Source organism: Marinococcus halophilus (genome assembly GCF_002265875.1).
Lineage (GTDB): Bacteria > Bacillota > Bacilli > Bacillales > Marinococcaceae > Marinococcus > Marinococcus halophilus.
The window spans coordinates 57,672-114,247 of sequence record NZ_NPFA01000006.1; the positions used below are offsets into that span (position 1 = coordinate 57,672).

Below are 56,576 nucleotides of genomic sequence, written 5' to 3' on the forward strand. Positions count from 1 at the left end.
TTTGTCCTTACCGGTATTGACCATGCCTACACCTGGAATCAAAATAACGCGGGGCGCCGGCTCAAACATCGTGTCGCCTTCATTCTTGTTTCGTTCAAAGTACTGGGTATATTCCTGCTTGTATGTCTCCACCCCTGTTTTTATTTTTTCAATCAGGACGTCTTTACCTTCCGATGGTTTCCAATCAACAAACAGAGGCGTTCTTTTCGTGTGCACAAGGTGGTCAGGGCAAGCAGCGCCCACCTGGGACAGTTCAGGTGCGTCTTTACTGTTCACAAATTCAAGCACCGCTTCGTCATCGGAGTAAGAGAGGATCATTTTTTTATGATCACTCACCGCTCCCCGGATAACCGGCATTACTTCGGCAAGCAGTTCCTTGCGTTCTTCTTCCGGCAGCGCCTTTGTATCTTCCCCTCCAAAAACGGTTTGTTGGCTTTCCTGTGTTTTTACAATATAGTCTTCTGCTTCCTGAATTACCTCAATGGTCTGGTCATAGCTTTCTTTCGATGTTTCTCCCCATGTAACCAGGCCGTGTTTTTCCATCAGCACCATTTCTGCTTTTGGATTCTCCTGTACACCTTCAGCAATCATTTTCGAAAGAGTGAATCCAGGGCGGACGTACGGTACCCAGACAAAACGGTCCCCGAATATTTCCCGGGCAATATCTTTACCGTTGTCTGCGCAGCAGATACTAATAATGGCATCCGGGTGGGTATGATCTACATGTTTAAAAGGCAGAAAAGCGTGCAGAAGTGTTTCAATGGACGAACGTGGATGACCCGGGTCGATCATGCAGTGACGCAGGTATGCCACCATTTCCTCGTCCGGCATCTCTTCACGTTCCATTAACGGACGAATATCCTCCATGCTCAAAGCAGTAAAGTGTTTTTCTTCCATAGTCGCAAGGTCCGAACCGCTTCCTTTCACCCACATTACTTCGATGTCCCTGCCCCGGAAGTCTTTTTCTGTGGTCTTTAATGACGTATTCCCACCGCCCCAGTTGCATACGGAGCGGTCCTGCCCCAGCAGGTTGGAACGATAGCGAAGCTGCTCTACGCCGGTTTTGAACTTGGATGCTTCGTTCTCATTCCAGAGGTTTTTCACCTTTTTAACGTTTGTAATCATTATTCACCCTCCATTTAATCTTCTTTAAGCGTTTTCATACACCTATCCTATCATAAATAACAGCAAAAACAAACATAAAACAAAATAAAACAAATGAAATTCACTATTATTTTCCTTGCCGCCTTCGGCTTTACTCTTTGTGCTCTTTGCGGAGAATACGAGCGTCATTTTTTTCTAAATTACAATGGAAAGCAAGCAATTCATCTGTTAGCAGATCCGTATATCTTCCGTTCAGTTCCGCCTGCGCCGGCACCCTGGAGTGATTCAGCAAAAATAAGTACTGCTCTCCGTTTTTAACTCTTTCGGCTGCTTCCACACCCTCAGAAGCCCACGGGACCAAAGGGGAAATATTTTTTCCCTCTGTGATTGTTGCAATTAAATCATGCAGAGCCTGGGATTCCATATGGGAAGCGATGTACCAGGCCTCGCCTTTACCGAATTGGTTTTTCGTTATCACAGGCATGCCGGCGTAAAAATCATTTTCGTAGACCGCTACCACTTCCGCCCCTTCAGAATGAAGCAGATCAAACAAATACCGGCATTCATACGCCCCTTTCAGCTGGCCGACAGGGAGCGTAACAGCCGCTGTGTTCGTATAAGCTGGCGGCAGTGCGTCGATTTCTTCCACCCATATCCCGAGCACCTTTCGAAGCGGGCCCGGGTAGCCTCCCAGGTGCACCCGATCCGATTCGTCCGCGACGCCGCTGAAATACGTGGTCACAAAGGTGCCTCCCTGAGCCGTGAAGCTTTCCACCCGTTTGGCCCATGCTTCTTTAACCATATACATCATTGGGGCGATGACAATGTCGTAGCCGCTCCAGTCCTGCTCCGGGTGCACTATATCCACCGGAATATGCTGGTCAAAGAAGGCCCGGTAATAGGCATGAACTTCCTGCACATAATCAATCTCCACCGACGGCCCACTGGAAAGTTCAGCCGCCCACCGGGTTTCCCAGTCATAAAGAATTGCAGCACGGGCGCGGCTCGTGCTGTCTGTCAACACGTCCCCGAGCTTTTGAAGCTCCTCTCCGAGCGCAGCAGACTCCCGAAAGACACGTGTATGTTCATGGCCGGCATGCTCAATAACAGCGCCGTGAAACTTTTCAGTCGCTCCAGGCGAACGCCGCAGCTGAAAGAACTGTACTGTATCTGCCCCGTGGGCCACGGCCTGGTAGCTCCACATCCGCATTACTCCCGGACGTTTTAAAGAATTATACGGCTGCCAGTTTTGCTGGCTCGGGGTCTGCTCCATCAGCATAAACGGCTGCCCCTGCTTCAAGCCCCGCATCAGGTCATGGGTCATGGCGGTTTCGCTCGGAGGTGTTTCCATCCCGGGATAGTTATCCCAGGACACCACATCCAAGTAAGGCGCCCACTGAAAATAATCAATCCCTTCGTATGTTCCCATGAAATTAGTGGTGACCGGAAGATTCGGTGTATAGGTTTTAATCGCTTCGTATTCCTTATAGTAGCAGGCCAGCAGCTGATCACTCATGAACCGTCGGTAATCCAGCGAAATCCCCTGATTGTCCGTTTCCCCTCTTTCCCGCTCTTCGCTCAGCGCATTCGGGACCACGATTTCGTCCCACTCATAAAACGTATGGCCCCAGAATGCAGTGTTCCATGCATGGTTGAGGGCATTCAACGTGCCGTATTTTTGCTGCAGTCATTCACGAAAGGCCTGTTCACAAAGGCTGCAGTAGCATCGCCCCCCGTATTCATTAGACACATGCCAGGCAAGCACTGCCGGGTGGCCCTGGTACCGATCCGCCAGAAAGGCAGCCATACGCCCCGCGTATTCCCGGTAGACCGGACTGCTCGGACAAGAATTATGGCGGCCGCCGAATTTTCGTTTCCGTCCGTAAAAGTCCACCCGCAGTACTTCCGGGTACTTTTTGGCCATCCACGCCGGGTGCGCCCCGGTCCCTGTTGCCAAGCACGTATAAATGCCGGCTTCATATAAACGGTCAATCAAACGATCCAGCCACTCTGCTTCATAGCTGTGATCATCGACCTGAATTTTTTCCCAGGAAAAGACGTTTAAGGTCACCACATCAATGCCCGCCAGTTGAAACATCCGAATATCTTCCTCTATCGTCTCATCCGGCCACTGTTCCGGATTGTAATCCCCGCCGTACCAGATTTTCGGTAAACTTTCATGAATCATCTTAATTCCCCCGTTCGGTTATTCTTTTACGGAACCACCAATAATTCCGGAAATAAAGTATCTTTGTAAAAATAAGAAAATAATAAATATAGGCAGAATCGAAATAGCGGCTCCCGTCATTAACACCCCGTAGTCAATCGAACGCTGGCCGGCAATTGTAGCGAGAGCCACCGGCAGTGTGTACATGTCTTCAGAAATCAAAGCAATCAACGGCCATAAGAAATTGTTCCACTGGTGTGTGAATAAAAAGATGGACACTGCTGCAATGGCCGGTATCATGGTCGGAAGAGCGATCCGGAAGAAAATATACAACTCGCCCGCCCCATCTACTCTTGATGCTTCAATCAGAGAATCCGGTATCGACTGCATGTTCTGCCGCATAAGGAAAATCGCAAATGGATAGGCCAGCTGGGGCAGTATAATCGCCGCGTACGTATCGAGCAGGCTAAATGAAGCAAACAGTTCAAACTGCGGAATGACGAGAGCCTGGTAAGGCACCATCATCGACAGAAGAAAAATGCCGAAAATGAGCTCTTTTCCCTTGAATTGATATTTTGCGAAAGCAAATCCGGCAGCCGCACTGATAACTCCGCCAAGTACTGTGTAAACGATCGTAATAAATGCTGAATTAAACAATGCCTGCCATATGTCAATCTGGCTTAATAAGCTTTGAATATTTTCAATCAAGTGTCCACCCGGAATGAAGTTAGGGGGAATACTCAGTGTCTCTCCCGACGGGTTAGTGGCGCCGACAATCATCCAATAAAACGGCCCTACGGTTAAGATGACCCCGAACGTGAGTACAATATAGAAAGCTATTTTTTGCAGTTTCACTTCTGTCATTTTCGTTCACCGCCCAATCTGAACTGCAGGAATGAAAGAATTGCTATGATAACTACGACTACGTAGGCAATCGCAGAAGCGTATTCAAAGTCAAAATACTCAAACCCGTTTTCATACAAGTACATGGTAATAGTAGTTGTCGCATTCACCGGCCCTCCGCCTGTCAGGGTGTACGGCTCGTCAAACAGCTGCAGCGTACCAATTGTAGAAATGATGGCTGCAAATAAAATCACCGGACGAAGCTGCGGTATAGTAATGGAAAAAAACTGTCGTACCTTTCCTGCGCCATCGATACGTGCCGCTTCGTATAAATCGTTGGAAATATTCTGCAGTCCGGCGAGGAGAATGATCATGTTGTAGCCGGTCCACCGCCACAGCATCACGAGTACTAACGATACCTTAGCCCAAAACGGATTGTTCAGCCATCCTACGGGTTCAAGTCCTACCGTCGTCAGCAAGTAGTTGATAAGCCCATAATCCGGATTCAACAGCAGCAGAAAAATTACAGATGCTGCTACCAGGGAAGTAACTGCCGGCGTGAAGAAAGCCACCCGGAAAAACCCTTTCATTTTCAAAAACGCTGAATTCATCAACACCGCTAAAATAACTGCCAAAAAAATCATAATCGGCACCTGCAGCACAAGTAACAACAGCGTGTTTCCTAAAGCCTGGTAGAAAATTGGGTCCTGAAATAAACGTACATAGTTGTTCAGGCCGACAAATACGCGCTCCCCGGCCTCCGTTGTTTGAAAGCTCAGCCAGAATGAAGCAATAATCGGATAAGCCGTAAATATTAAAAACAAAAGCACAGCTGGGAGTAAAAGCACGTATGGAGCTGTTTTTACTGTAAACCATGTTCTTTTCACCGGCCTGCCTCCAGGGTCCGGTGAAGACCCTTTCTCCTCCGTTTCTGTCTCCCAGTTCGTTTCTTCGGATGGATAACTCATATTTACCGCCCCCTTTGTTTATTCTTTCTCTGTCTCTGCCACATCTCTTCCTGTACCTGCCTTCAGCCGTTGTTCAATTCTGTCTACAACGTTTTCGGGGTCTTCATCGTACAAATACATGGAAACAATCTCTTCGTTAAAAGTGTTGTCGGCTCTAGCATAGTCACTCGTATACGTTACTTCCGGTATTTGTGTAGCAATATCAGCAAAGTCGGCATAAACTGACTGGCCATCGAAGTATTCCTGGCCTTCCTGAAAAATAGGGGCATCATATGCTTCAGTCAGCGACGGAAACAGCCCCTGGCTTTCCAATCCATCCAGTTGGGCCTCCAGGTTTGTTGAAACAAACTCACCAAATAAATAAGCTGCTTCTTTCTGGTCGGAAACTTGAGGGATTGCATAGCTTGAACCACCGCTGTTTGCTGCACGGACGCCCTGCTCTTTAAACTTTGGAAGTGGGAACATTCCCCATGACCCTGACAGCTCCGGCATCTGGTCCACCATTGTTCCGTACCACCAGACCGCATTCGGAAGCGTAGCCACTTCACCATTTTTCAGGCCAGCCACCCGGCCATCCCAGTTCGTAACATTCGACATAATATCTTTATCTTCAAATTCCTTCATCAAGTCTGCAGCCCGTCTGGTTTCTTCCGATCCAACAGTCAGCTCCCCGTCACTGTTAAAATAAAAGGCATCCTGTTGATGAATCATAAAGCGGTTTAACGGAACAGACTCGTTCAAGGTCAGGCCGAGCATATCGGCTCCGGTTTCATCTTTAATAGTCTCCCCAGCTTCTACGTAATCGCTCCAGGTTTCAATTGACTCTGCCTCTACACCTGCTTCTTCAAAGATATCTTTTCGGTAAAATACGCCCACCGGGCCAACGTCCCTTGGAAAAGCAATTACATTACCGTCTTCATCTTTGATGGATTCTTCCTTGGTCGGAGTAAAGGAGCCCATATGTTCTTCAAAGCCCGATTCCGAAAGGTTCACAAATGTATTCGGAAAATCATTTTGAAATGACGGAAGCCTCTGGTCCTCTACCTGTACCAGGTCCGGAAGCTGCCCGCCCTCCCCAGCTGCAAGGCCTGTAATCAGCCTTTGATATACCTGATCCGGGCCTTGTTTATTAATGTTCACCTCTATATTCGGGTATTTCTCATTAAAAACAGGCACCATTGTTTCCAAAAAATCTGCTTCAAGTGCCCAGGCCCATACGGTGATTGAACCTGAAACACTCTCCGGGTCTTCCGGCTTTTGTACTTGGTCTGTGGAAGCTGTATTTCCGCCGCATGCGGAAAGAATTAATGAACTGCCAAGCAGAAGCGCAGCTGAAGCTTTAAGGATTCTTTTCATATATGCCCCCGTCCTTTCTGTTTTGGACTGTTTTATTTATTTTTATATTATCCTGCACCCCCTGGTGCAGGCGCTGATACCAATGGGCCAGCCAGACAAAGTAGAAGATTGGTACACTCGCCCCGAAAAACAATGTAAGTCCTGGTACGAGCCATACTAAGTACAGCCAAACCCCGCCTCCAGCAATAAACCCGATTGACAAAGGAAGTCTGCCAATACTAAGCAGGAACGCCTGTCCAAGTTCACGCGAGAGCGGACGCGGAAGAGCTTCGCTGAATATCAATAAGTATATGAGCATGACTGTCATTACAAATGCCGCTGTTCCCGCCAGGCCAATAATTAGAGCCTGGAAACCGTCTCCAAGGCTTTGCAGCATTAACGGCTGCATGCCTGCTGCTGTCATAAAAACTAATATGCCAGTGGCCCTCAGGTTCATTTTCCAGAAAAATTGTTTATAAAATTTAAAGTACATACGCAGCGAAGTACACTCCTGGGCCAGCTCCTTTTTCCATATTTCTGAAACGGCTGCGGTGGCCGGCGCCCATCCAAATATGATCCCTCCCGCCACCGTGCCTGCCAGCCAATAAAGGTTCAACCTGGCCGCCCTCACTACCCACTCCATCAATCGGAGCACTTTCATCTTTTTGCCTCCTTTTAATTGAAGTAAAAATTTAAGTAAAATGTTAACGTTTTCATTTTATCTTAGGCTGTTTTCCTTTCAACGTCTTATCAAAAGCAGAACTCTCTTACTACATTTGGAACAAAGAATCCATCTCATTCTCATTTTGTTTACGGCGTTTCTATTGAGCGTAAAAAAGCAGCTCTGCTTTACGCAGAACTGCTTTACACGCTGTTATTCCACCAGGCCAAACAGCCTTGGCAGAAACAAGCTGATTTCCGGAATAAATGCCACTAATACCAGTGCTGCGACAAGCGGCACATAAAACATCATCAGCTTTGGTATAATCTTTTCAATTGATACTTTGCTGACACTGCTGCCGATAAATAGCACAGTCCCGATTGGAGGCGTCGTGACCCCGATGGCAAGCGCCATGGCCATAATCATCCCAAAATGTACCGGATGGATCCCCATTTCTGTAGCCACCGGGAACATGATAGGCGTGAAAATCAGCAGGGCCGGCGCGACATCCATAAACGTGCCGACGACTAACAGAATCAAAAGCATTATAAGTAATAAAATAATAGTGTTATTGGTCACGGACAGCATCGCATTAGTGATTGACTGCGGAATCTCCGCATAGGCAAGCACCCAGCTCATCGCCGTCGACGCCCCAATCAACAGCAGAATAATGCCCGAATAGGAGACAGTTTCCTTTAAAATCTTTGGAAAATCAGAAAGTGAAAGACTACGGTAAATTAAGCAAAGCAAAAGCGCATAGAATACTGCTACTGCAGCACCTTCTGTGGCTGTAAATATTCCCCCGGCAATACCGCCGATGACGACTACAATTAAAAACAAACTCGGAATAGCCTGCCAGACGATTTTCACCGCTTCGCCGCCTCCGGTTTTATCAGCGACAGGATACTTCGCCCGTTTGGCAAGAATATAAGCCACAATTATCAGCAGTCCGACCATCAGAAGTCCCGGCAGATACCCGGCGATAAATAAAGCACCGATAGATGTGCCTCCTGTTAACAGGGAGTAAATAATTGGCATACCGCTTGGCGGGATAATCAACCCAGTCGGTGCCGAAGCAATATTAACCGCGGCGGAATAAGAAGAAGAGTAGCCTTCTTTTTCCTGTTGGGGATGCATGATTCTTCCCATCGAAGCCGCAGCGGCAATTGCCGAGCCCGAAATGGCCCCAAACATTGTGTTACCGATAATATTTGTATGAGCAAGCGCTCCGGACATTCGTCCGCCGATCAGCTTTGCCAGGTTAATCAGCCGGAGAGCAATTCCCCCATTATTCATAATGCTTCCCGCAAGCATAAAGAAAACGAGTGCCAGAAGCACAGTGCTGTCCACGCCTGTAAGCAGCTGCTGTGATACTGCCAGAAGCGAAGCGTCAACTGATAAAACCAGCAGCGCAGCGGCAAATGTCGTTGCCGCGATACTTACCGCGATCGGCACGCCGATAAATAAGAATAAGAAAAACAACCCAAATAATATTATGCCTGTCCAAACTGCTACATCCATTTATGATCCCCCTTTTCTTCAACACGGGGCGTTTCCACTTCCCGGCGGTGCATCATATTATAAATCTGATAGAAAATAACGATAACACCGCTGACCGGAAGTATGCCGTAAATCAATCCCATTGGAATTCTTAAAATAGGCGAGAGTTCAGCCATCGTTGCGCTTGCGATCGTATAGCCGCCAATCACAAGAACAAATAATGCAAAACCGATGACGATCAGGTCAATCAACCACCGGAGCCCGAGGTGGGCTTTTCCAGTAAGTTTGTCCCTTAAAAAGGCAATGGCCAGATGCTCGTCCTGGCCAAACGCATAGGCGCCGCCTAAAAAGGCAATCCATATCAATGAAAAACGGAGTACTTCTTCTGTAATAATACTCGGATCTCCAAGCACAAACCTCGTAAATACCTGCCATATCGCTGCTACAGTCAAAAATATAACCAGGGCGCTCGTAATAACTAAAAGCACCATATCGATACTCTTTTTTACTGCCTGCATGTTCTCACCCCTCACCTGTCCACTTATTCTTCCATTGCTTCAATTTCGCTGATTACCTTATCAACATCCGGGTTTTCCGACCGTCGTTCTTCGATAAGAGGCTCTACTTTTTCCCGGAATGGTTCCTGATCAGGATAAGAGAATTCTACGCCCATTTCCTCTTCTGCCTGCTGCATACTTTCTTCAATCATTTCGTCCCAGCGTTCGTTGTGCGTTTCTGTTGTCTCTGCCCCAGCTTCCTGAACTGCAGCTTGCTCTTCTTCACTTAACTCCTGCCACGTGTTGTCACTCATAATAAGAAAGTCCGGTATACGCGTATGCTCGTCAAAGGAAAACTGCTTTGCCACTTCACCATGATTGGCGTCTGTTAAGGCAATTGGGCTGCTTTCCGCCCCGTCAATGACTCCCTGTTGCAGAGAGGTGTAAACTTCAGTTGCTGAAAGCGGTGTTGGCGAGGCACCGAGCATTTCCATTGTCTCAATCGAAGTTACGTTGGTCATTGTCCGGATTTTCATTCCCTGGAGATCTTCCGGGCTTTCTATTTTTGTATTTCGTGTATAGAAGCTCCGTGCCCCGGCATCGTAATAAGTAATTCCGCGGAGCTGAGCCTCTGATAAATCGTTATACATATTATCAATTGTATCCGTTTCCATAAATGAACGGAATTGTTCGTTGCTCGAAAATATATACGGCAGGCTGAAGACAGAGAACTGCTGATCAAAGCTTTCCACGACCCCGCCGTTCACTTTGGCGAAATCAATAACCCCGTTCTGCACAAGCTCCATTACTTTTGTTTCCCCACCAAGCACCCCTTCAGCGTAAATATCAACCTGAACGCTTCCATCGGTTTTTTCTTCGACTTTATCAGCGAAGTCTTCAAGACTTTGATATACAGGACTCGCATCATTGTGAATGTGTGCGAGGGTAAGTGTCTGCGTTTCCTCTGCGCTTGCTTCTGTTGTTTCCGGTGAAGAACTTTCGTTTCCACCACAGCCGGCAAGTGTTAACAGTACCGAAGAAGTTACTGCTACCGTTCCGGCCCGGGCCCATTTCCACTTTTTCATATAAGAAACCCCTTTCTATTTTTTCAGCAATGAAACATCTGATCTCTACTGCTTTGTTACTATTTTAAGCGCTTTCAAATCGTAAGTCTTATTAAATTAAGAAATTCACTCTCAATTTCAGAATAAACCAAAAATACTATGCTTAAATTCAGTAAAAAACAACTCCAGGAGAGTTGTTTTTTTCTTGATTATTGGGTGTTCAAACGAAAAGTAGTAGAACTTTGGAAATATGTTTCTGCATTTAAATATGCTGTCGTCTTTCCTAAATGGGAAAAATCGACCGGCAGCTGCTGGGTTTCGATGCAGATACCACGGTGCTTTTCTTTAGGTCCTGCTTCGAAATCCTGCTCAGGAATGTTGTTCGATGTGTACACGACCGCACCGGGGGCGCTCGTGATGATATCAAGGCTTCGTCCGGAAGCCTCGTCCCACACCCTTGCCTGTGGCCCTTCAGATTCTTTGAGAATAAAGAAGTGGTCAATGCCGCCTGCCACCTCAAGCACCTGCTCATGCGAACTGTCGATATGGCTGCCGAGCGGCTTGCTTCCGTTTAGTTCAAAAGGCGTTCCTGCTGTTGGGATCAGCTTTCCTGTCGGAATCAGCTCCCTATCGAGCTCCAGAACTTGCTCCGCCTGGACTTTGGCATACTGTTCAGTGATTGGGCGTTGGTTGTTTCCGCTCAGGTTTATGTACATATGCTGGGTCGGACTGAACCAGGTATCGGTGTCTGACTGCCCTATGTATTCAACCTTGAAATCACCCCCGGCTTCCACTATGTACGTGACAGACGCCTCCACTTCTCCAGGATAGCCGTCAGTACCGTTCTTTCTATGAGTAGAAAACCGCACCCAGGCCTGCTGGTCATTTTCGCCGGCAGCTGCTTCCCAGTACACATTGCTAAAACCGCCGCTTCCCCCGTGCAAATGATGCCTGCCTTCATTTGCAGTCAAGGAATACTCTGTACCGGCTGCTGTCAGGCGTCCCCGGGGAATACGGCCGGCTACCGGGCCGACGACTGCACCGAGAAAAATGCTGTCGCGCTCGTACTGCTCCGGCCCTGCGTAGCTAAGCAGAATATTTTCTTCGATGCCGTTACGGTCCTTTGCCCATATCCGCTGTATTCTTGCCCCGAAGTTTAACAGTTCCACCCGCGGGCTTTCTCCTTTTTGAATTATCCATTTTTGCATCTTTTCGTGCTTTAGTTTTTCTTCCTGAAGCATGCTTCTCCTCCTCACACTACTTGTGATCAATACGGATAGCGGCTTTCGTCAATACTCGTCCTTTTCGTCCCCCGTGCCCAGGAGGCTGTCGTTTCCCCGGGAAGCTTCCGCTCAGCGTAACAGGTTTCAAGCACCTCTGCGAGCCCGGGAATGTATGTTAAGCCAAGGGAAGCGTCCACCTGCTTTTCTTCTTCCCCAAACACATAGCTTTCTGGAAACATCTGATGCACGCTTTCGATGGTTAATAAATGGGAGTAAGACGCCTCGATACCGCAGCGGATATCCTGGGAATGCCCGAGCACCGCATCGATACACACGTTGAGTTTATGCATATGTTCGCTCTCAGGATCATTATAGCTTTTTTCGGTCCCGTTGTGCCACACTGCTTTCATCGGCTTCCCCCATTCGTAGGAAACCACTGCCTCTTCAAATTCCATATAAAAAGAAGGATTTACTTCTTTTTCAACCGCATGTGAAGCAAAAAATGCCAGATCCACTCCTCTGTCGGTTATTGCCCGTAGTGCACACGTATCAAATGTTTCAATCGGATTGGCACGGTACACTTCCATTTCCAGAGTGTCTATTTTTGCGCTTTCGTTTTTCGTGTCCCCGAGCACGTAAAACAAATTATGCATAAAGTGAGCCGTCGCGTTATTTGCTACGCTGTCAAAAATCGGTGCGCCGCCTGCGCCAAGCTTTTTACCTGCCCAGCTGGAGCGGGCATAATAAGCATCGTTCCGGGGCCAGAGCACCAGGGCACTGCCGTGAAGCGGCCGGCCGAATCTTCCTGCCTGGATATCCTCCTTGAACTCGAGCACGGCGTTACTAAACGACCAGTTAAAGCCTATCGCTAAAAATTTTCCGGTTTCATCGCGAACCCGGCGCATTTCTTCCGCTTCCTCCCACGATGCTGACGCTGGTTTTTCGCAGAGCACGTTGCTTCCCGCTTTCATCGCTGTTACCGCCTGCCCGGCGTGCAGATGGATAGGAGTAGCAATAACTGCCAGCTCCGCTTCCCTTTCAGCATAAAAAGCCTCCATCGATTCGTATACCGGAACGCCTGCTGCCTGAATATCCTGGTAAAAAGAGCTTTTTTCCGGGAAAATGTCGATTACGCCCTCAAGCCAGGAAAGACGATTTTGTTCTTTTAATGTCTGCAAATATAGTTCTCCGTAGCCTGCTGTTCCTGCCAAAACTATCCGGCATGACTGTTCCATTACTGCCAACCTCCTGCTACCGTTTAATATTCACTGCCTGGTCTTGTGCTTTCAGGCTTAATTCCGCCGCTTTAAATGCATGCCTTTGCGGCATGGCTGTCGCTGTGCCGTGCACTACGTCCTTTGCCAGCCGGAAAAAGTAGGGGAAGCCTACCTTGCCTTCTACATCGTATTTTCTTTCGCCTCCCTGGTTAACCAGGTAAAGCCGCTCGCCGCGCGAGCTGTCTGTAAGATCCACATATTTTCTGAGCTCTATATACCCTTCCGTGCCCAGGATTATTGTCCGGCCGTCCCCCCAATTACTTAGTCCGTCCGGCGTAAACCAGTCCACGCGAAAATAGTGTACCGCTCCGTTGTCTCCCCGGAAGTGGGCGTCGCCGTAGTCTTCAAATTCCGGATGCTCCGGGTGCGCCATATTCGCCGCGGTACTGCTGAGCACCTCGGCATCCTGCGCTCCGCTGAACCAGAGAAACTGTTCAATCTGGTGGCTCCCGATGTCGCACACAATGCCCCCGGTCGGCTCCTGTTGAAAAAACCATTCCGGACGCGAATCTATATTCAATCGATGCGGCCCGGTGCCAAGCACCTGAATCACTTCGCCAATCGCTCCCTGTTCGATCAACTGTTCTGCGAAGCCGGCGCACTCCACCTGCAGCCGTTCGCTGTAAAAAACAGCCCAATGCAGCCCGGTGGCTGCTGCTTTCTCTTCCGCTTTCTGCAGTTGCTCAAGGGTAGTAAACGGGGCCTTGGCGGAAAAGTAATGTTTCCCATGATCCATCACTTCAAGCCCAAGCGGACCTCGCTCCACCGGGATGGCGGCACTAGCCACGAGCTGAACCTCTTCGTCCCGCAGCACCTGCGAAAGCGAACCTGCGGCCTTTGCCTCCGGAAAGTTCTGCTGAAACACGCGCACCTTTTCCGGATCGCTGTCCCATACCCATTTCACTGTAGCACCGGCGCTTTTCATCCCGTGGCACATACCGTAAATATGTCCGTGTTCGAGACCAACGGCTGCCATTGTGAGTGTTCCTTTTTCTACGGCAGACTCTTCGTGGTGCACCGGTTCAAAATTTGTGTGTTCGGACGGCTTCGGCATTAAAACATCGCTCCTTTTGTTTCTTAACATACGACAATAGCGGCAAGCCTTCCGGCCCCGCTATTATCTGTTTAAACGTGTATATGATAAGCTTCTTTCATTTGCTTTAAGGTCTGGTCTCCAGGCTGATCCCAAATAGCCTGGTTGATAATCTCCACCTCTATCGGGCCATTGTAGCCCTGTTTCTCGACTGCGCCGCGGATACGCGGAATATCAATCACGCCTTCTCCCATCATATTGCGGCCTTTAAACATATCCGGCAGCGGCACACTCCAGTCTGATACGTGAAAGCCCAGAATGGTGTCTCCGGCGTGTTCAATTTCCCTGTACAAAAATGGGTCCCACCAGACGTGAAACACATCCACGACGACGCCAAGATGGCTGCTCCCCACCTGCTGCTGCAGCTGATTGGCTTCTCCAAGGGTGGTAATCACCGAACGGTCTGCTGCATACATGGGATGGAGCGGTTCAATACCAAGCTTTACTCCGTGCTGCTCTGCAAATGGGAGTACTGCTTCAATGCCTTCGCGCACCCATTCCCTGCTACGAATAAGATCCTTATCAGGTGATGGGCCGCATACGAGTACAAGTACGTCTGTGCCTAGTTCTGCAGCTTCTTCTACTGCCCGTTTGTTATCATCGATGCGCCGGAGGCGTTCTTCTTTATCAACGGCCGGAAACATGCCGCCCCGGCAAACACTCGAAACCTTCAGCCCGTTGGCGTCTATGATTTTTTTACTTTCCTTTAAGCCAATTTCTTCAATTTTATGCCGCCATACAGAGATCCATGGAATGTCCTGCGCTGAGCACCCCTCGGCAGCCTCCTTAAGAGACCAGTTTTCGGTAGTGATCTGATTCAAGCTTAGAAGGTTCATATCAGGAGAAGCCATTATTTATAAACCTCCTTTGCCTGCAGGCCGGCAAGTTCAAGCATCGGCTTCATGCGTGCTGCAGCAAGCTCGGGGTCCCGGAATACGTTGGCTTCATCGGCCAGACGGAATAATTCGCTGAAATGGAGCACGGAGCGGGCGCTTTCGGCGCCTGCAATCATGCGGAAATGCGGCTGATGGCCGTTCAAATAGGCGAGGAACACTACACCGGTTTTATACGCAAACGTCGGGTGCTGGAAAATATGACGGGCAAGCGGCACCGTCGGGTCCATAATGTCATGGTACTTCTGCATATTGCCTGCATCCAATTCTTTCAGGCCAGCGGCAGCCGCCGGTGCGATCGCATCAAAGATGCCCAGAAGCGCGTGGCTGTACCCCTGCTCATCCCCTTCAATCAAATCCGGGTAGTTAAAATCGTCACCTGTATACATTCTAACGCTTTCCGGCAATCTGCGCCGCATCTCGATTTCTTTTTGGTCATCCAGAAGCGAAATTTTGATGCCTTCAATTTTATCAGCGTGCGTATGAAGAACACGCAGGCAGACTTCCATCGCCTCATCGACGTCGTTTGAGCCCCAATAGCCGGCAAGGTTCGGGTCAAACATATCTCCCAGCCAGTGCAGTATGACCGGTTCCTTCACCTGGTTCAGAATTTTACCGTACACATATTCATAATCCTCTGCTGAGGATGCAGCTTTGGCAAGGGCCCGGCTTGCCATCATAATGATTTTACTTCCGGCCTGCTCCACGAAAGAGCACTGCTCCTCGTACGCCTGCACAACGTCTTCAATGGTTACCTCCGGTCCAGGTTCCAGATGATCGGTTCCGGCGCCGCTCGCGATATTGCCGTTAATGCTTTTGGCTTCCCGGACTGAACGGGTGATCAGCTCTTTCGCATCCTCCCATACCAGACCCATGCCCCTCTGGGCAGTGTCCATTGCCTCTGCAACCGACAGGCCAAGAGACCACAGGTAATGGCGGTACTCCATCGTTTTGTCCCAGTCGATAGCGGGACGGCGGACGGGATCACTGCTGCCAAATGGGTCCGCTGTCACATGAACGGCAGAATAAGCTACCCTTGAGGTAAATTCGCTTTTCGAAGGAGCCGGGAGCGCTTCTGTCTGCGTCAATTCATACCTGTACATACTTCCGTCTGCGTTCGGTAAATAAATAAAGTTTGTCATCAGCTGCGCCCTCCTTATATATTCAGTTCCGGCACGTCCAGCCAGCGGCGTTCTTGGGATGACTGCAGGCCAAGATCAGCCAGCTGCATGCCTTTTGCTCCTTCGAGCAGATCCCACGGGAAAGCTTCGTCCTGATGCACGTGCTTTAAAAACATTTCCCACTGGATTTTGAATGCATTTTCAAACAGCTGATTGTCCGGCACTTCCTCCCATTGGTTCTGAAAGTCAATCGTGTTTTCAAGGTCCGGATTCCACACAGGCTTTGGCGTATTCACCCGGTGCTGGGTCTTGCAGTTTCTAAGGCCGGCTACAGCACTTCCCTCTGTTCCATCGACCTGGATCGTCAGCAGATCATCGCGGTCCACCCGCACCGCCCAAGAAGAGTTAATTTGGGCTGTAACGCCTCCTTCAAGCTCCATCGTCGCATATGCAGCATCATCTGCCGTTGCTTTATACGTGTTCCCTGCCTCGTCCACACGCTCTGGAATATGCGTTTTCACCGAAGCCGAGACCGATTGCACAGAACCGAACAATTCATCAAGCACATAGCGCCAGTGCGGGAACATATCCACAACAATACCGCCGTCTTCTTCTTTTTTATAGTTCCAGGACGGACGCTGGGACTCCTGCCAGCCGCCTTCAAACACCCAATAGCCAAACTCCATGCGGACCGAAAGTATTTCCCCGAAAAATCCGGCGTTGATCAGTCTTTTCAGTTTCAACACCCCTGGAAGAAACAGTTTGTCCTGTACGACTCCGTTTTTAACCCCTGCTTCTTTAGCAAGACGTGCTAATTCAAGCGCTCCTTCCATCGATGTGGCTGTCGGCTTTTCACAATAGATATGCTTGCCTGCTTCTATTGCTCGTTTTATGCCTTCGGCGCGCCTTGATGTTGTCTGGGAATCAAAATAAATCACATTATGTTTGTCCGCGAGAGCTTCTTCAAGACTGGTTGTCCAACGGGAAATATCATGGTCATTCGCAAGCGCTTTCAATTTTTCTTCATTTCTGCCTACTAAAATAGGATCTGGCATAATGTATTCACCCTTGTCGATCTCGACGCCTCCCTGCGCACGGATAGCTGCAATCGAGCGGATAAGGTGCTGCCTCGTTCCCATTCTTCCAGTTACCCCATTCATAATAATTCCAATAGTATGTTCTGCCACCTTTATCCTGCTCCTCTCTAAACTGATTACTCCCAAGTCTAGAGAGAAATGTATGCGCTGTCTTATTAGTTACAGTCGTTTATTCTCATATTCGGAAATGATTTAGTGGTTATTCTGATGCCCCGTCTCGATTTCTTTGTGTCGTCCGGTACATATTTGGCGGCACCCCAACGTGTTTTTTAAACAAACGGTAAAACGTGGATAATGATTCAAACCCTACCTCAAAGCAGATGGAGACGATGTCTTTATCGCTTTCTACAAGCAGCTGTTTAACGAGCCCAAGACGGACTTCGGTCAAATACTGCATTGGTGTACGCTCATAGTATTCTTTGAAAATTGTCTGCATGTATCGTTTACTCATGCCCATACGCACTGCAATATCCTCTGCACTCTCAATGTCATAATAACGTGTCTCGATGTATTGCCGAAGGCGATCGACCCGTAGTTTGTTTGTATCTCCCGGGCCAATTTCCTGATTTGAACGGGCTAGCGTACACAGGAGTTCAGCAATATGAATCTTAAGCGCCATCCGCCACAGCTGATCGCCATGCGACTGCTCGTAAAGCATCTTCCGCATAATCTGTCGGAGTTCACTGCTGTCAATAGCACTGAAGGACTGCACACGGGCGGCACCGAAAACATTTGGGATCAGCTGTGTACGCACGTCCTGGCTCAGTTTCCCGGCATCGAATTCGAGCACCAGGACTGTCATGTGCGAATCCGCACGAATCGAATGCCTGGTCTGTGGAGGCACAATAAGAAAAGAATCTGTTGTAATATCATACACACTTTCAGCAAGTTCGCAGGCGCCGTCACCGTCAAGGACGTATAACAGTTGATGGGTTTCATGAGCATGCGTGGCAACGGTATCCTTTTCTTTATGCTTGCTTTCATACAAAGAGATAACTGCCGAGTGTTCCTTATTCTGCATCGTAGCCTTCCACCCCTGTGAAATTTTTGGTATTGTTTGACTCATGTGGATTTACTTTTGTTCATCATAGCATATGTATTCTTCTGTTTTAAAAAGAATCCGGATACCTGAAACGGCACCCGGAAAATTTTATCAAAGCACATACTTGCTTAGCGCGCGCTGTACGTCAAAAATGTTGTCATCGTTGCGAAAGGTTTTGGAAACAGGCTCTGCCGTGCTGCTGACCCATATTTTTAATTCGCTGTCCAAATCAAACGTGCCGGCGGTTTCTACGCTGTAATGAGTGATGCTTCGGTACGGAACCGTATGATATTCCACTTTCTTTCCAGTCACGCCCTGCTTGTCGAGCATAATCAGCCGTTTGTTCGTAAATACCATTAAATCCCGGTACAGCTTAAAAGCACTTTCCACCTGTTCTCCTGCCGTTAACCATTCCCGCATCTCTTCTTCTACTTTTTTTGGATCTGCTTCTGAAGCGTTCCCCATCAATGAATCAAACAGTCCCATAGTGCGATCGTCTCCTTCTGCTTATGAGCATAAGCTAAATAGATGGTTCAGCTCTAGTTTATCATTTTTTGCGGGCAAGTTCCCGTGCCTGCTTGACCCTTCTGCTAAATGAATCACCGCTGTAAACAAGGACACTGCCCCGGTAAAGACGGACGCTGAACCAGGCTGCTGCTGCCACCAAGGCCAGAGTCAGGCCAATGCTTATACCTATCTGCCACCACGGCACGTCGAGGGCGTTCGTTCGTACAAACATCGTAAAAGGAGTGAAGAATGGAATAAAAGAACTTGCAGTTACAAAAATATTTCCCGGCGCTGCCAGGCCGAAGTTCGACAAAATAAACGCCCCCACCAGCAGAAACGTAAGCGGCTGGCTGAAGTTCTGGACTTCCTCCGTTTTGGCTGCCATCGATCCGACCATGGCATATAGCGTGCCGTAAAGCACAATTCCCAGGAGCAGAAACACTACAGCATATATCCAGGTGGAGACAGCGGCCCCGCCAGTCGCACTGATAAGCGAAGTAATATTATCCAGCCCGGTAACATTCACGTATATTACCGCTGTTACTGCTACCAGAGCCATTTGGAAAAGCCAGATGGCGGACACTCCAAACGCCCGGCCAAACAAATGCTGGACAGGAGAGGCGCTCGAAATCAGAATTTCCATTACCCGCTGCTCCTTGTCCTTGGCAATCTGCATGGCAATCATAATTCCGCACATCAGCGAATAAATATAAATCACAAAGACAACTGCATAGGAAAGAAGATTAAATCCTTCTTCAGTGGAAGAACCCCCGCTCCCTTCAGCTTCTTCTGTGCTTTCCGCTATTTGTACAGGAGCGGTAATGTTTTGCACTTCTTCTCCGCTGATCCCAAGCTCTTCTGCGTATTGAGAAACATGGGTCTGCTGAATACCAGCTGAAAGGGCCTGAACCGTCTCTCCCGCTTCTTCATCGGTATATAAACTTCCGAGGTATTCACTCCCGTTGTTTTCAAATAGCAGATAACCATCTGTTTCTCCGCTATTCCAGGCTTTTTCTGCCTGTTCCTCCCGGGCATACGTATGAAGCTCTATACCGGCTGCCTCTTCCGGAAGCTGCAGTGATTCACTCTGATTGACGACGGCCAAGCTGTTGATATCAGCTTCACCGCTTCCAAAAAAGTCAATAATTCTAGGCAGGCTGAGCGCAACAAGCACAACTATTAGCATGATAGCCGTCGACACAATAAATGATTTTGCTCCCGCACGTACCCGGAATGTATGGGCAAAAATTCTCCACATATTACGCATGGGCCTCACCTATTTTCTCTTTGAAAATTTCTTCGAGTGACGGGGGTTCCATTCGAAATATACGGACATCTCCATATGTAAAAAGCTGCTGCAAAATGTCCCTGGACCTTGCTTTTGTATCCGTATAGATATGTAGTCGTTCTCCAGCCTCGCGTACTTCCTGCACTCCCTCCCATGTTCTGATATCTTCCGGCGGGCAGGAAGCTTCGGCAACAATCCGGTTGCGATCCATGCGTGTCTTGATTTCCCCGAGACGTCCGCTCAAAATGTTTTTGCCGTTTTTAAGCATAACGAGCTTGTCGCAGATTTCTTCCACGTGCTCCATGCGATGACTTGAAAAAATAATGGTCACTCCTTCCCTGCGCAGATTTTGGATAGCTTCCTTCAAAATGTCCGTATTCACCGGATCAAGCCCGCTGAATGGCTCGTCAAGAATAAGAAAATCCGGACGGTGAACGAGCGCCGCAATCAATTGGATTTTTTGCTGATTGCCCTTGGAAAGTGTGTTTAATTTCTGCTTTTTTTCCTTTTCAAGCTCAAACACGTCGAGCCAGTAAGCCATCGAAGCTTTAGCTTCTTTTTTATTCATGTTTTTCAGCCCTGCAAGAAACAGCAGCTGTTGTTCCACCTGCTCTTCTGCAAATAAGCCCCGCTCTTCCGGCAGGTAGCCTACCCGGTCAAGCGGCAGATGATGGGCTTTTCGCCCCTGCCATTCTATCGTTCCGTCTGTACGCTCCATCAGGCCGAGCAGCATGCGGAATGTGGTCGTTTTCCCGGCCCCATTCTGGCCGATCAAACCGAGACTTTCTCCGGGCTGAATCGAAAATGAAAGCTCATCGACAGCCTGCTTTTCTAAAAAACGCTTTGACAAATGATCTACTTCAAGCATATACAGCCTCCTCCCAAAAAATAAAAATCCTCTTCCATGATAAACATTATAGCATCCATTTTATACCATAAACCCCTCTTATTTTAATGGAAGCCACCGGCCTCAAAATATTCGAAAACAAAAGCCCAAACCCTTTTCCGCATTTGACGGAATTAAAGGTAAGCGCTTATCTTTTGGAAAGAATTAGTTTATGATGGATACATCTGCTTTTTATCTCAATAATTGATTTTCTACATAAGGATGATAGCTATGAAAATTACAAAACGTGATCATGCCCTGTTTTTAACCGCTGTTTTTTGTTTTTGGTTCGCCACCTACGTGTACGTGCCGGTATTTAGCCTGTATTTGGAAAACAGCAGCTTCACCTATACCGCGATCGGCGTTATTCTCGGTGCCTACGGGGCTACGCAGGTGCTTCTGCGTTATCCGCTCGGCATTCTTTCTGATGCTTTGAAGGGCCTGTTGAAAAAACTGCTAATTGCGGGATTTGTTAGCGGATTCATCAGTGGTGTGCTGCTCGTCTTCTCAGATTCTTTTGCGGCGGTTTTTACTGCCCGGCTGCTTGCCGGGGTAACCGCCTCGATGTGGGTAATGGCGACGATTATGTATTCCCGCTACTTTGCTGCCGACCAATCCTCGAGAGCAATGGGCATCCTGCAGTTATTAACAGTTTTCACTCAGTTTATCAGTATGATGTTCAGCGGCTATCTCGCTGACCTGTTCGGGTTTGAAGCGCTGTTCTGGATCGCCGCCGCCTTTTCTCTCATAGGCATTGGGTTTACGCTCTTCACAAAAGAAATACCGGTACAGACGAAAGCAGAGCCATTGAAAATTCGTTCGTTAATCACACGCACTTTACGGCTGCATGACCTGCGCTGGCTTACGTGTGCTAGCTTTATCGGCCATTCTATTATTTTCATGACCATTTTCGGATTCACCCCGCTATACGCATCTTCAATCGGCGCTACCGAGCGGACATTAGTCGTCATTTTCATTGCCTTTTTTGTTCCGCACCTTCTGGCCTCTTTGTTTTTATCGTTTTATACCGTACCGGCCCGTCTGCACAAACCTCTTCTTTACGGTTCCTTTCTTACCGGAGCAGCAGCGCTTGTATGGATGCCGTCGACTGCTTCTTTATGGGAGCTGAGCCTGAACCAGGCGGTACTCGGACTCGCTCTTGGCATTGTGCTTCCGCTGCTTTTAGGAATGGTCGTGCATGTGAGCCCCGGGCCGCTGAAGGCAAGCGCAATGGGATTTTATCAGTCGTTTTATGCTGCAGGGATCCTGCTCGGCCCGGTCGTCGCCGGCTCTGTCGCCGAACAGGTTTCCCTCCCCAGTGTTTTTTATTTCGGTGCACTGCTTTCCCTCACCGGGCTTTTGATTACCTGGCTGATTCGTTTTCATGTTCAGACTGACGGAGAGAATTCTCCGGGGTAAGTAAAAAGCTGTTTCCTAATCCCGGGAAACGGCTTTTTACCCCCAAAAATACCCGGCTGCTGCTGCTAAAATACCCAGGGTATAGCTTCCGCTCCCGTACAATAAAGCATGTCTTCCTTCGCCGGTTTCAATTTTTTGAATGATTTCCATATTAAAGGTCGAAAAGGTGGTGAAGGCACCTAAAAAGCCGATACCAATGCCCACTGTTTCTGTCATGCCGGCCCCCCGCGCCACGACCAGGCCGAGCATAAACGATCCCAATACATTTACAAACAGCGTGCCAAAAGGCAGCACCCGGTGCCAGCCATTCTCTTTGGACCATGACACCAGCGCCGCACGGGCAGCAGCCCCGAAGGCACCGCCAAGAGCGACAAGCAGCCATGTCATCAGTTTTTCCTCCTTCCTGCACGGTAACCAATGCCCGCAGTTACAAGCCCGCCGGCAGCACTGACTAAAACATATATCCCTGCTGCAGGCAGAGCACCGTTTTCGATTAACTGAATGGTTTCCATACTAAAAGTGGAAAAGGTAGTGAAAGCACCAATAACCCCCGTGCCTACTACGGCCTCCCACATGGACGGCCACGCTTTACGCTGTATAATCCTCGAGGTAAACCATCCAAGTAAAAAACATCCAGCAATGTTTGCCGTCATCGTTCCCCATGGAAACACTCCGGGAGCTGCTGCAAACGCCCGGTCGACAAGGTAACGCAGCAGGCTGCCGAGCGCTCCGCCGACTGCCATCCATACATATAGTTTCATTTTTCTCCTCCTTGTTGAACGCAAAAATCCTGTCTGCACACGTATCCCGTGAACAGACAGGAGTCATCAGCTCTATTTAGAGCGGTTCCGGCGAACTCCATCGCCAGCTATTCTTCGCCCAGTATACCATAATCTTACACCCAGGATTGACTTTTTTATGAACAGGGAACACAGGAGGGAGGAGCGTGGTGGCTATGTTTATTGTTTTTCAGCTCATTTTAGTTTTTCCTTTTCTGCTGCTTTTGTTTGTAGCATTAATGATCAGCCTGAAAGAAGACGTTCATACGCTAACCTTTACCAGGCAGCAGGTAGAAGAAGACACTTCCGGCATCATGTTTGTCTTTCATAAGTTTGAAAAACAGGTGCACCGTTGGACAAGCAGCCTGTCGCCTATATGGCAGAATATCCTTCGCCGCCTCGTTTTTCTTTTATTCGCTCTTCTTTGTGCAGCATGTATATATTTCATTTTATTTTAATACAGAAAGGACACTTATCATGAAACGATGGCTTCTCGCGGCAATCCTTTTTTCTGCCGGGATCCTGCATTTTATTTCTCCGGCTAAATTTGAACGAATCCTGCCGCCCTGGGCTCCGTGGAGACGGGCCGCCGTATATATTTCCGGAGCAGCAGAACTGCTTTTAGGTATTGCGTTTGCCGTACGTCAATGGAGCAGCTATGCCGGTAAGCCGGCAGCCGCCTTTTTCGTACTTGTTTTCCCGGCTAACATTTACATGGCTGTCAAAAAGATCCCTTTACGCCCAAACGGCCGGGCCTATCCGCTTTTATACTGGCTGCGCCTCCCGTTGCAGCTGCCGCTCATTCAATGGGCGCTTGAATGCAGCAGAAATTCAGCAAATGCACGCTGATATATAGAAGAAGCCGCCGTTTTCTCCTATAAGGAGACGGCGGCTTTATTTACAATTTTGTAGCCGTTGCTGAGCGGTCTCTCGGAGCAATAGCAGCCGGCAGCACTGGTTTATTCTGCTTGCGCCGTGACTTGCGGTAATACTTAAAGATGGCATAGCCGATCATCGCGCCGATCGTATTCAAAATAATTGAATCAATGTCGGCCACTCTCGTCGGGTAGCCGATAATTAAGTTAATCCCAAACTCCATCAGCTGTATGGAAAAGGATAAAAGCGTACCGATAGCAAAAGCCCAGATAAAGTGAATATCGTCACTGACCAATATGCCAAAAAAGATCGGCAACAGCAGGTATAGTCCAATCTGTCCTACTACCACGCTGAGCCATGTGCCCTCCTGGAACGATTCTACAATCGTGTAGAAAGGAAGAAATTGATAGTACTCCCCAAGCTGAAGACCTGGACCAAGCGAACCTTCATAAGGTGCCGGAATCAACGTGAAACGAACGATCGTCGCCAGGTAGATCATAAATACCGCGGCAAGTATTTTCCGTCCAAGTGGGTCATGACTGCGCCGGAACCAGAAAAACAAAAATGTTATTACAATCAAAATTAAACCAATCGTGATCCATAAAAACGGATCAATAAACAGTCCTGTCATTCTCTCACCCCCTCATCTGACATACAAAGAATCCTTTTCTATACATACCCGTAATTCACCGGATGTATGAGAAAACAACTAAATTTTTTCTTTGCACTCCGATGACAATTCAGTGAAAAGGTTACTCTTCAAACAGCGGCTTTGTCTGTTCTACCACGTAGCTGCTGCCGCCACGCTCTTCGACGTTCTGGATCATCGACGCAATCAGTAAATCCTCGTCTTCATTATCATACGCCACAAACCAACCGTTTTCTGTACCTTCTTCTTCTCCGGCCTGCTTCAGTTCAGCCGTCCCGGTTTTGCCTGAAATCGAGATGTTTTCGTTCACTGGCTCATATGCCGAACCACGTTCGTCCTCCACGACCCCTTCAAGGCCTGCCTCAATTGCTGAGATTCCGCTTTCCGGCACAACATTTTCCTCCCACACCTCCCGGTCAGAAGAAGCGAGAAGCTGCGGAGCCAGCATATCTCCTTCATTTACAAAGGCTGTAAAAGCTGAGGCCAGATGAACCGGAGACATTTGCATCTGCCCCTGTCCATAGCCGGTATCAGCAAGCAGCACCTCGGAGTCCAGGCCGTCCGAGGCGATGGAGGAATTCTCTATAGGAAAATCATACGGAATTTCCTGATTGAAGCCGAAGCTTTCCAAACCAGCTGTGAAGTCTTCCGCACCGGTGTTTAGCGCCGTCCGTGCAAAGTAAATATTATCCGACGTAATTAACGCCTCGCGCAGATTAACCTCGCTTAATTCATCATTTACCCGGGTTACCGAATAACCGCCCCAGGAGCTGTCGGGCTGCCACTCGAGGCCTTCGATCGTCATTTCCTCATCCGGGGTGATCGCTTCGTTGCTCAGCCCGATCGAAGCAGTGATAGGCTTCACTGTCGAACCCGGGGCATAGGTGCTGTTAAATTTAGCAGCGCGCGGACGATTGTCGCTTTCATTAAATTCATTCAATTCGTCTTCCGGCCAGCCGTAAATATAATTATTCGGGTCATAGGACGGAGCGCTTACCAGTGCCAGCGTGTTCCCGTTCTGCGGATTCAGCGCCACGGTTGCTCCTGTGTCCTCCTGTATTTGCTCATAGGCACGCTCCTGCAGCGAAATATCGATCGTCGTCTGCACATCTTCACCAGCAACCGCTTCTTGTTCTGCAACCACATCATCCTCTGACGTGGAGATCAGCATGCCGGGCTCACCGCGCAGCCTCTCTTCATAAACATATTCAAGTCCCGCTTTGCCGATTTGGGAGGACTGCGTATATGTGCCGCCCCGTTCTTCAAGCTCCTCCCCAGAAATATTTCCGATATATCCCGTTAAATGAGCAGCGGCCTCTTGTTCCGGGTAATACCGCTGGTTTCCGACTTCAGAAAGCTGTACGCCTGGTAGATCTTCTACCTCTGAAGCTGCTGCTTCTTCGTCAGGAGAGAGTGTTTTCACCGGCACCGCACTTTCGTCTGTAACCCAGTCCTGGTCGAGCGCTTCATCAATATTCTCTTTCGGTATATTCAACTCATCTGCGATTGTGGAAATTGTGTCCTCCCTCTCTTCCCCCAAACTGCCGGGCACGAGGCTCACCCTCGTTGTTTCCATATTCGTCGCAAGCGGCTCGCCCCCCTCTGCCAAAATTTCTCCACGTGCCGGCTTCGTCCGTTCGACGTTTATAGTCTCTTCCCAGCCCAATTCTTCAAATATGTATGAAGGAGACCAGTCCAGCTGCCATTCCTCTCCATCCTCTGTCTCTTCGAGCACCCAGGCAGCTTCCTGCTCAAAAGAAACATCGCCGGCGCTCGTGGTCATGCTTACTGAGAACGGAAGCGCCGTTTCTTCTTCACCCTCATTATTTTCATCGGTTTCGCCTGTTTGAATCGTCAGGTCTTCAGCATTTGTGTCTTCATAAATTGTTTCGTGCCGGTTGATAAATGTTTCCTTGTTGATCTGCGCTCGTGTATCGGAGCTTAAATACCCGTACATTTCTTCAAAGTTTTGGTTGTTCCATGCATCCGTAAATTCCTGCATTTTGTCTTCCGCGCTTTCCCGGTTGTTGCAGGCGCTGAGCCCCCCGATCAGTGCTATAGCTCCTGCTGCTGCAGCCGTTTTTTTCATGCTTCCCCTCCGTTCTCCATTTCTTCAGCCATATTTTAACATAAGTACGTTTCGCGCGCCGGGTCTCGCTACAGCTTATAGGACTGGCTCCCTTTCCGGACACGGACAGCCCGGGCACCCCGCTTTCTGGCATTTTCCTTTCTCTGCTTTCTTACTTTGCCCACGTGAATCTGATGAGTCATTGCTATTATGGGACGGATGAACATCTGCAGGCTTCCGATCACAAACAGCCACGTACCGTAAAACGTAGTAGCTTCCGAAAAAAATAAAAAACTGCCAATTAAAAATATAAGGGCTAGCAGCAGATCATTTATATGGTAAATCAATTGGTACACCTTTGTGATGCGCAGTTCATAGCCCCCAAATACGAGATCGATATTTTTCCCCAACTTTTATCCTCTCCTTTGTCTCACTTTATCTGATACTCATCTTTAATCCGCTTAGACGACATAAAAATCACCTGCAGTCTTGCAGGTGATTAAATATAGAGCGAGAGAAACCATATAAAAGCAAGAAAACCTGTTAACACAAACCCATTACGAATTATTTTTGCCTGCCGTGCATTTTTATTTTCACTTCGGCTGAACTTTCCTCTTTGATGCATCCAAAGAAGCATCAAATAAAAAATCAGGCAGAAAATAATTACTGCCGGCATAAGTATGGACCGAAAGAAAAACTCTGCTTCCATTCTATACTCCTCCGTATGTGCCATATCTATTACTATACCGCTAATGCAGGGGCGGAAACAACCACGTGCAGGCGGCAGGGAACTGAGAAACGAAATACTTTCTCTCATGCATCGCCTTTGGTTTTATATGAAGTGCCACCTGGTTTTCGAGCTGCTTTCGAAGCATATCATACATTAACTGTGTTCTTGGCACCATGTAGGGTTCGATAAACGGCTGACCGTTCCCTTCCCATTCTCCTACATACAAATATACGTAATGGCGCAGGGTAAGCGAGAGCCGGTCTTTAATAAAAGTGTCCATTCCTTTATACCACAGCGAAGCAGAAAGCAAGCCAATTTTATGAAACACATGGGGATACAGATCAGCAATATAAATGGAAACAAGCCCTCCAAGTGACGCACCAATCAATCCGGTATGGGAGGCCTCTGTTCTTACCCGGTATTTTTCATTGATATAGGGACGGATGCCGTTGGTCAGTATATATGCATACTCTGTGCCAAGGCCTTTAAAATCCGGCAAGTGCAAAGAAATTGCTTTTGACGGCCACGGGGTGTACTCATGAATACGGCTTTTGGGCTCCACTCCGACCATCACTACCGGCTGCATATATCCCGCTTCCATCAAATCCTCCCACACACTGCTCGAATCCCGGAACAAATAAGCTCCGTCCTGGACATAAATAACAGGATAGCGTTTCTGAGTGCTCCGGCTGTAATTTGGAGGCAGGTATACATATACGTCCCGGTCCATAATCTGGTGATGGATGATTGTGCCTTTCATAGCCTGGCTCCTTTTTACTGCATTGTCTCAATTATTTCTTTTTCTTCAATGTCTTTAGTCTCATCAGCAACAGATTAATTGAAAAAGATTATCATTGTCAAATAAAGCGCCCAGAGTTTATCGCAAAGCAAACAAGGGTAAACTAAATATTCTAAATACTATATTTATTAGTGGGGAGGATTTACCTATATGGGGCATTATGTTGCTGTAGAAGAAGACGTGCATCTCTACGTGGAGGATATCGGTGAAGGGAAGCCAGTTGTATTCATACACGGCTGGCCGGTAAACCACAAAATGTACGAGTACCAATTCAATGAGCTTCCAAAGCACGGGTACCGGTTTATCGGCATCGACCTCCGCGGCTACGGACAGTCCGACAAGCCATGGAGCGGATATGATTATAATCAAATGGCAGACGATGTTAAAGGAGTCGTTGACGCCATGGAGCTGGACAATTTTGTCCTCGCCGGTTTTTCCATGGGAGGCCCGATCGCTCTTCGGTATATGGCCCGTCATAAGCAGCAGGGAGTTTCTAAATTACTTTTGCTCGCACCGGCAGCTCCAAGCTTCACGCAACGGGAAAACTTCCCATACGGCATGGAGAAAAAAGACGTCGACGGAATTATTGACAACCTGAATACCGATCGCCCTAAAATGCTCGAGGATTTCGGTGGCATGTTTTTTGGCAGTGATGATGTTTCCGATGTATTTAAAACGTGGTTCCATGGCCTCGGCATGGAAGCCGGAAGCTATTCGACCATCCATTCAGCGGAAGCGCTCCGGGACGAGGACTCCTTTGAAGACCTCTCCTCTATTACAGTTCCGGTAGAAAGCTTTCACGGGAAAAACGATCAGATCTGCCCATACGAATTTTCCGGGGAGCTTCAAAAAGGAATCAACGGCTTAAAGGTCGTTCCTTTTGAAAACAGCGGCCATGGCCTGTTTGTTGATGAAAAAGAAAAGTTCAACCAGGAACTTCTACGTTTTCTCGGAGAGTAATGAGGCAATAACGATTAAAGGACACGCATGCCAGCGTGTCCTTTTTTCTATAATAGATGCCGTTCGAGGTATGACCGCAGCATTTCCGGCGGTTTTCCTGTAAGTTTTTCCACGTCTGGAGTGACCTCGCCCATCAGTCCCATGGAGACTGCTTCATACAAAGATGCATTCACCCTGCCGAAGCCGGAGCCATCATCGTACGTCCGGGCAAATTCCTGGACTTCCATCGGTTCATAACGAATGCGTTCTCCCGTAATATTGGAAAGCAGCTCACCCAATTCCTCCATCGTATAAGCCTGCATCCCTGTCAGCGTATAGAGACCCCCGTGCCTGTCAGGCCCAGCAGCCACAGCGGCTATGGCCTTAGCCAGGTCTCTTCGCGTAATAAAAGAAACAGCGCCTCTTCCTGCCGGGTAAGGCAGCCTTTTAGTCCGGACCAGCTCCTCCGTATAAGGAATCAGCGGGTCCGCATATACTCCGTTGCGAATAATAGTGCCAGACATCGAACTCATTGCAATACGCCGGACAGCGTAGCCGAAAAACGGGCTCATATGAAAGGGGTTGTTCCAATGGTCCGCCGTAAAACCGATAAAAATAAAATGTTTGACGCCAACCCCCTCTGCCGCTTCAACTGAGGTTCTAAATTCCGTGATTCGCTGTTCAGATGGGTGCGTAATGCTTGGAATGTAAAGCACCACGTCTGCTCCCCGAAAGACTGCCGTCTGCTCATCAAACGAATAGTAATCCATTTTTTCTATGTGAACATTCTGCTCTTTGAACACCGCCGCTTTTTCAGGGCTGCGCACGCCAAGGGTCACCTGTTCTTTGGGGACGAGTTCAAGCAGTTCCTCTGTTACTTTTTTTCCAAGATGGCCTGTAGCTCCCGTAATAACGTATTTCATATATTCACCCTCTCAGCCGATTCTTTCCCCGATTTTCGTTTCGTGGTCTGTTTGCAGAAGAGTCACTCCTTCATCAGTATATACGCCTAAAATCAAGCATTCTGAAGTGAACGATGCAATTTTCATTGGAGGAAGGTTCACAATGCCAATCACTGTTTTACCCTCCAACTCACCTTTTTCATACAACTCAGTAATCTGGGCGCTGGACTGCTTTACTCCCACTTCTTCTCCAAAATCCACCCACGCCTGATACGCAGGCTTTTTTGCCTCCGGAAACTCTTGTATCTGTACAATCTTTCCTACTCTAATATCCAGGTTGTGAAAGTTTTCAATAGAAGCCATCGAAATACCCTTCCTTTCTCTACTTTGATTATGTATCATCGTATCATAAGCGCTTATATTATTTGTAATATCCTGGTACCTTTTTGGCCGGGAAACTCATTTGAGGTGAATTGACGTGCGGCGTTTTCTAACATTTTTGCTCGGAATTATTTTAGGTGCCGCCATGAATATACCTATTATCAGCATTGCCCGCTTTTCTGCCGAGTTATTTATTGGGCAGGGGTACTGGTTAATCGGCATCGGGGCCCCGCTTGTGTTTTGGCTTGTATTTAACCTTCCATTCATTCAATGGTTTGCCGCATTTGCTGTGCGCTGGAGATGGATGAACCGTATCGGCATTGGCCTGCTGATGATCGGGGTAGTTACTATGTTTCAGTTAAACAGCGGCGAACTGTTCTGGTATTATATAGAAATCGGTATCATTATGGCCGCTTCTCTCTGCCTTCTGGTGCAGATTATTCTCACTCCTAAAAAACGTCCCCCACATGTAAAATCATAAACTTCCGGCGTGAATCCGGGAGTTTTTTAGTTTCCGGACAACCAGCTTAAAAAATTTTGTTCGCGGGCCCACGCGCTATCCCCGCCATATAAGCATTTCTATTAAATTCTTCCCTTTTAGCAAAAATTGGATGATTGAATTAAGTCACAACGGGTATCATACACCCCGATGCCACTTATTATTTTAAAGTAACTAACGTTATGGCATAAATAGCTTACAGAAAAAGGAGCGATACACGTCATGACAGAACTTCAAGGCAAAACGTTTATTATTACAGGAGCAAGCAGCGGCATTGGGAGAGCCACCGCTAAAAAACTCGTCGAAAACGGCGCTAACGTAGCACTTGCCGCCCGCCGTCTCGAACGCCTGAACGAAATTAAAGAAGAGCTTTCCGATCAGCCTGGCGAAATTATCCTCAAAGAGACCGACGTTACTTCCCGTGAACAGATGGAAGAACTCGGACGCGAAGCAGTCAATCACTTTGGCAAAGTATACGGCCTTTTTAACAACGCCGGCTTAATGCCGCTATCATTACTGAAAAATCAAAAGGTCGATGAGTGGGACCAGATGGTGGATGTGAACATTAAAGGTGTTCTGTACGGCATCAATGCCATCCTTCCGCATATGATCGAAAATAATGATGGCCATATTATTTCCACTTCCTCTGTTGCTGCCCACCAAATCTTCCCTGGCAGTTCCGTATACAGTGGTACGAAATTTGCCGTAAAGGCAATTATGATGGGCCTCGAACAAGAAGTAGCCCAGACTAACATTCGTACGACTGCCATTTCTCCAGGCGTGGTGAATACAGAGCTGACTGAAACCATTACGGATAAAGAAGTAATGGAACAATTCGATTCCGTATTGAATGTGCAGCAGCTGAATTCAGAAGATATTGCAGAAGCAGTATACTATGCACTTACCCAGCCGGCACACGTGGACGTCAATGAAATTGTTGTTCGTCCGGTGGATCAGCCATAAATGCCGAACGTATTTAAGCCTCTGCTCCGTATCCGGGAGCAGAGGCTTATTTTTTTCGTAGTCTTACAGCCCCCACATCCACGCCCGGGCTGACCATAACATGAACGGGGCGTCCGTCTGAATGGTTGAAACCGCCTGCTGCGAGTAGTCCGTTTTCTTCCTCTGCATACTCACCGCGATACAGCTTCCACGGCTTATGTACGACATCTCCGTACCATATCTGTCTATCTTTGGCTGTGTAAAAACGGTATCTTTCTGCAAGCCAGTTTTCGAGCGATCCTTCTGCAGCCGGCAGCTGTTCTCCTGTCGTCCGGTACTTTGCACGAAAACGAACGTTTCCGGACCTCCGGTGGTGATTCCAATACGTCCAGCTTTGATAATGGCGGATCGAAAAGCGTGCCTGATAATACGGAATAGCAAAATTCCGTCGCGCAATCCAGACACCAAGCGGAGAAGAAGCATCTAAATTATAAAAATAAATCCCCGGTTCCCCGTCCACGCAGACATACGTACGCAGATTCAATTCCGGAAAATGCAGGCCTGTCTGTTTTGGAAAAAAAGACGGACGGATGTCGTGCATTGAAAACGAAACTACTCCTACATACGCTCTCCCCTGAAACGTATCTACCTCCATATGCTCCGGCAGGCTGCGAGCTACTTCCCCAGGAGTTTTTTCCCAATGTGCAAACAACGCGTTTCTCCATTTCATGCGTATCAGCTGCCGCTCTCTCATCTCTGCTCCCTCTTCCTCAGTGTTTTATCCCAACCAATATACTACGATTTTCAACTGCTTTAAACTTAAATGGCTTCGAATATACTATTTTTTCCTGCTTCTTATTTTCCTCTTCAATAAGGTTTGTGATACATTGAAGAAAGGTTATTCTTCGCAAAGGAGCTCATATATATGGAAGACGCCAGAATGAAAATGTTCAGCAGTATGCTTTTAGCCATCTCCCTGTTACTCGTCATTACCACTGATATTCTTCTGATTGTGACAGCCATCGTAGTGGGCGGCGGTATTTCATTATACGTCTATGCCGGTCTTGTAATTACCGCTCTATGGGGTGTCGGGCTGGCAGCTCATTTTAAAGCCCAGAGCCGGATAAGCTTTATTATCTTTTTTATTTTAACAGTACTTCTTTTGATCAACTTGTTCAGCGGCATTTTAACCGGGCCGGCAGTAGAATTTTCATCCTAAAAGAAGGCCGTACGCACGGCCTTCTTTTATTTCCCGGGAAATGTACGAACAGCTAATCCGGTCTATCATCCGGCTTTAAACTCAGGATAATACCGTAGGCAAATGCACTGCCTACAAGCAGGACACCGGCAATAAGATTGTATGGAAATGGCAAAAGATCCACCGCAGAAATCACCAGCCATACCGCAATCAATAAACCAATAATTGCTGCGTACGCTGGTAAAAAGTCCTTCTGGAAAACCCAAACCGCCAGGGCAGTGGCCATGATTGCTACAGGCACAAACCACCACTTAAATGCTGAGGAAAAAATCAGGCTCCCCTCGGGAACATTTGTTATGAGATCACGAACGGGAATGACCAGAACAAACATTGCCGCTTGAGGAAGATACTTCAGGTTCTGCTTTATCCAACTTGAACGAAAGGCCTGAAGGGGTTTGCCGTAAATCATTAAAAAACTGACTATTAAGGCCCCTGGACCTAAAATGCCAAAATACCAGAAAGAAAAATTTGTCACACCCCGCAGCAAATCCCACAACCATAAAGCTAAAAATAGAACCCAGGCGACCAGCAATAAAAATGATAGATGCCCTCCTATAGCAGGAGGTACCTTGTGTTTGATTGCTCCACTATATACCTTCGGATCCTTCGGCATAATTTCATACATAGATCCTCCAGCTTTTTCCCGGGCCTCTACCTTTTCTTTATCCCCCTGGATGTAAAACTCCGTTTCTCTTTTCTTTCTGCCATGTAAATAAAGATAATCCCCGACCTCCTGAAAATAATCTTCTGCTTGTTTGGACAAAGACATAGGCTCTCCTTTCATCCTTATTTTTCCATTCCATTATTTCCATTGTCAATCCATATAAAAAGCCTGTCCCGACGAACGGAACAGGCTCTGTCACTATTTTTTTCTTCTTTTAACGCCCCATAACACTGCTGCCAGCAGCGAGAGCACCGAAATCCCAGTCATCCACCAGAAATACGGAGGATAGTACGTAAGAGAAAGGTTGTTTTCCCCATTCTCAAGCGGCACAGCGGTAAACGCTCCGTTTGCTTTCTCTATTGGCACCCGTTCACCATTCACCTTGGCTCTCCACCCTTTTTCATATGGAACAGGCATGACAGCGTATGCGTCTCCTGCGTCGTTTTCAACGACAGTATCGACTTCATTGCCGTCCACTTCTACATTCCGGGTAATATCCTTTGCCTGTTCGCTGGCTTCATTTAATTGTTCATACGTTTCCCCGTATACAACCAGATCCTCAAGATGGTACTCTCCTTCAGGCAACCGGATTTCTATAACATTATCCGCCGGATTTTCCACCCGGATCGTTAAATCATTTTCGTTCGTGCGGTACAGTGAGTCTCTCGCTTTTCGCGTTGTCTCAAATTCGTTCACGTTCATCCGGAAATAGCCGACACCGGGCTCCTGGCGGAGGAGAAAGTCTACGTAATAGTCCTCCACGTCTTCATCCCCGGGCACTGTAATATTGAGTCCGCCCTCTTCTCCGGTAACCGTAAGCATCCCGTTGTCGTAAGTCCCGTTTACGGCTTCAACATCCTCTCCGGTAGTGACCGAATTTTCCTGTGGAAAATCGGCCGCTGTCTCTGGATTTTCGAGGATTACACCGTTTAGCATCGCATGCTCCTTCGCGAGCGGCGCGGCTTCTTCAGCATCTTCATAGGCGTATATTTGATTGGTGGTCCGTACAAACGGCAGCACGTTTTCATTTTGATAAATAATATAATTATCATTTTCTACAAATGGAGTAAACCCGTACGGCACGTTTTCATCCCCGTCTTTTTCAAACATGGCGTACTCTCCGCGCAGCAGGCTGTAGATATTTGCCCTACGGCCGAAATCTGAATACCGGCTAATGCTTTCCCGGCCCAGATCGATCTGAAGGTCATTGTAATAAAACATGAGTATCTCTTCATTCAAAATGCTTGAATATGCGCCAGCCCCGTAAAAATCCAAATACAGCGGCGTATTTGTACGCTGCGGGTCCTTAACCCAGGTCGTGCGGGATAGAGCATCGGGATCTTCCTGAGCCACTTCATTTAACAATTCAATCTGATCGGCATCCATGTAATCCTCACTCATGAGAAATTCCTGCGTGGTTTCGCTGATGCTCCCGCGTTCAAACAGCTTTGCATACTGATACTGATTAGCAATTACCACGCTGGTCATAATGGCAAAAACGGCAGTGATAATCCTTTTCCCGCGTACATCTGTAAGCGTGGTGATGACAAAGGCTCCCAGGGAAATAACAATCATGCCCGGCGTCAGCCAGCCGCTCCAGTGATCAATGGAAAAATCGTCATCTAATAGGTAAAACAGGATGTACATGCCTGTTGCAAAAACAAGTGAAGGCACCAGTTCCCGCCAGTCGAGCTTTCGGATATGCTGAATGCCCGCTGCCACTGCGCCGGCGAGTAGAAAAGCAGCGATGTACTCAAAACGGTTCCTTGGCGCAGAAAAGCCGTTAAATGCGCTTCCTACCAACGGGCTATAATGAAATACAATGAATAAAAGTGACAGAATCGTAAAAAGCACAAACCGCGGATCCCTGTACAGCTGCTTCCAGGCTGCAAACACTAAAAAGATGGTCGGCACAATGAGAAAGCGGCTGTCGAGCAGGATATTGCTTGTACTATCAAATAACACGATCTCCTGTTCAAAGTCTGGCCGGTAATTGTTAAAGTAGCCGTACACGCCAGCGAAAAAGCCGGTCAGGCCGATGCCGAACCCGAGCAGGGAGCTGCCCCCAAAATAAAGTATCTGCTTTCCTATTTTTGTTTCCTGAGGCACAAGACGGATCAGCCATCTGGCTAATATATAAATACCAATAAAAATAAGCACGATATAAGAAAAGTAGAAGTTCGAAAATACGGTTGCTGCAAGCGCAAAAATAAACAGCAGCGGTTTTTTCTCCCGGATAATTTTTTCTACTCCGTACACGAGCAGCGGAAGCCAAATGAAAGCGTCTGCGAAAAATTCCCAAAATGCCGCGTGACGAAAATACATTACACACGTGGCATATAAAAGTGCCCCGGTCAGAGCAGGCACACGGTCTAGCTTCATGTAGCGGAAGCAGGCGTACGTCAAAAAGGAAACGAGCGTCATACGGGCCATGCTGATAAAAATGACAGCCTCGGTCCAAAAGGCTGCGTCGGGCTCACGAACCAGCCCCACAAGCTCCAGTATATAAACGACTAACATCTGAAGGTAGAAGAACAGGTTCGTCGAGTAATAGTATCCGAGCTGGGTAAACATACTGCCGCCAAGCCCCAGTTGAAAGGAATAAAAAAATTCTCCGCTCGTATAATGATCGTACAGCAGCTGCTTAAACGGCCCCATCTGGTTCAATCCGTCATTCGGACCTGCCATATACGTATCATTGGTCCATTGGTAGAAGAAAAATGCGTGTGCTGCAATGACAGACAGAATGATTGCTGCCGCAATTCCCCATATATGCTTGTGTTTCAATATTCTCTCCCCACGCTATCTTTTTAATATTTTCCCAGTGACAATGAATGTGATCGGTATGGTAAAAATCACCGCTCCCAGAGGGGCGATAGTGCTGTTGATGTCCAGCCATTCCACAAATATATAAGCAAAAACAGATGAAGCCCCTACGTTTACCACCTGGGTCAACGGAAATTGGAAGAATTTTTTCCACGTCGGCCGCACCTGGTAGGTAAAGTATGTATTTAAAAAGAAAGAAATGACAAAACTGATAAAAAAACCGGTGATATGGGCAACCATATAGGGCACCGAAAGTACAACGTGAAGCAGTAAGTAGGCGGCATAGTAGTTCAACGTGTTCATACCGCCTACTAAAACAAATCTAGTAAACTCATTATCCAACTGTTTCATGCATCTCGCCTTTTCGTATTAGATTCCTGCACTAAATAATGCGGGCGCCTTTTCGTTTCATAGTAGATGCGGCCAATATATTCCCCAAGCACGCCGAGGCTTAACAACTGCACGCCTCCTAAAAACAGGATAGCAGAAATTGTCGTAAAGTAGCCCGGCACTTCTATTCCCATCCGCAGAATCTGGACAAATGTAATACCAATGTAAATCAGCGCAAGCAGCATAACAGCAAGGCCGGTATACAGACAAACACGCAGCGGACGGTTATTAAAAGAAATCATGCCGTCCACGCCGTAATTCAACAAGCTCGAAAACGACCACTTGGTTTCGCCTTCCTGGCGCTGCACATTTTCATAGTAAACCGTTTTGGAAGGAAAGCCGATCCATGAAAAAAGCCCCTTCGAGAATCGGTTGGCTTCACTTAACGACAGCAGGGCATCGAGCGCCCTCCGGCTTAACAGGCGGAAATCGCCGACACCGTCTTCAAGCTTTACATCCACCATTTTATTAATAAATTTATAATACATCGTCGCCATACCCGAACGGAATTTTGAATCCCCTTCCCGGTTCCTCTTCGCGATAACCTGGTCGTAGCCTTCTTCGTAGCCTTCAATTAATTCTAAAATGACTTCGGAGGGGTGCTGCAGATCAGCATCAATAATCACTACAGCATCACCGTCCGCATGGTGCAGCCCAGCAATGAGTGCTGCTTCTTTTCCGAAGTTACGGGTAAACGATACATAGCTCACATTTTCATGCATCCGGGCAAGCTCTCTCATCTTCGCAAGCGTCTGGTCCGAGCTTCCGTCATCTATATACAGTGCTTCTATTTCATAGGGCAGATGCCCTAAATGATTCTGCAGTGATTCATATACAGAGAAAATGTTGTCCTCTTCATTGAACGAAGGGATGACGATTGTTATCTTTTTCATTTTATTTCCCCCCTGGCCCCTTTATCTCCCATTGTTTACACAGTACTTTCATATCGTACCCTTCTCTATATCATTTGTATCACTGTACAGAGGTGAAAAATTCTCAAAAATTGTGGGATGGATGCGTGCCTGCCGCTTTCCGGGCATAAAAAATAACGTCCGGGCCGCCTCGTCCAACCTCCACTTCCTCGGTCCATACAGCATCGAATACCGCTTCGAGGCTGCTTTTGAAAGCCGTAGAATAAGAAGCACTCCAAAAAGCAGCCACACCTCCGCTGCGGAGTACGTTATAAACCACCTGCAGACCTCCCGTTTTATACATATGGGAATTCCCTTCCCGGACGAGCCAATCAGGCCCGTTATCGGTATCCATACATACAGCATCCCAGCGTGCGCTTGTTTCTTTCTCTAAAAATGCTAGAAGATCCGCCTCAATGATTCGTGCTTTCTCATTCTCGGGAGCCCGTCGGTTCCATTCCTTAAAATAGGAACGGTTCCACTCAATAATATGCTTCTCTAATTCTACAACAGTTACGTGCACTGTATCTGCATGATTTACCGCTTCATCGAGTGAAAAACCGACACCAAGACCTCCAATCAGCACCGACTCTGCTGAAAAAGCATGTTGCAGCGCAGTCTTTACCATTCGCCGCTCTGAATCTCCATTATGGGTAGCCATTAAAAACGTTCCATTACTAATAACTTCATAATGCCCGCCGCGCCGCTGAAGCTGCAGCTCCCCGCTTTTTCCCTGAACCTTTTTCATTACTTCCCTGTCACTGTTCATTCAAGACCACTCCTTTCCTGTACGGCAAGTATATTTCATATTTGCAAAACCAGAAAAAAAAGGTACGATTAAAAAGTATGCAGAATTTTATCAACATGAGTATGTTTATTTATTTTATAATATTTTGTTAACTATTTTAGAAAAGACCAGGAGGTTGTTTATATGCTCGGCGCCATTGAAGCAGGAGGGACCAAATTTGTCTGCGCGGTCAGTGAAAACGGCCGTGATATTAAAGAACGCGTTTCTATTCCAACTACGACGCCCGCAGAAACCATGCAGCAGGTGTACGATTTTTTCCGTTCCTTTTCTATCGAAGCCGTGGGCATTGGCTCTTTTGGACCGATTGATATTAATACAAAAAATGATACATACGGCTACATCACTACCACGCCAAAAACAGCATGGCAAAACTTTAACATTCTTGGCGATGTGCAAAAACATCTGGGGGTGCCGGCAGGCTTTACAACCGACGTCAATGCAGCAGCGCTAGGAGAATGGAAACACGGTGCCGGCGCCGGAAAAACGAGCTGCCTGTACATGACAGTTGGCACTGGTATCGGCGTGGGAGCCGTGATTAATAATCATATTCTCGAGGGGCTGAACCATCCCGAAGCCGGACATATTATTGTCCGCCGGCATCCCGAGGATGATTTTAAAGGCACATGCCCTTACCATAGCGACTGCCTCGAGGGACTTGCTTCAGGGCCGGCTGTGGAAAAGCGCTGGGGAGAAAAAGGCAGCGAGCTGACTGCCCGCCCTGAGGTATGGGAGCTTGAATCCTATTACCTCGCTCAGGCCATGATGAATTACATTCTAATTCTCACTCCCGAGCGGATTATTATCGGTGGCGGCGTCAGCAAACAACCTTCCCTGCTCGCAAAAGTACACGAAAAAACACAGCAGCTCCTGCAGGGGTACGTCCAAGACTCAATGATCACTCAACACATTGACCAGTATATCACCACCCCGGGTCTTTATGATGATGCCGGCATCACCGGAGGCTTTGTTCTCGCTGCCCGGACTCTCGAGGATACCCCCAACTAAAAGCAGGCGCAGCCTCAAAACACCTACTCGTTTACAACTCCTGGGCGCAGGTAAAAAAAGAAAGGAAATCAGCTGAGTGAAAAGACATGTCTTGTTACTGATGACCGGTTTACTTCTCATTCTCGTTGTACTGGGGTGGAACAGCAGGCAAAATCCGTTCCCCCAGGTGGAAGCAAGCGAAGTCGTCGCACAAAACGCCCTCCACCCTGTCGTAGAAGAACGAAAAAATGAATGGATCCAACGTGCAGAACAGCAGGGAATCCAGGTTGTTGTAACGGATGGATACCGTTCTGTGGAGGAGCAGAATGCTTTATACGCCCAAGGACGGACCACGCAGGGAGAAATTGTAACGCAGGCAAGAGGCGGCGAATCGTATCATAATTACGGCCTTGCCATTGACTTTGCTTTACGCACACCGGACGGAGAGCTCGTCTGGGATATGGAACGCGATGACAATGGGAACGGTAAAGCAGATTGGACGGAGGCCGTAGAGATCGCTAAAGAACTCGGTTTCAACTGGGGCGGGGACTGGCCCGGTTTTAAAGACTATCCCCATCTCGAGATGACCTTTGGCCTCAGCCTTGAAGAGCTCCAAGCTGCGGAACAGCAGAATACCTAACTACCAGCGTCCGGCTAGTTATCCGGACGTTTTTCTTTCCCACGGCGAGGTTAAGCTTCTGGCAGTTTGTGGTATACAGCTGTAGTACCCTCTATTGTGAAAGGAGTCCTCTTTAATGACTAAAACAGCCCTGGTGGTAGGAGCTACCGGTATTATAGGCAGCAGCATTCTAAAACATATTGCATCTCTGGAGGATTGGGAAACTGTGGGCATTTCCCGGCACCAGCCGGAAGACACCCACGGAGCTGATTATTACGTAGAGGCAGACCTCTTAAACGAGGAAGAAATCACTAAAGCCCTCCATGACGTGCCCGCAGTCACGCACATCTTTTATGCCGCCTATCAGGATTATGATCCCCTTTCCAAGGAACAAATTACGGTTAATACTACCATGCTTCAAAGCGCTGTCCAGGCTGTGGAAGCGACGTCCAGCCAGCTCCAGCGCGTGGTGTTGATGCAGGGGGCTAAAGTGTACGGAGCCCATATCAGCGCCTTTAAAACACCGGCACGGGAAAGCGATCCGCGCCATATGCCACCAAACTTTTATTACAACCAGGAGGATTACCTTCGTAACCACCAGGCGGGGAAAAACTGGTCTTGGACCATTTTGCGCCCTGATGTCGTGTGCGGCTATTCGGTAGGCACTCCGATGAATTTGAGCATGGTCATTGCTGTCTATGCCTCTATCTCTAAAGAACTCGGCCTTCCACTTCGTTTCCCGGGAAAAGAAGTAACCTACCGGTCGCTCGCCCAGGTTACCGATGCCGGCCTGCTCGCCCGCTGTTCGGTCTGGTCTGCCCTGCATGAGCCATGTGCATTTGAAACGTTCAATATTACTAACGGGGATTTCTTTCGCTGGGAGCACATGTGGCCGGTTATCGCCGAGGAATTCCAAATGGACACCGGGCCGGTGCAGACGATCACACTTTCTGATTTTATGCCGCTGCAGAAGGGGCTCTGGGAGGAAATGCAGGAAAAATACAGCCTCCAGGCTATCCCTTTCGATAAATTAGCTGCCTGGCCGTTCGGTGACTTTATTTTTAATGTAGAATACGATGTGATGTCTGACACTAATAAGGTAAAACAGTTTGGTTTTACTGAAGTGGTGAACAGCGATGACATGTTTCGGCAGCTGCTTCGCGAATTTCAGGAACAGCGGTTGATTCCAAAATTCTCAGGCTGATTCCGCACACATCCGAAACACCCATTCAGCTTCTGCCGGATGGGTGTTTTGTTATTTTCCAATATGCTTGTGTACAAATGCCTGCATGTAGTGCATCGCTTCCTGGCCGTCCTCTTCAAGCGGAAACTGGTTGATAAACCCGTGAATTGTCCCATCCACCTGATGATGATGAACGTCTGCATTTGCTTCTTTCATCTGTCTTGCCAGCTCCTCGCCTTCATCACGCAGTACATCATATTCCGCTGTAATAATAAGGGTCAGAGGATTTTCCCGTTTATCCGTATCCCGCATCGGCACAGCCAGTGGATCCCTGCGTTCATCCCATGAAGACAAATAATGCGCCCAGAAGTCACCTACGTTTTTAGCCGTCAGTCCATAGCCTTCACTAAAACGATGATAGGATACGTAGGCGGGGTCTTCGTCCCGGTTATAAAAATCAGCAACAGGGTACAAAAGCATCTGCCCCTCAAGGTATGTCTGTTCCTTTCGAAGCAGCGTAGAAGCTGCGTATACAATATTTGCGCCGGCGCTGTCCCCGCATAGATAAAACCGGTCCTCTGTGTTTGCCCAGTCCCGGTATTCAGAAAGCACCCAGCGCACAGCATCCAGGCAATCGTATACCCCGGATGGAAACGGATATTTCGGGGCAAGCCGGTAATCCACTGCTACAACGTACGCCTCCAGTTCATTGGCCAGCACCCGGCAGAAAGCATCGTGGGTTTCAAGGCTGCCAACGGCAAACCCGCCTCCGTGAAAGAAAATCACGGTGGGAAGCGGCTCTTCGGATATGGGCTTATATCGTCGAACAGTTAACGTGCGTCCATCTAAATCGATATCTTTATCCAGCACTTCAGCTACTGCCGGGCGAGCTGAAGGCTCCGGCGCCATTTCGTTTCTTCGTCTCCGCTCATCGACTACTTCCTCCACCGTTTCCACTTCGAAGGATATATTTTGGTTTAGGTATTCCTTTACATGGTCTCGAAGTTCCATTGTTCCTTCCCCCTTTTATCTATTAATCCATACCCTCAATTTTGCCCGGTTACCCTTCATTCCACTCTGACCTGCTTCGTATACATTGACGTTAACTCTCTGAAGTTATATAGTTACGCTAACATAACGACTATGGCTAAAGTAGGGGTAAACATATGGAATCTATCATTCAAGTGCACGAACTGCGAAAATCGTTTAAAGATATGGAAGCTGTCAAAGGCATTCATTTTGACGTCGCCCAGGGAGAAATATTCGGCTTTCTCGGCCCGAACGGGGCAGGAAAAAGCACAACTATCAACATGATCTGCACGATGCTCGCGCCCACTTCCGGAAGCGTTACCATTAACGGCTATGATGCGTTTAAGCAGAAAGCAAAAGTCCGGGAGAGCATTGGTATCATTTTTCAGGAAAATACGCTCGATGAAAAATTAAGCGCCCTTGAAAACTTGAAGCTTCACTGCCGATTTTACCGGGTCCCTAAACATAAACGAACGGAGCGCATTCAAGAGGTTCTTGAAATCGTAGACTTAACCGACAATCAAAAGAAAAAAGTGGAAGAATTCTCCGGCGGGATGAAACGAAGGCTTGAAATCGCCCGGGGGCTCCTTCACTATCCGAAGGTACTGTTTCTGGATGAACCGACAGTCGGCCTTGATCCTCAGACCCGCGCGCATATTTGGGAATATATTCTCCGTCTGAAGGAAAAAGAAAATATAACCATTTTTCTAACTACGCATTACCTGGACGAGGCGGAAATCAGCCACCGCATTGCCATTATGGATAAAGGCAGCATTATTGCCCTCGATACACCCAAACGGCTGAAGCAGCAAGTTGGCGGGGACGTGATTGAACTCGGCACCGAGGATAATAATGCAGTAGCCACGCAGCTGCAGCATGATATGCCGGAGGCAGAAATACAGGAGGAAGCAGGTGTTCTGCGCATTAAGGTACCAAGCAGCGACCAGTTTATTTCTACGTTTCTGCAACAGATCCGCATACCTATTACGAGCCTCAACATACGCCGGCCGACGCTTAACGACGTGTTTTTATCCTACACAGGACGCAATATTAAAGCCGGCCCCGCTTAAGAAAGGAGCACACACATATGGAAGGTATTTTTGCTATCTGGCAGCGGGATTTAATGAAATTCATCCGGGACCGCGCCCGGCTTCTCGGCTCATTTGCGATGCCTATTTTATTTTTAATTATTTTTGGCGGCGGGTTCAGCGGCACGATGGAAAACCTGGTAATGAATCAAACCTCTGAAATCGAGAATTTTAATTATCTTACTTTCATTTTCCCGGGCATTGTAGCCATGACCCTTTTAATGACTTCAATTTTTTCATCCTTGTCAGTCATCCAGGACAAAGAATTCGGCTATATGAAAGAAATCCTCGTTTCGCCGGTGTCCCGGGTGAATATTGCGATCGGCAAAATGCTCGGGGCCTCCACAGTTGCTTTTATGCAGGGAGTACTGATGTTTATCCTTATTCCGGTCCTCGGCGTAACCTACGAATGGAGCAACGTCCTGGCCGTGCTGCCGATTATGTTTCTGCTTTCGTGCACCCTTGCTTCCCTTGGCCTGCTAATAGCAAGCCTGCTTCGGTCGACACAGGGATTCCAGCTGATTGTGCAGGTTCTCGTGTTCCCCATGGTCTTTCTTTCAGGAGCTCTGTTTCCAGTAACAAACATGCCAGCCTGGATGGATATCCTTGTTAAAGTTAATCCTGTCACCTACGGCGTAGACGCTATGAAAAAAGTAATGACCGGCGCCGGAGACCTGCCCTTCGCTGCCCAGAACGCGCTCGGGCTCAACCTGCAGCTGTTCGGGCGTACAGTGACGGTGGCGGAGGAGCTGCTGTTTTTAATTATTTTTACTTCCATTTTGATCGCCCTTGCCACCGTGAGCTTCCGAAGAGCCAACGCCTAAGCAACGAGTCACGTTTTTTCCATAAATTCTGTGACCAGCCGCTCCACAATATCCGGCTGCTCATGAACGACCCAATGCGTCGCATCAGACACAAAAATCAATTCTCCATCGCGGCAGTATCCAAGGCTCGTCCGGGCGGAAGCCTTCGACAGAAAGGCGTCCCCAACACCCCAGATGATCCGTACCGGCGGAGTCACATAGCTTGATTCCACAATATCCTTCGGCCCTTTTCTCATTCCTCTGTACCAATTGATCATGGTCGTGACCGCATTCGGCTGAGACCATGCTTCTTTGTATCTTTCTACATCTTCTTCAGTAAACGTTCCAGGTTTGCTTGTTTTTACGAGACCATTGGCAAACTCTTCAAAGTCATTATAGGCAAGCAGTTTTTCCGGAAGTCCGGGAAGCTGAAAAAACAGCATGTATGAGCTTCTTAGAAGCTGGGTCGGATCTTTTTTCATGCTTGCCGGCATAGCCGGCAGATGCGGAATATTAATGGCAACAAATTTTTCCACGTATTCAGGCCTCGAAGCTGCCGTGTACCACCCTACTGCTCCGCCCCAGTCATGACCAATGATTACTGCTTTTTCCCGTCCCATCGCTTTGATCAGCTCCGTTACATCATTACGCAGTTCATCCAGAGCGTATGCTTCAATCTCAGGCGGCTTGCTGCTTTGATTGTAGCCGCGCTGGTCCGGAGCCGCCACCCGGTAGCCCCGCGCTGCAAGCGGGCCGATTAAATGCCTCCACTCGTACCAAAATTCCGGAAAACCGTGTAACAGTATGACCAGTGGCCCGTTCTCCGGACCAGCCAATGCGGTGTGTAAAGAAATTCCGTTGACTGTTATCGTTTCAAAGCTGATATCCTGCATATCTGGTGCCTCCTAGTTATTTTTCCTGAATGAAATTTCTAATGGACTGTGTGACAAGCTCCGGCTGCTCATGATGCACCCAATGCGTCGCTTCTTCAATAAAAATTCCGTCTCCGTCGCTGCAGTATTTCAGACTTTCCTTAGCGGCTGCCCTGCCTAAAAACCAGTCATGCATCCCCCAGATCATGCGTACAGGCACATTGATTGTTTCCGTGCTCATCGCTTCCGCCGGCCCGAATGGGATGGCCCGAAACCAATTGAACATAGCCGTTACGCTGCCGGGCTGTGACCAGGCAAACCGGTACTGCTCCAGCTCTGACTTTGTAAACGTGCCTGGGCAGCTCGTTACAGACAGATGGACCTTTAATGCGGCGTACTGGAACATCGCAGCCGCTTTATCCGGAAGGCCGGGGAGCTGAAAAGCCGCCATATAATATCCTTTTATTATGTCCATAGGATGCATGAGCATCGTCTTTGGCATGGCGGTTAAGTGCGGCATATTCACCGGGATAAACAAAGAAACGTATTCCGGCCGCGTAAGTGCCAGATACCAGCCTACAGCCCCGCCCCAGTCATGGCCGGTAACTACAGCCTTCTCTCTTTTAAAGTGAAAAATCAGCCCGGTGATATCATCCCGGAGAGCATCCATGGAATAAGATGCTTTTTCAGGAGGCTTCGAGCTCAGATGATACCCCCGTTGGTCAGGCGCTACTACAAAATAGCCTTCCTCCGCAAGGGCATGCATCTGCTTCTCCCAGGCACGCCAAAATTCCGGAAAGCCATGCAGGAGTATGACCATCTCCCCTTCCTTTGGTCCTGCGGTGGCCACATGAAGGCGGAGACCATTCACGTGCACATATTTAAATGATAGTTCTGCCATCGAAAACCTCCTTGGTTCTGTTAGTTTCTTTTACCCGGAAATGGCCTGCTTCAATGATGAATTTCCACAGCAGCTAAAAATAACAGCACCTATCCATGTGGATAGGTGCCGTTTCTTTTACATTTGTGCTGTCGGACGAACGACGATTTCATTAACCGATACTTCCGCCGGTTCTTCAATCGCGTAACGGATCGTGCGGGCAATACTTTCTGAAGAAATTGCGTTTTGATACAGCTCATCCACGCGTTCTTTCACCTGATCGTCCGATATAGTCTCGGTAAGCTCCGATTCAACAGCCCCCGGCGATATAATCGTTGATCGAATATTGTTTTCCGGTGACTCTTCTTTGCGGAGCCCTTCCGAGATCGCGCGCACCGCATATTTCGTTCCGCTGTAGACAGCGCCGCCCGGAGATACCTGATGGCCTGCCACCGAGGAAACATTAATAATGTGCCCTTCTTTTCTTTCCCTCATGTAGGGGAGAACGGAACCAATACCATAAAGCACGCCTTTAACGTTCACATCGATCATCTGGTTCCAGTCTTCGAACTGCCGGTTCCGCAGCATCGAGAGCGGCATCAATCCGGCATTGTTTACTATAACGTCAATTTGGCCGTACGTTTCATTGGCAAACTGGGCGAGTTCGTCCATCTGCTCCTGGGAGGTGACATCCACTACTTTATAGGCAGCCGTACCGCCGGCCTGTTCAATGTCTTTTTGAAGCTGCTGCAGACGCTCCTCCCGGCGGGCGGCCAGCACTACTTTAGCCCCTTTGCCAGCTAATTCTTTAGCTGCTGCTTCACCAATACCACTTGAAGCACCAGTCAGTATAACTACTTTTCCTTCAACTTCTGCCATGTTATATCCTCCAATGCTGTTCTGAATTGATTACGTACTCTCTATACCCGCCGCACTATAATCATAACCTTTACTGCTCATCAAAAAAGAGCCCCCTGCTCCGGGAGCTCTTTCAATTCAATTATTCTGCATGCCAGCGGACTAATAACGCAGACTGCGCCAGACCGCCGCCAAATCCGTAAATAAGCACGAGGTCGCCGTTGCTTAAACGGCCGTCCTTCTGCGCTTCCCGGAGAGATAACGGAATTGTAGCGGATGATGTGTTGCCGTAATATTCGAGACTCGTCAGCGTTTTTTCCACTGGAATGCCGGTACGCTCGCAGATCGATTCGATCATTCTCATGTTCGCACTGTGCGGGGCAAACCAATCGATGTCCTCAATTGCCACTCCTGCATCATCCAAAAGCTTGTCGATCCCCTGAGGAACTGTTTTGACTGCCCATTTGTAAACTTCCCGGCCGTTTTGCCCAACATAGCCGTCTGAATCCACTTCCTGTCCGCCAATTTGGTTGGACAGATCGGTGCAGTAAAGGTATTCACCCTTTTTCCCGTCTGAATCCGTGAAAGCGGCCAGAAAAGATGGATTGCTTTCGTCTGCTTCTACTAGAGCTGCGCCTGCGCCGTCCCCGAACAAAATACATGTCGCCCGGTCCGTATAATCCGTAATTTTAGAGAGCGTTTCAGCGCCGATCACAAGCACTTTACGATGAAGACCGGAACTGATCATGCCGTCTGCCACGTGCAGCCCGTAGGAAAAGCCGGCGCAAGCAGCGTTTAAATCAAAAGCTCCAGCCCCGGAAATACCAAGGCTGGCCTGCACCAAAGAGGCGACGCTTGGTGTTTTGTGGTCAGGCGTCAGCGTGCACACAATGATAAGGTCCACGTCTTCAAGCGTTTTTCCACTTACCTGCTGCAGCTCCTCCGCTGCTTTTACGCAGATCGTGCTGGTGAATTCGTCATCTGCTGTAATCCGTCGTTCTTTAATGCCGGTACGGGACGTAATCCACTCATCGTTTGTTTCCACCATTTTTTCTAAATCATCATTTGTCAGCCGCTTCTCCGGAACAAAGGACCCTAATGCTGTAATTGAAGCTTTTGATTGTACCATCGGTATGTAACCCCCGTTTTATGTATAATTATCGCCTATGCGCTTTGATTTTCGTTGAATCTCATACTTATTTATATTATCACAAAATAAAGGATTATGCTTCCTTTGCTTTACGCATATCAAAAGTACCGGAGCAGGCAAAAACCCTTCCCGGGCCGGGAAGGGCTGTTAAGTTATTTTTTCATATCTGCCTGCTCGTGTTTTTGAATCAGATCTGCCGTCAGTTGGCCGGACAGTGTAACCATTGGCACACCACCGCCAGGATGCGTGGAACCGCCGGCAAAATAAAGGTTATCGTATATTCGGCTTTTTGCCGGCACTTTAAATCCTCCGTTTACTTTCTGGTCGGAGGCCACTCCGTAAATCGAGCCTCCGTTGGCGCCGTAAAGTTCCTCAAGTCCTTCCGGAGTAAAACGGTACTCAAACTCGATTGACTCCCGCAGGCCCTCCATTCCGTTTCTCTCTAATTTATCCAGAATCGCCTCCTGGTATTTATCCCAGTCAAAAGATTTTTTCTGTTTAGCATCCATTGGCGGCACGTGTGTCAGTACGAATAAATTGTCTTTACCTGCCGGCGCCTGGGTTTCGTCCGACCGGGCCGAGATACCAATATACACGGTCGGGTCGTCGGCTGGAACCTTTTCCTCGAATACCTGCTTAAACTCAAGCTCAGGATCCTCAGAGAAAAAGAAGTTATGGTGATGAAGCCCCTCGAATTTTTTATTCACCCCAAGCAGCAGCACGACGCCCGAAACTGTCGGAATAAACGTTTTATTTAGTTTCTTGGCTTCTTTTTTCGCCTTCGTTTCCGGAGGGGCAATCGTATTGTAGGCCGGGATGGCCTCAAGGTTCGATACGATAACATCTGCCTGGTGCGTTTCCCCACTCTCTGTTTCCACTCCGGTCACCCGGTCGTTTTCTACGAGCAGACGGCTGACGGGGCTGTTCAGATGAACGTCGACCCGAAGCTCCTCCATCAGCCGCTGCATGCCCTCGGCAATTTTGTACATGCCGCCCTTCACGTAATGAATACCGAGCCCGAGCTGTACATAGACGAGCTGGTTTAAAATGGCCGGGGCGGCGTACGGATTGGATCCAACGTACATAATGAAAAAGTTGAACATCTGCTCGAGGTATTTATTGTCAAACTGCTTATGGGTCGCCTTCGCCACTGTGTTCAACGGATCCATCTTCATTAAATCGCCTAACGTATGGTGGCTTTTTAAGTCTTTCAGATCTTCGATGCTGTATTTATAAAAGCTTTTCATGCACAGTTCATACATTTCTTCTGTATAGGATAAAAACTCCGTAATTTTACGGCTCGGCTGATCCGTAACTTTCGCCGCTTCTTCAATCATGCCGGGCAGATCGCTCGTTACGTTCAGCGAGGTTCCGTCCTCGAAAAATGTTTTCCACTGCGGTTCCACCCGTTCTACCTGTATGTAATCATCAAGGTAGCGGTTTGCGCTGTGAAACAGCTGTTCAAGCACCCATGGCATCGTCAGAATAGATGGGCCGGTGTCGAAGGTGAACCCTTTCCCGCTGCGGCGGTTCAATTTTCCGCCAAGATTTTCATTTTTCTCCAGTAACGTTACCTCATATCCATCCGTCTGCAGCCGGATCGCTGCGGACATGCCTCCAAGGCCTCCGCCAATGACAATTGCTTTTTTCTTCAAATAGCACACCTCCGTGAATTAGTACAAAAATGGGATTAGCCGGTTTCTTCGCTGGCACCATATACGATACGTTTCTCCGTGTGTCTGGCGCAGCATTTCTTCTTCAATACGGATACGGTAAAGAAGTGCCGGCACCATGACTCCTGTACTTATGACTGCTGCCCCGGGGCTATTCATGAATAAGCAAAAGCCAAGTACAATAAAAAGTAAAGCGGTATAAAGCGGATGGCACAAACGACGGTACGGTCCGCTGCTTACCAGGCGGTCGCCGTTCCGGACAGACACGTCCCTGCTGAACTGGTCCCGTAAATGAAGAATTCCCCAATACCGCAAGCCAATACCGGCTCCGTACAGGCAAAGACCGGCGATCTGAAGCCGGGCTGAAGAGAGGCTGAGGAAACCGCTCTCGCCAAATACCACTGCGGTTCCCATCGACAGAATGACAGCTGCCAGTATCCAGCGGAACGAGCGGCTCTCCGTACGCTCCGGTTCCTTCGAGGGAGCTTTCTGCCTGAATAAAAAAAATTCAGCGATCCAGAAGAAGGTAACCACCACAAATATTGTATCAATCAACACCATGGTTTTACCTTCTCCCTTCATGCCTCATTTCTTTTTACACTCGTTACCAATTCCCCCATCTATGCTGCCGCTAAACCAAAAGCCCTCCCTGTTTTTTATTATCTTTTACGCCTCCACCGCTTTTTTAGCCACCGGCTTTGCTTTCATTAAAAGATCCACAATATGCACCGTATCAATTTCTTCTTCGAGGTCTTCCCGCTGTACGCCCAATTTCATTTGGAGCATACAGCCCGGGTTGGTCGTAACAATACCTTCCGGGCACTGCCGCTTAACGTCTTCCATTTTCACATCCAGAATATCCATGGCATCTTCATGCTGTGTAATATTGTAAATACCTGCTGAACCACAGCAGAAGTCGGGCCGGTCAAGCTCTTTAAGCGTCACTCCGGGCACAGAGCGAATCAGCTGCAGCGGCGGTTCTTTTACCTTCTGTACATTTGTCATATGACAGGAAGGTTGATACGTATAAGTTTCTTCCACCCTTTCGGTAAACTCCAGGCCGTCAAGCTCCACCAGTATTTCGGTGATATCTCTGACTTTACCAGAGAAAGCTCTCGCCCGCGGCTCCCACTCCGGATCTCCGGCAAACAGCTCTCCATATTTATGCAACTGGGCCCCGCATCCTCCAGCATTGTTCACAATGTAGTCCACCGGCTTCTCTTCAAATGCCTGTATATTTTTCTTGGCGAGTGTTATGGCTTCAGGCTCTTTGCCGGCATGAGCATGCAGCGCCCCGCAGCAGGTCTGCGTTTTTGGCAGCTGCACCTCTGCTCCGGAAAGCCGGAGCAGCTCCATCGTTTTTTCATTTTGTTTAAAAAATACGCTGTCCATCACACAGCCGGTAAAGAAAGCAACTACCACTTTCGGCGGACTATCCGGATGCAGGCGATTTTTTCTCGCATGCCTCTCTTTCGGCGAAGGTGCCGGGGGCAGCACCTGTTCAAACTTATCGAGATGAAGCGGTGCCGCAGACATTAATTTCAGCCCCCGTGCTGCTTTTTGCAGACCGCTCACCTGGTACAGCCAAGTCGCGTTTCCAAGCTGGTCCATCCATCCTGTAGAAGGAAAAAATGAATGAAATAAAAAACGCTCGGTTTTTTGCTGTATGAACGTTTTTTCTTCATACTCATCAATCACATGCTTGGCACTTTCAAACAGCTGCCCATATTGCACATCAGTCGGGCACACGGTTGTACATGCCATACACCCGAGGCATTTGTCTATTGGCTGCTTTAAATCCTCCACGGCTGCTTTTCCTTCTGCAACCATTTTGATTAAATTAATACGGCCGCGCGGGGAATGAGTCTCGCGCTCCATTGTTTCATATGTCGGGCACACAGGAAGACAGTAGCCACACTGCACACAGTCAAAGGTCAAATCGTAGCGGAGCATGTCTTTTAGTGTATCAGCCATCACGCAGCACCAGCTTCTGCCCTTTTTCTGCGAAGATTTTCCCCGGGTTCATAATGTTGTTTGGGTCCCACGCTTCCTTAATCCGCTTGAGCATCGCTACTCCCACCTCTCCCATTTCCTGTTCCATAAAAGGAGCTTTCATCGTACCGATACCGTGTTCTCCGGACAGCGTACCACCCAGATCCAGGGCTGCACGGAAAATTTCCGCCACCGCCTTTTCGGCACGTATCATCTCTTCTTCATCGCGCTGGTCGCACATAATATCCGGATGGAGGTTGCCATCACCAATATGGCCAAACACGACGAGCTCCACCTGATATTTTTCTTTGATCTGCTTCAGGCGCTCCATCATTTCTGGAATCCGGCTTCTTGGCACTGTAGCGTCTTCCGAAATCTTCGTCGGCTTGATCGTAGCAATTGCTGGCGAAACAAGCTTTCTGGCGCTCCAGAGCTTCTGGGCTTCTTCCTCGCTTCCGGCTGTAATAACCGGATCCGCCTCCAGGGATTCCAGAATTTTTTTCACTTGCTCCGCTTCTAATTTAACAGTCTCCGGATGGCCATCGAATTCAATTAAAAGAAGCGCTTCCGATGCCGTGGGGAGACCCGACGGCCGGTACCGCTCCACCGCTTCGATACAGGCACGGTCCATGAATTCCATTTTTGCCGGCAGAACTCCTGAGGTGAGTGTCTTTGAAATAGCCTTACCGGCTGTCGCCATATCTGTGAACGCGGCCATCATTGTTTGTTTAGCTGGAGGCTTCGGAACCAGCTTGAGCGTAGCTTTTGTAATCACGCCAAGCGTCCCTTCAGAGCCAACAAGCAGCTTTGTCAAATCGTAACCGGTTACATTTTTAATCGTACGTCCGCCAGTATGCATAACTTCACCCTCAGGTGTGACAATCTCAAGGCCTATCACAAAATCCTTCGTCACGCCGTACTTCAACCCCCTCGGGCCACCGGAATTTTCAGCCAGATTTCCACCGATCGTCGACACGTGGGCGCTACTTGGATCCGGCGGATACATTAAGCCGGCATCTTCGGCCGCAGCATGAATATCAGCCGTCAGTACACTCGGCGTCACGACCGCGATCAAGTCATCGGCAAAAACATTAATCTCCCCCGGCCACTGGGCCATATCCAAAAGTATTCCCCCGTGGACCGGCAACGGCCCTCCACTCAGGCAGGTTCCCTGTCCTCTCGGCGTCACGGCGAGGGTGAACCGGTTGGCGATTTTCATAATTGCCTGTACTTCCTCTGTCGTTTTTGGCTGCACTACCACTTCGGGCAAGTGCTCGCCAAAAGAAGCATCAAAGCTGTAGCTATACCGGTCGGCAATCTCTGTAAATACCCGTTTGTCACTTAAAAGAGCGCGCAATTGTTCTTCCCATTCGTGCAATAAAAGCAGCTCCTTTCTCTCTTCCTATTGCAACTTAACATTATCGTACTCCCTCATACGGGCGAATGCAATATTTTGCCAAAAGAAGGCTGGAGCCGTCCGCAAGCAGCCTCCAGCCTTTACAGTTTTCCATTTAAAAACTGGGCTTCCCCCATTCCAAAGCTCCAGTCTGCCTCTGTGTTGTCTGTGATCGATATCATCACGTCTTCGGAGTTGATGTGGCACCGGCTCTGCAAATGCCCGGCAACATTTTTATACAGTCGCTTTTTCTGCTCTGCTGTACGTGTTTTGCTGATTACCTGAATTACCACAATATTATTTGTACGGCCAAAGCCGAGCCCGGTATCTTCAATATACATTTCGTACGGCTTATGCTGGTTAATCGTCTGGTAGCGATCATTTTCCGGCACTTCAAAACTCTCTACGACTGCGTCATGCACAGCGTCCGCGAGCAGCTGTAATTCCTCTTCCGTCCGCCCTTCGATAACATCGATTCTAATTAATGGCATAGTATCTCCCCTTTCACGGGATTTATTTAATCTGGACTGCAGAAGCTTTGCCTGCACTTCCAAAAATGTTCATATGCTTTAGCACATTCGCTTTGGCGCCTTTTACCTCGTCCTGGTGCAGGTCAAAATAGTTCTGGTAAGCTCCCGTCGCGACAAAGGCTTCGTTTACCTGCTTTGTTACTTTGTTAAATGTCGACGTTGCTACGTTAATTTTCCTTACTCCGGCTTCGATGCACTGCTGAAACACTTTTTCGCTGATGCCTGAGCCCCCGTGCAGGACAAGCGGTGCCTCAGTGCGGGCATCAATCTCCCGCAGACGATCCACTCTGATATCCGGCTCTCCCTTACACATGCCGTGAGCATTCCCTATAGCTACCGCCAGGGCATCCAGACCGGTTTCTTTTTCCATCCGCTCTGCATCTTTAACACTTGTCAGCTGCATTTCAATATCTTCGGATCCGTCTTCACTCCCGCCTACTCTTCCTATTTCAGCTTCCACAGTGGCTCCGTACTTTTCAGCCATTTGAACAACCCCAGCCGTATTGCTAATGTTTGTTTCCAAATCATGATGAGAGCCGTCATACATCACAGAGCTGAACCCAATCTCCAGGGCCTGCGCAATAACTGGTGTACTCATCCCATGATCAAGATGCACTGCAACTGGTACCTCTGATGCCCTGGCGGCTGCCACCATTAATGGACCGAGAAGATGAAGCGGGGAGTGATTCAGACGCACTTCAGCGACCTGCAAAATCAACGGGGACTTCAGCTCTTCTGCTGCCTGCACAGCTCCTATCACCATTTCCATGTTGGCTACGCTGAATGAACCAACCCCATAATTGCCTTCCTCCGCCTGAGACAGTATCGTTTTCATTGGCACTAAGCTCATTGATTCACATCCTCCAATGTAGTTATTTTGTTTTTGATATCGCTTTCAAAATTAAACAAAAATATAGTTAAGCGCTTAACTTATTATAAACATATTCAGCCGGCGTTTCAATCCTCTCCGGCATAAAAAGACTCCGAAGGTCGCTTCGGAGTCTTAGTGTTATTCTCTTGCGGATTTATTAATATCGTCGTCCATGTTGCCGGTGGATCCGATCGTTGGAAGATCGCTGTCGCTGTATTTCGAAGCATCGGTAGCGCTCTGATACTCTTTGGTTTTAGTATCATCGTCGTCAGAGCCAGCAACTTCATCTTTGGCTTCCTTCACCTGGCTGCCGGCTTCTTTCAGTTCTTCTCCAGCATCCTTTGCCGTATCGCCTACGCCCTTCAATTCCTCGCCGGCTTCCTTCGCCGTGGATACGACTTCTTCTGACTCGTTCTTCACTTTTTGAACCTGGGCGATCAGATCCTTTCCGTAATTATTGTACACATCCTGAAGCTGGGTACCGATTGTTTTTGCCAGCTCTGTAGCATTCTGGATACGCTCCATAAAGTCATCTTTATTCACTGCATCGCTGTTTTTGGCATTTTCTTTATACTGGCTGGCTGTTTCTTTTGCTTCTGAAGACTTTTCCTTCACTGTATCACGCGCTGAACGGTTTAAAAATACTGCGCCGATCCCTGCAATGATAACAGAAGCTATAATAATAGGTAATTTACTGTTCTGCTGTTCTGGCATATGTCTCTCTCCTTTATTCTCAGTGTACTTCGAAATAGAGCCTATCTACTCCTTACCTTTATCTTTCCTTGGATAAACATGAATTTCTATGGAAATATACGCTTTTCCACATATGCTAAAGGATGTTTAGCTTTTGGTTACAGGTGAAATATGAATGAATGTGCTGAAATTACAAAGGAGTGACGTTTAAATGGCAATGAACCGAGTAACACTTGGAAATTCGGAAGTCACTGTAAATCCTCTTGGTCTTGGAACTAACGCCGTGGGCGGGCATAATATTTATCCCAATATGCTCGATGAGGAGCAAGGGAAAGCCCTGACAGCCACGGCCATCGATAATGGCGTGGAGCTTCTCGATACCGCATTTATTTACGGTCCGCGCCGTTCAGAGGAACTTGTCGGTGAAGTAGTAAAAGAAAAAGGCGCCCGCGATCAGGTGGTAATTGCCACAAAAGCAGCCCATAAATTTCTCGATAACGGGGACACGGTCATGGATAACTCCCCCGAATTTTTAAAACAGTCCGTCGATGACGCACTTCGACGTCTCCAAACGGATTATATTGATTTATTTTATATTCATTTCCCCGATGAACAGACGCCGAAAGATGAAGCCGTCGGCGCTCTGCAGGAAATGAAAGAGGCTGGAAAAATCCGTTCTATCGGCGTTTCCAATTTCACGCTGGACCAGCTGAAAGAAGCGAACAAGGACGGGCACGTGGATGTTGTACAGTCGGAATATAATCTGTTGAACCGGGAAGTTGAAAACGATATTCTTCCATATACATCCGAAAACAACATTACTTTCGTCCCTTACTTTCCGCTTGAATCCGGCCTGTTAGCTGGAAAATATGATGAAAATACAACGTTTAATGATATTCGCGCTCAAAAGCCGAATTTTCAGGGAGAAACATTCAAAGAAAATCTTCGTAAAGTAAACGAAGTGAAAAAAATCGCTGAACAAAAAGGTGAAGAAACCGCTCACGTCGTACTTGCCTGGTATTTGCATCAGCCATCAGTGGATGTTTTGATTCCCGGAGCCAAAAGCTCCGATCAAGTGCTGAATAACTTGAAAACCGCCAATGTAAACTTGACTAAAGAAGAAGTCGACCACATCAGCAGCATTTTTTCTTAACAATACAAAAGGAGCTGAAGCCAACGCGGCTTCAGCTCCTTTTATATCAGGAAAGCTTTTCGACAGTGTTTTCTCCAGCAACACCATCCGGGACTAATCCCTCATATTTTTGAAAAGCTTTTACTGAGGACGTGGTAACTGAACCGTACACACCGTCAGTCTTTCCACTATGAAACCCTTCCTGCTTCAGAGCTTCCTGAAGCTCTTCCACCTCTTCACCCCGGTCCCCCGGACGAATCGTTTCGCCGCTCAGAGCGGCATCGGCCTGGGCAGGCACAAATAATAACAAAACAGCGAGCATGAACGCTGGCAAGCTTCTTTTCATAGTAATCCCACGCTTTCTATCTAATGCTTCCCTGTTATTGTAAGCACGGGGTACAGACAGAACAATGGCTA

Annotated in this window: 58 protein-coding genes, 1 pseudogene and 1 riboswitch (1 of these 60 only partly in view); of the genes and pseudogenes, 13 read left to right on the forward strand and 46 right to left on the reverse strand. The window is 48.1% G+C overall.

Going from position 1 to position 56,576, the window contains the following annotated elements; all coding sequences use genetic code 11:
• From CHL76_RS07565 to CHL76_RS07655, 19 genes and pseudogenes are all read right to left on the reverse strand, one after another.
• A protein-coding gene (locus tag CHL76_RS07565; protein WP_094908206.1) for a bifunctional aldolase/short-chain dehydrogenase crosses the window boundary here: on the reverse strand, positions 1-1,125 show its 5' portion. It extends 963 nt beyond the left edge of the window; the window shows 1,125 of its 2,088 coding nt (coding positions 1-1,125); its start codon is at positions 1,123-1,125; the stop codon falls past the left edge of the window.
• Positions 1,126-1,255: 130 nt separating this feature from the next.
• Positions 1,256-3,292 (reverse strand): annotated as a pseudogene (locus CHL76_RS07570) (beta-galactosidase).
• Positions 3,293-3,310: 18 nt separating this feature from the next.
• A complete protein-coding gene (locus CHL76_RS07575) occupies positions 3,311-4,135 on the reverse strand; it encodes a carbohydrate ABC transporter permease (protein WP_179124058.1) in 825 nt (274 codons plus the stop codon).
• Positions 4,132-5,082: a carbohydrate ABC transporter permease gene (locus tag CHL76_RS07580; RefSeq protein WP_079475332.1), complete on the reverse strand. Its 951-nt coding sequence runs from the start codon at positions 5,080-5,082 to the stop codon at positions 4,132-4,134. Before CHL76_RS07580 ends, CHL76_RS07575 begins: the two co-directional genes overlap by 4 nt.
• 18 nt (positions 5,083-5,100) lie before the next feature.
• Positions 5,101-6,438, reverse strand: coding sequence for an ABC transporter substrate-binding protein (locus CHL76_RS07585; protein WP_094908207.1), 1,338 nt, complete (start codon positions 6,436-6,438; stop codon positions 5,101-5,103).
• Positions 6,422-7,078, reverse strand: coding sequence for a YesL family protein (locus CHL76_RS07590; protein WP_094908208.1), 657 nt, complete (start codon positions 7,076-7,078; stop codon positions 6,422-6,424). The genes CHL76_RS07585 and CHL76_RS07590 overlap by 17 nt, the downstream gene beginning before the upstream one ends.
• A gap of 213 nt (positions 7,079-7,291) precedes the next feature.
• Complete coding sequence (locus tag CHL76_RS07595) at positions 7,292-8,599, reverse strand: TRAP transporter large permease (protein WP_094908209.1); 1,308 nt, start codon at positions 8,597-8,599, stop codon at positions 7,292-7,294.
• Positions 8,590-9,096 carry a TRAP transporter small permease gene (locus CHL76_RS07600; RefSeq protein WP_079475328.1) on the reverse strand — a complete coding sequence of 169 codons (507 nt, stop codon included), beginning with the start codon at positions 9,094-9,096 and terminating at the stop codon, positions 8,590-8,592. Before CHL76_RS07600 ends, CHL76_RS07595 begins: the two co-directional genes overlap by 10 nt.
• A gap of 23 nt (positions 9,097-9,119) precedes the next feature.
• Positions 9,120-10,160, reverse strand: a complete 1,041-nt coding sequence (locus CHL76_RS07605) for a TRAP transporter substrate-binding protein (protein WP_079475327.1) — start codon at positions 10,158-10,160, stop codon at positions 9,120-9,122.
• 188 nt (positions 10,161-10,348) lie between these two features.
• Positions 10,349-11,380, reverse strand: coding sequence for an aldose epimerase family protein (locus tag CHL76_RS07610; protein WP_094908210.1), 1,032 nt, complete (start codon positions 11,378-11,380; stop codon positions 10,349-10,351).
• Between the two features lie 26 nt (positions 11,381-11,406).
• Complete coding sequence (locus CHL76_RS07615) at positions 11,407-12,597, reverse strand: Gfo/Idh/MocA family protein (protein ID WP_094908211.1); 1,191 nt, start codon at positions 12,595-12,597, stop codon at positions 11,407-11,409.
• Between the two features lie 16 nt (positions 12,598-12,613).
• A complete protein-coding gene (locus CHL76_RS07620; protein ID WP_094908212.1) occupies positions 12,614-13,693 on the reverse strand; it encodes a Gfo/Idh/MocA family protein in 1,080 nt (359 codons plus the stop codon).
• A gap of 71 nt (positions 13,694-13,764) precedes the next feature.
• On the reverse strand, positions 13,765-14,583 hold the full coding sequence (locus CHL76_RS07625; protein WP_186807340.1) for a sugar phosphate isomerase/epimerase family protein: 819 nt from the start codon (positions 14,581-14,583) through the stop codon (positions 13,765-13,767).
• Positions 14,583-15,767, reverse strand: a complete 1,185-nt coding sequence (locus tag CHL76_RS07630; protein WP_094908213.1) for a dihydrodipicolinate synthase family protein — start codon at positions 15,765-15,767, stop codon at positions 14,583-14,585. Before CHL76_RS07630 ends, CHL76_RS07625 begins: the two co-directional genes overlap by 1 nt.
• A gap of 14 nt (positions 15,768-15,781) precedes the next feature.
• Complete coding sequence (locus CHL76_RS07635) at positions 15,782-16,933, reverse strand: Gfo/Idh/MocA family protein (protein ID WP_094908214.1); 1,152 nt, start codon at positions 16,931-16,933, stop codon at positions 15,782-15,784.
• 109 nt (positions 16,934-17,042) lie between these two features.
• Complete coding sequence (locus tag CHL76_RS07640) at positions 17,043-17,864, reverse strand: AraC family transcriptional regulator (RefSeq protein WP_079475320.1); 822 nt, start codon at positions 17,862-17,864, stop codon at positions 17,043-17,045.
• 132 nt (positions 17,865-17,996) lie between these two features.
• Positions 17,997-18,371 (reverse strand): PH domain-containing protein, encoded by a 375-nt coding sequence (locus CHL76_RS07645; RefSeq protein WP_079475319.1) that lies wholly within the window; start codon positions 18,369-18,371, stop codon positions 17,997-17,999.
• A gap of 61 nt (positions 18,372-18,432) precedes the next feature.
• Positions 18,433-19,659, reverse strand: coding sequence for an ABC transporter permease (locus CHL76_RS07650; RefSeq protein ID WP_094908215.1), 1,227 nt, complete (start codon positions 19,657-19,659; stop codon positions 18,433-18,435).
• Positions 19,652-20,548, reverse strand: coding sequence for an ABC transporter ATP-binding protein (locus tag CHL76_RS07655; protein ID WP_094908216.1), 897 nt, complete (start codon positions 20,546-20,548; stop codon positions 19,652-19,654). Before CHL76_RS07655 ends, CHL76_RS07650 begins: the two co-directional genes overlap by 8 nt.
• A 249-nt stretch (positions 20,549-20,797) precedes the next feature.
• Between CHL76_RS07655 and CHL76_RS07660 the strand changes: the two genes are divergently transcribed.
• Positions 20,798-21,985 (forward strand): MFS transporter, encoded by a 1,188-nt coding sequence (locus tag CHL76_RS07660; RefSeq protein ID WP_158219101.1) that lies wholly within the window; start codon positions 20,798-20,800, stop codon positions 21,983-21,985.
• Positions 21,986-22,021: 36 nt separating this feature from the next.
• On the opposite strand, the gene CHL76_RS07665 is transcribed toward CHL76_RS07660, so the two are convergent.
• Together CHL76_RS07665 and crcB are read right to left on the reverse strand one after the other, a co-directional pair.
• A complete protein-coding gene (locus CHL76_RS07665; protein ID WP_094908218.1) occupies positions 22,022-22,372 on the reverse strand; it encodes a fluoride efflux transporter FluC in 351 nt (116 codons plus the stop codon).
• On the reverse strand, positions 22,372-22,746 hold the full coding sequence (crcB, locus tag CHL76_RS07670; protein ID WP_094908219.1) for a fluoride efflux transporter CrcB: 375 nt from the start codon (positions 22,744-22,746) through the stop codon (positions 22,372-22,374). Before crcB ends, CHL76_RS07665 begins: the two co-directional genes overlap by 1 nt.
• Positions 22,747-22,796: 50 nt before the next feature.
• A riboswitch (Fluoride riboswitch) is annotated at positions 22,797-22,860 on the reverse strand.
• 71 nt (positions 22,861-22,931) lie between these two features.
• Here crcB and CHL76_RS07675 point away from each other — a divergent pair.
• Positions 22,932-23,222, forward strand: a complete 291-nt coding sequence (locus tag CHL76_RS07675; RefSeq protein ID WP_079475313.1) for a hypothetical protein — start codon at positions 22,932-22,934, stop codon at positions 23,220-23,222.
• A gap of 19 nt (positions 23,223-23,241) precedes the next feature.
• Positions 23,242-23,613 (forward strand): DoxX family protein, encoded by a 372-nt coding sequence (locus CHL76_RS07680; protein ID WP_079475312.1) that lies wholly within the window; start codon positions 23,242-23,244, stop codon positions 23,611-23,613.
• Positions 23,614-23,662: 49 nt separating this feature from the next.
• Here CHL76_RS07680 and CHL76_RS07685 read toward each other — a convergent pair whose 3' ends face one another.
• The 4 genes from CHL76_RS07685 to CHL76_RS07705 all read right to left on the reverse strand — a co-directional run bounded on the left by CHL76_RS07685 (position 23,663) and on the right by CHL76_RS07705 (position 27,847).
• The gene (locus CHL76_RS07685; RefSeq protein ID WP_079475311.1) at positions 23,663-24,271 is read right to left on the reverse strand and encodes a VanZ family protein; all 609 of its coding nucleotides are present in this window, start codon (positions 24,269-24,271) and stop codon (positions 23,663-23,665) included.
• Positions 24,272-24,392: 121 nt separating this feature from the next.
• Positions 24,393-26,378, reverse strand: coding sequence for a penicillin-binding transpeptidase domain-containing protein (locus tag CHL76_RS07690; RefSeq protein ID WP_233133269.1), 1,986 nt, complete (start codon positions 26,376-26,378; stop codon positions 24,393-24,395).
• Positions 26,379-26,446: 68 nt separating this feature from the next.
• On the reverse strand, positions 26,447-26,767 hold the full coding sequence (locus tag CHL76_RS07695; protein WP_094908220.1) for a YrhK family protein: 321 nt from the start codon (positions 26,765-26,767) through the stop codon (positions 26,447-26,449).
• Between the two features lie 339 nt (positions 26,768-27,106).
• On the reverse strand, positions 27,107-27,847 hold the full coding sequence (locus CHL76_RS07705) for an alpha/beta hydrolase (protein ID WP_094908222.1): 741 nt from the start codon (positions 27,845-27,847) through the stop codon (positions 27,107-27,109).
• Between the two features lie 189 nt (positions 27,848-28,036).
• Here CHL76_RS07705 and CHL76_RS07710 point away from each other — a divergent pair, with 189 nt between their 5' ends.
• A complete protein-coding gene (locus CHL76_RS07710) occupies positions 28,037-28,846 on the forward strand; it encodes an alpha/beta fold hydrolase (protein ID WP_079475306.1) in 810 nt (269 codons plus the stop codon).
• Between the two features lie 47 nt (positions 28,847-28,893).
• Here CHL76_RS07710 and CHL76_RS07715 read toward each other — a convergent pair whose 3' ends face one another.
• Together CHL76_RS07715 and CHL76_RS07720 are read right to left on the reverse strand one after the other, a co-directional pair.
• Positions 28,894-29,748, reverse strand: a complete 855-nt coding sequence (locus tag CHL76_RS07715; protein WP_094908223.1) for an NmrA family NAD(P)-binding protein — start codon at positions 29,746-29,748, stop codon at positions 28,894-28,896.
• 12 nt (positions 29,749-29,760) lie between these two features.
• Complete coding sequence (locus CHL76_RS07720) at positions 29,761-30,090, reverse strand: tRNA-binding protein (protein ID WP_079475304.1); 330 nt, start codon at positions 30,088-30,090, stop codon at positions 29,761-29,763.
• Between the two features lie 115 nt (positions 30,091-30,205).
• Between CHL76_RS07720 and CHL76_RS07725 the strand changes: the two genes are divergently transcribed.
• Together CHL76_RS07725 and CHL76_RS07730 are read left to right on the forward strand one after the other, a co-directional pair.
• Positions 30,206-30,589 carry a hypothetical protein gene (locus CHL76_RS07725; RefSeq protein ID WP_079475303.1) on the forward strand — a complete coding sequence of 128 codons (384 nt, stop codon included), beginning with the start codon at positions 30,206-30,208 and terminating at the stop codon, positions 30,587-30,589.
• Positions 30,590-30,829: 240 nt separating this feature from the next.
• Positions 30,830-31,570, forward strand: coding sequence for an SDR family oxidoreductase (locus tag CHL76_RS07730; protein ID WP_079475302.1), 741 nt, complete (start codon positions 30,830-30,832; stop codon positions 31,568-31,570).
• Between the two features lie 46 nt (positions 31,571-31,616).
• On the opposite strand, the gene CHL76_RS07735 is transcribed toward CHL76_RS07730, so the two are convergent.
• Positions 31,617-32,303 carry a YqjF family protein gene (locus tag CHL76_RS07735; protein ID WP_079475301.1) on the reverse strand — a complete coding sequence of 229 codons (687 nt, stop codon included), beginning with the start codon at positions 32,301-32,303 and terminating at the stop codon, positions 31,617-31,619.
• Between the two features lie 171 nt (positions 32,304-32,474).
• Here CHL76_RS07735 and CHL76_RS07740 point away from each other — a divergent pair, with 171 nt between their 5' ends.
• The gene (locus CHL76_RS07740) at positions 32,475-32,768 is read left to right on the forward strand and encodes a hypothetical protein (protein WP_079475300.1); all 294 of its coding nucleotides are present in this window, start codon (positions 32,475-32,477) and stop codon (positions 32,766-32,768) included.
• A gap of 52 nt (positions 32,769-32,820) precedes the next feature.
• Here the strand turns inward: CHL76_RS07740 and CHL76_RS07745 are convergent, their stop codons facing one another.
• The 5 genes from CHL76_RS07745 to CHL76_RS07765 form a co-directional block, all read right to left on the reverse strand.
• The gene (locus CHL76_RS07745; RefSeq protein WP_079475299.1) at positions 32,821-33,570 is read right to left on the reverse strand and encodes a hypothetical protein; all 750 of its coding nucleotides are present in this window, start codon (positions 33,568-33,570) and stop codon (positions 32,821-32,823) included.
• 99 nt (positions 33,571-33,669) lie between these two features.
• On the reverse strand, positions 33,670-36,258 hold the full coding sequence (locus tag CHL76_RS07750) for a YfhO family protein (RefSeq protein WP_158219102.1): 2,589 nt from the start codon (positions 36,256-36,258) through the stop codon (positions 33,670-33,672).
• A gap of 15 nt (positions 36,259-36,273) precedes the next feature.
• Entirely contained in the window at positions 36,274-36,648 is a 375-nt protein-coding gene (locus CHL76_RS07755; protein WP_079475297.1) for a GtrA family protein, read from the reverse strand.
• Positions 36,645-37,580, reverse strand: coding sequence for a glycosyltransferase family 2 protein (locus CHL76_RS07760; protein WP_094908226.1), 936 nt, complete (start codon positions 37,578-37,580; stop codon positions 36,645-36,647). Before CHL76_RS07760 ends, CHL76_RS07755 begins: the two co-directional genes overlap by 4 nt.
• 103 nt (positions 37,581-37,683) lie before the next feature.
• The gene (locus tag CHL76_RS07765; RefSeq protein WP_094908227.1) at positions 37,684-38,367 is read right to left on the reverse strand and encodes a spermine/spermidine synthase domain-containing protein; all 684 of its coding nucleotides are present in this window, start codon (positions 38,365-38,367) and stop codon (positions 37,684-37,686) included.
• Between the two features lie 162 nt (positions 38,368-38,529).
• On the opposite strand from CHL76_RS07765, the gene CHL76_RS07770 reads away from it, so the two are divergent.
• The 3 genes from CHL76_RS07770 (at position 38,530) to CHL76_RS07780 (ending at position 41,213) form a co-directional block, all read left to right on the forward strand.
• Entirely contained in the window at positions 38,530-39,411 is an 882-nt protein-coding gene (locus tag CHL76_RS07770) for an ROK family protein (RefSeq protein ID WP_094908228.1), read from the forward strand.
• A 100-nt stretch (positions 39,412-39,511) separates the two neighbouring features.
• Positions 39,512-40,030, forward strand: coding sequence for a M15 family metallopeptidase (locus tag CHL76_RS07775; RefSeq protein WP_094908298.1), 519 nt, complete (start codon positions 39,512-39,514; stop codon positions 40,028-40,030).
• A 115-nt stretch (positions 40,031-40,145) separates the two neighbouring features.
• A complete protein-coding gene (locus CHL76_RS07780; RefSeq protein ID WP_094908229.1) occupies positions 40,146-41,213 on the forward strand; it encodes an SDR family oxidoreductase in 1,068 nt (355 codons plus the stop codon).
• A gap of 51 nt (positions 41,214-41,264) precedes the next feature.
• On the opposite strand, the gene CHL76_RS07785 is transcribed toward CHL76_RS07780, so the two are convergent.
• A complete protein-coding gene (locus tag CHL76_RS07785; RefSeq protein WP_094908230.1) occupies positions 41,265-42,203 on the reverse strand; it encodes an alpha/beta hydrolase in 939 nt (312 codons plus the stop codon).
• Positions 42,204-42,358: 155 nt separating this feature from the next.
• Between CHL76_RS07785 and CHL76_RS07790 the strand changes: the two genes are divergently transcribed.
• Together CHL76_RS07790 and CHL76_RS07795 are read left to right on the forward strand one after the other, a co-directional pair.
• Positions 42,359-43,291 carry an ATP-binding cassette domain-containing protein gene (locus tag CHL76_RS07790; RefSeq protein WP_094908231.1) on the forward strand — a complete coding sequence of 311 codons (933 nt, stop codon included), beginning with the start codon at positions 42,359-42,361 and terminating at the stop codon, positions 43,289-43,291.
• 17 nt (positions 43,292-43,308) lie between these two features.
• Complete coding sequence (locus CHL76_RS07795; protein WP_094908232.1) at positions 43,309-44,133, forward strand: ABC transporter permease; 825 nt, start codon at positions 43,309-43,311, stop codon at positions 44,131-44,133.
• Positions 44,134-44,141: 8 nt separating this feature from the next.
• Here CHL76_RS07795 and CHL76_RS07800 read toward each other — a convergent pair whose 3' ends face one another.
• The 11 genes from CHL76_RS07800 to CHL76_RS07850 all read right to left on the reverse strand — a co-directional run bounded on the left by CHL76_RS07800 (position 44,142) and on the right by CHL76_RS07850 (position 55,048).
• A complete protein-coding gene (locus CHL76_RS07800; protein ID WP_079475289.1) occupies positions 44,142-45,005 on the reverse strand; it encodes an alpha/beta fold hydrolase in 864 nt (287 codons plus the stop codon).
• Between the two features lie 16 nt (positions 45,006-45,021).
• Positions 45,022-45,885 carry an alpha/beta fold hydrolase gene (locus tag CHL76_RS07805; RefSeq protein WP_094908233.1) on the reverse strand — a complete coding sequence of 288 codons (864 nt, stop codon included), beginning with the start codon at positions 45,883-45,885 and terminating at the stop codon, positions 45,022-45,024.
• Positions 45,886-46,002: 117 nt separating this feature from the next.
• Positions 46,003-46,743, reverse strand: coding sequence for an SDR family oxidoreductase (locus CHL76_RS07810; protein ID WP_094908234.1), 741 nt, complete (start codon positions 46,741-46,743; stop codon positions 46,003-46,005).
• Positions 46,744-46,864: 121 nt separating this feature from the next.
• Positions 46,865-47,851 (reverse strand): ketoacyl-ACP synthase III, encoded by a 987-nt coding sequence (locus CHL76_RS07815; RefSeq protein WP_094908235.1) that lies wholly within the window; start codon positions 47,849-47,851, stop codon positions 46,865-46,867.
• 173 nt (positions 47,852-48,024) lie between these two features.
• Complete coding sequence (locus CHL76_RS07820; RefSeq protein ID WP_094908236.1) at positions 48,025-49,527, reverse strand: phytoene desaturase family protein; 1,503 nt, start codon at positions 49,525-49,527, stop codon at positions 48,025-48,027.
• An 18-nt stretch (positions 49,528-49,545) separates the two neighbouring features.
• A complete protein-coding gene (locus CHL76_RS07825; protein WP_094908237.1) occupies positions 49,546-50,106 on the reverse strand; it encodes a methyltransferase family protein in 561 nt (186 codons plus the stop codon).
• A 105-nt stretch (positions 50,107-50,211) separates the two neighbouring features.
• Positions 50,212-51,519: a (Fe-S)-binding protein gene (locus CHL76_RS07830; protein WP_094908238.1), complete on the reverse strand. Its 1,308-nt coding sequence runs from the start codon at positions 51,517-51,519 to the stop codon at positions 50,212-50,214.
• Entirely contained in the window at positions 51,512-52,915 is a 1,404-nt protein-coding gene (locus CHL76_RS07835) for an FAD-binding oxidoreductase (protein ID WP_079475282.1), read from the reverse strand. Before CHL76_RS07835 ends, CHL76_RS07830 begins: the two co-directional genes overlap by 8 nt.
• Positions 52,916-53,034: 119 nt before the next feature.
• On the reverse strand, positions 53,035-53,424 hold the full coding sequence (locus tag CHL76_RS07840) for a tautomerase family protein (protein ID WP_094908239.1): 390 nt from the start codon (positions 53,422-53,424) through the stop codon (positions 53,035-53,037).
• Positions 53,425-53,446: 22 nt separating this feature from the next.
• Entirely contained in the window at positions 53,447-54,313 is an 867-nt protein-coding gene (locus tag CHL76_RS07845; RefSeq protein WP_094908240.1) for a class II fructose-bisphosphate aldolase, read from the reverse strand.
• 159 nt (positions 54,314-54,472) lie between these two features.
• Positions 54,473-55,048, reverse strand: a complete 576-nt coding sequence (locus CHL76_RS07850; protein WP_094908241.1) for a hypothetical protein — start codon at positions 55,046-55,048, stop codon at positions 54,473-54,475.
• 196 nt (positions 55,049-55,244) lie between these two features.
• Here CHL76_RS07850 and CHL76_RS07855 point away from each other — a divergent pair, with 196 nt between their 5' ends.
• Positions 55,245-56,180 (forward strand): aldo/keto reductase, encoded by a 936-nt coding sequence (locus CHL76_RS07855; RefSeq protein ID WP_094908299.1) that lies wholly within the window; start codon positions 55,245-55,247, stop codon positions 56,178-56,180.
• Between the two features lie 46 nt (positions 56,181-56,226).
• On the opposite strand, the gene CHL76_RS07860 is transcribed toward CHL76_RS07855, so the two are convergent.
• Positions 56,227-56,505, reverse strand: coding sequence for a peptidoglycan-binding domain-containing protein (locus CHL76_RS07860; RefSeq protein WP_158219103.1), 279 nt, complete (start codon positions 56,503-56,505; stop codon positions 56,227-56,229).
• Between the last annotated feature and the right edge of the window lie 71 nt (positions 56,506-56,576).

What these genes read in the sequence shown, in the direction of transcription:
- CHL76_RS07615 (WP_094908211.1), bottom strand. Translation starts at nt 12,597, where the DNA reads ATGGAACAGTCATGCCGGATAGTTTTGGCAGGAACAGCAGGCTACGGA.
- CHL76_RS07775 (WP_094908298.1), top strand. Translation starts at nt 39,512, where the DNA reads ATGACCGGTTTACTTCTCATTCTCGTTGTACTGGGGTGGAACAGCAGG.
- CHL76_RS07650 (WP_094908215.1), bottom strand. Translation starts at nt 19,659, where the DNA reads ATGCGTAATATGTGGAGAATTTTTGCCCATACATTCCGGGTACGTGCG.
- CHL76_RS07730 (WP_079475302.1), top strand. Translation starts at nt 30,830, where the DNA reads ATGACAGAACTTCAAGGCAAAACGTTTATTATTACAGGAGCAAGCAGC.
- CHL76_RS07760 (WP_094908226.1), bottom strand. Translation starts at nt 37,580, where the DNA reads ATGAAAAAGATAACAATCGTCATCCCTTCGTTCAATGAAGAGGACAAC.
- CHL76_RS07755 (WP_079475297.1), bottom strand. Translation starts at nt 36,648, where the DNA reads ATGAAACAGTTGGATAATGAGTTTACTAGATTTGTTTTAGTAGGCGGT.
- CHL76_RS07810 (WP_094908234.1), bottom strand. Translation starts at nt 46,743, where the DNA reads ATGGCAGAAGTTGAAGGAAAAGTAGTTATACTGACTGGTGCTTCAAGT.
- CHL76_RS07680 (WP_079475312.1), top strand. Translation starts at nt 23,242, where the DNA reads ATGAAACGATGGCTTCTCGCGGCAATCCTTTTTTCTGCCGGGATCCTG.
- CHL76_RS07620 (WP_094908212.1), bottom strand. Translation starts at nt 13,693, where the DNA reads ATGCCGAAGCCGTCCGAACACACAAATTTTGAACCGGTGCACCACGAA.
- CHL76_RS07735 (WP_079475301.1), bottom strand. Translation starts at nt 32,303, where the DNA reads ATGAGAGAGCGGCAGCTGATACGCATGAAATGGAGAAACGCGTTGTTT.
- CHL76_RS07590 (WP_094908208.1), bottom strand. Translation starts at nt 7,078, where the DNA reads ATGAAAGTGCTCCGATTGATGGAGTGGGTAGTGAGGGCGGCCAGGTTG.
- CHL76_RS07765 (WP_094908227.1), bottom strand. Translation starts at nt 38,367, where the DNA reads ATGAACAGTGACAGGGAAGTAATGAAAAAGGTTCAGGGAAAAAGCGGG.
- CHL76_RS07655 (WP_094908216.1), bottom strand. Translation starts at nt 20,548, where the DNA reads ATGCTTGAAGTAGATCATTTGTCAAAGCGTTTTTTAGAAAAGCAGGCT.
- CHL76_RS07770 (WP_094908228.1), top strand. Translation starts at nt 38,530, where the DNA reads ATGCTCGGCGCCATTGAAGCAGGAGGGACCAAATTTGTCTGCGCGGTC.
- CHL76_RS07685 (WP_079475311.1), bottom strand. Translation starts at nt 24,271, where the DNA reads ATGACAGGACTGTTTATTGATCCGTTTTTATGGATCACGATTGGTTTA.
- CHL76_RS07605 (WP_079475327.1), bottom strand. Translation starts at nt 10,160, where the DNA reads ATGAAAAAGTGGAAATGGGCCCGGGCCGGAACGGTAGCAGTAACTTCT.
- CHL76_RS07780 (WP_094908229.1), top strand. Translation starts at nt 40,146, where the DNA reads ATGACTAAAACAGCCCTGGTGGTAGGAGCTACCGGTATTATAGGCAGC.
- CHL76_RS07610 (WP_094908210.1), bottom strand. Translation starts at nt 11,380, where the DNA reads ATGCTTCAGGAAGAAAAACTAAAGCACGAAAAGATGCAAAAATGGATA.
- CHL76_RS07720 (WP_079475304.1), bottom strand. Translation starts at nt 30,090, where the DNA reads ATGGCTTCTATTGAAAACTTTCACAACCTGGATATTAGAGTAGGAAAG.
- CHL76_RS07580 (WP_079475332.1), bottom strand. Translation starts at nt 5,082, where the DNA reads ATGAGTTATCCATCCGAAGAAACGAACTGGGAGACAGAAACGGAGGAG.
- CHL76_RS07575 (WP_179124058.1), bottom strand. Translation starts at nt 4,135, where the DNA reads ATGACAGAAGTGAAACTGCAAAAAATAGCTTTCTATATTGTACTCACG.
- CHL76_RS07690 (WP_233133269.1), bottom strand. Translation starts at nt 26,378, where the DNA reads ATGAAAAAAACGGCTGCAGCAGCAGGAGCTATAGCACTGATCGGGGGG.
- CHL76_RS07600 (WP_079475328.1), bottom strand. Translation starts at nt 9,096, where the DNA reads ATGCAGGCAGTAAAAAAGAGTATCGATATGGTGCTTTTAGTTATTACG.
- CHL76_RS07665 (WP_094908218.1), bottom strand. Translation starts at nt 22,372, where the DNA reads ATGACATGGCTGCTTGTCGCTCTTGGCGGTGCCTTCGGGGCTGCTGCC.
- CHL76_RS07825 (WP_094908237.1), bottom strand. Translation starts at nt 50,106, where the DNA reads ATGGTGTTGATTGATACAATATTTGTGGTGGTTACCTTCTTCTGGATC.
- CHL76_RS07645 (WP_079475319.1), bottom strand. Translation starts at nt 18,371, where the DNA reads ATGGGACTGTTTGATTCATTGATGGGGAACGCTTCAGAAGCAGATCCA.
- CHL76_RS07595 (WP_094908209.1), bottom strand. Translation starts at nt 8,599, where the DNA reads ATGGATGTAGCAGTTTGGACAGGCATAATATTATTTGGGTTGTTTTTC.
- CHL76_RS07715 (WP_094908223.1), bottom strand. Translation starts at nt 29,748, where the DNA reads ATGAAATACGTTATTACGGGAGCTACAGGCCATCTTGGAAAAAAAGTA.
- CHL76_RS07660 (WP_158219101.1), top strand. Translation starts at nt 20,798, where the DNA reads ATGAAAATTACAAAACGTGATCATGCCCTGTTTTTAACCGCTGTTTTT.
- CHL76_RS07845 (WP_094908240.1), bottom strand. Translation starts at nt 54,313, where the DNA reads ATGAGCTTAGTGCCAATGAAAACGATACTGTCTCAGGCGGAGGAAGGC.
- CHL76_RS07840 (WP_094908239.1), bottom strand. Translation starts at nt 53,424, where the DNA reads ATGCCATTAATTAGAATCGATGTTATCGAAGGGCGGACGGAAGAGGAA.
- CHL76_RS07625 (WP_186807340.1), bottom strand. Translation starts at nt 14,583, where the DNA reads ATGGCTTCTCCTGATATGAACCTTCTAAGCTTGAATCAGATCACTACC.
- CHL76_RS07800 (WP_079475289.1), bottom strand. Translation starts at nt 45,005, where the DNA reads ATGCAGGATATCAGCTTTGAAACGATAACAGTCAACGGAATTTCTTTA.
- crcB (WP_094908219.1), bottom strand. Translation starts at nt 22,746, where the DNA reads ATGAAACTATATGTATGGATGGCAGTCGGCGGAGCGCTCGGCAGCCTG.
- CHL76_RS07585 (WP_094908207.1), bottom strand. Translation starts at nt 6,438, where the DNA reads ATGAAAAGAATCCTTAAAGCTTCAGCTGCGCTTCTGCTTGGCAGTTCA.
- CHL76_RS07830 (WP_094908238.1), bottom strand. Translation starts at nt 51,519, where the DNA reads ATGGCTGATACACTAAAAGACATGCTCCGCTACGATTTGACCTTTGAC.
- CHL76_RS07710 (WP_079475306.1), top strand. Translation starts at nt 28,037, where the DNA reads ATGGGGCATTATGTTGCTGTAGAAGAAGACGTGCATCTCTACGTGGAG.
- CHL76_RS07790 (WP_094908231.1), top strand. Translation starts at nt 42,359, where the DNA reads ATGGAATCTATCATTCAAGTGCACGAACTGCGAAAATCGTTTAAAGAT.
- CHL76_RS07815 (WP_094908235.1), bottom strand. Translation starts at nt 47,851, where the DNA reads ATGGTACAATCAAAAGCTTCAATTACAGCATTAGGGTCCTTTGTTCCG.
- CHL76_RS07785 (WP_094908230.1), bottom strand. Translation starts at nt 42,203, where the DNA reads ATGGAACTTCGAGACCATGTAAAGGAATACCTAAACCAAAATATATCC.
- CHL76_RS07860 (WP_158219103.1), bottom strand. Translation starts at nt 56,505, where the DNA reads ATGAAAAGAAGCTTGCCAGCGTTCATGCTCGCTGTTTTGTTATTATTT.
- CHL76_RS07740 (WP_079475300.1), top strand. Translation starts at nt 32,475, where the DNA reads ATGGAAGACGCCAGAATGAAAATGTTCAGCAGTATGCTTTTAGCCATC.
- CHL76_RS07705 (WP_094908222.1), bottom strand. Translation starts at nt 27,847, where the DNA reads ATGAAAGGCACAATCATCCATCACCAGATTATGGACCGGGACGTATAT.
- CHL76_RS07630 (WP_094908213.1), bottom strand. Translation starts at nt 15,767, where the DNA reads ATGACAAACTTTATTTATTTACCGAACGCAGACGGAAGTATGTACAGG.
- CHL76_RS07795 (WP_094908232.1), top strand. Translation starts at nt 43,309, where the DNA reads ATGGAAGGTATTTTTGCTATCTGGCAGCGGGATTTAATGAAATTCATC.
- CHL76_RS07640 (WP_079475320.1), bottom strand. Translation starts at nt 17,864, where the DNA reads ATGCAGAATAAGGAACACTCGGCAGTTATCTCTTTGTATGAAAGCAAG.
- CHL76_RS07805 (WP_094908233.1), bottom strand. Translation starts at nt 45,885, where the DNA reads ATGGCAGAACTATCATTTAAATATGTGCACGTGAATGGTCTCCGCCTT.
- CHL76_RS07855 (WP_094908299.1), top strand. Translation starts at nt 55,245, where the DNA reads ATGAACCGAGTAACACTTGGAAATTCGGAAGTCACTGTAAATCCTCTT.
- CHL76_RS07850 (WP_094908241.1), bottom strand. Translation starts at nt 55,048, where the DNA reads ATGCCAGAACAGCAGAACAGTAAATTACCTATTATTATAGCTTCTGTT.